This window comes from Enterovibrio qingdaonensis, from assembly GCF_028683135.1.
In the GTDB taxonomy this organism is placed as follows: Bacteria; Pseudomonadota; Gammaproteobacteria; order Enterobacterales; family Vibrionaceae; genus Enterovibrio; species Enterovibrio qingdaonensis.
The window spans coordinates 115,343-173,013 of sequence record NZ_JAJUBB010000004.1 but is presented as its reverse complement, the minus strand read 5'-3'; the positions used below and the strand labels follow the sequence as shown (position 1 = coordinate 173,013).

Sequence of the window (57,671 nt, the reverse complement as noted above, 5' to 3'; positions counted from 1 at the left end):
CGTCTTAAGAAATGTTGTGTTTATAAAATGGGTTGAGTGAAGCTTTAACCCGTTTCAGCACAACAAGGGCAGCGACGCGACCCCACCCAAACAGGATTTGCTGGTGGAGGCGGAATATGGTGTCGTAAAGGTTACGCACGAAGCGACCGCGAACAATCAGTTTGTTATTCATCAAGCTGCCCACCGCATAATTGTGGCCAACTGCGATGACCATTCCGCCATCATTAAAAATGAATGGCATCATGGATTTTCCGTTTAGCAAACGACGCAGTTGGCGAGCAAGATGTCCTGCTGCTTGGTTAGCTGCTTGCGCGCGGGGCGTTACAAAGCCACCATCAGGTTGCGGGCACTCAGCACTGTCACCGATGACAAAAATGCTGTCATCAAGCGTGGTGCGAAGCGTTGAGTCCACTTTCAATTGATTTAAGCGATTGGTTTCCAGACCATCGAGCGAAGCAAGCCAAGGGGCGCATTTTATGCCTGCCGCCCATAGCTGTAAGTCAGCGGTGAGAACGTCACCTTGATCAGTGACGAGCTTGCCTTTCTCTGCACGATTCACTCGGGTGTTTGTTTTAACGTCTACACCATGTTGAACGAGTGAATTCAGTACCTTTTGTGACATGCACGCTGGACCGGCCGGAAGCACACGGTCTGAGGCTTCTACTAAGGTGATTTTCAAGTCGGCATCGTGGCGGTAACGTTTTAGCTTTTGACTGACTTTGGCTAACTCAGCAGCGAGCTCTACGCCTGTCGCACCTGCACCGACGATAGAGATATGACGTTGACCATCAGCTTTTAGTAGTGGGTTTATTTGCTCCCACGCCTGTTGCGCTTGATCGGCAGAGTCCAAAAACAGACAGTGTTCGCTTACGCCTTCGGTTTTGAAATCGTTACTTACTGCGCCAACGGCAATCACCAGATAATCGTAATGTAGCGTTGAAAGCTGGCCGTCGCTGTTACGAATCTCAATGGATTTATTCTCACGATTTAGATCTGCCATAGAGGCTTGAACATAGCGATATTGGTTGCAATAGCTATGTTGCAGGTAGCTGACCGCATCTAATTCGTTATCGAACGTACCTGCTGCTATTTCATGCAAACGTGGTTTCCAGTAATGGTGACTTGCGGGTTCAACCAGCACCACTTCATGCTCGCCACGACGAGAAAAACGTCGGCCTAAACGAGTGACTAACTCAAGGCCTGCCGCACCACCACCTACTACAACGATTTTCGACATCGCTCTCTCCAATTACTGTTGCAGCACCTAGGGTGTTGCCAAAAAATCTGCGTGTTTGCCCGTGAAGATGACATCACGGAACAAACGGAAGGGCGGCATTATATTGAGTAAGGAAGAATTGATAATCGCGTGAATCTGCAAATCATTATTACCAAATGGTAATAATGGAGGGGTGTGATTATGGCGTTGGGCTAGGAGTTGGTGAGTGATAGATAGTGTTGCATTGATAAACCCTCTTAGAATTATTAAGCCTGTATTTAACGAGGGTCTACCAACATAACATGAAAAGACAATTTCTATTTAAAACATAAGCCTACTCAATGGCATTGCCGCCCCAGCGTTCCAATGCGGTGTGAAGGTTGTCAACGGTATATTCGTACTCATCAAGGCCATCTTGTTTGTAGACGGTGTGGGTTTTGAGATATTCCTCAGTCATTTTCTCGACTTGTTGGTTTTCTTTTTCGGTGAGTTCAGCCTTGGCCTCCCCGTTCATAAAGCTATACATGTCTTCATGCGTCTCTGACATTGAGCTTGCAACAATGTTTGTATAAGTAGTGCCCAGCAACTTGTCGATATAAGGCCAGTTTGGACCGGCTGCAGAAATGCCTGCTGTTAAAGTGCCAAATGTGTACATTTTTGACGCATCACCTTTTTCAAATAAGGGATTTAGCAGTTCCAATCCCTTATCCACCTCTCCTTCTTGGATGGCGTTAATACCGTTGTTCCAGATTGCGTCATGGTAACCCCCGCGTGCGGCTGCGTTATAAAGTCTTTCAACCTCCTTTTCTCGACTGCCTGGAAGAAAGAACCAACCTTCTCCACTTTCATACCGACGGGCCAATTTTAATTGTGCCTTGGGATAGCCGGGATAGGCTGCTTTTTTTAGGTAATATATTTCTTCATTGGCAGTATACGGTGTTGCATAGTTTTTAAGTTGAATAGCCAGCGGGTTTCTATTTTCTATATGAGGTTCTAGTATTTTTAGTAAGTGTTCTTTCCAATAAGATTTGTTTGGACTACTGCTGCGTTCCATCGTCAAACTAATCATTGATATCAAATGTCCATTCTCTGCTGCTAGCTTCTTAAATCTATATTCTTTATTGCTCATAAAAAATCGATTTATATGACCGGAACTAGCTATTAGAAAATAGGCGGCTGGATAACCTTGTTCTCCTGCTTGGAGCAGATAAGGTTCCGCTTCTTCAAATTTATCTTGGAAGTGTAGGATTTTGCCTTTTTGATAAGCGGCTTCTGCTGACAAAGCGTCGGCATTTGCCGGTGGCTGCCAAAACATAGCTAACAGCACTAAAAACTGGAAGAGAAAACTATTTCTGTTTAAAACTGGCATGACAGTATTTAACTTCCTTATTGTTGACTATTAATACTACTATATTTAAGGGAAACGCATCTCTGGTGGGGTGGGTTTCCTCGCTAAAGCCTCTGCTCGCATTTCTCTTTTTAGATCCAATATTTCTTTTTTATATTGTGCTTCTTTTTTCTGAACATCCTGATAGAGATTTATTGTTAAATCTTTGAAGTGGTAACGATTATATCGTTTTATAATAAAATCATACTGGTCTAATAGTGTCTCTTTGTTTGTATTTAGCGCAAGTGGCCTGTCTAAGAATGCGATTACTCTGTCACAATTCGTTTTAAAATCCAGCCGCCTTTGTGGCGTCATTGCATGATTGCGCTGTAGCCGTGATAGGGCTTCTTCCACCTGCCGTAAGACAACGTTCCTTTGACTCGAATACCTGCTCCAGATTTCATGCAACCACATAAATATTTTCATGAGAGATATCTGCTGCATAGCAAGTACTTCATCTTCGTTAAAGTGACTATTCCGCTAAACGTCATTAGTGTTCTGCCTGCACTATCTTGCTATGTGCGATCAAACGCTTTTGTTAGTACAGGTTTGCAACAATGAAAGTTACATTCTAATCTCGCCACTTGCCCCTAATAATCGAGAATTTGGCATTAACGACTAAAGGTGGTCTAAGTAAAATTTGAGTGTAAAGTTTAGGGATGAACACCAATGAAACTTAAAAATATACTCGTATTTCTTGTGCCAATTATTGCTTCTTGTGGCGATGCTAACTCTACTCTTCCAATTACCAGTGATGTGGTATCAAAAGATAAGATTGCGGAGATACAAGAAAATATTGAACGCTTATATCCAGAATCAGAAGAAAGCTTAAGAAAAGATATTTTTGAAGTGGCTGTGCGCGCTATTGAGGACATGGTGTTCGTTGAAGGTGGCACATTTATGATGGGAGATTTTAAGGCCCCATGTGATCCTGTAAGTACAGAAAGGATGGATTGGACGCCTGATGCTAAGTGTTTTAGCACATTAAGCTCTTTAGAATCAGGTGCGAAATTTCTTCACAAAGTGACACTAGATAGCTACTACCTTTCTAAGTACGAAGCACAGTTGTTCGATGTCGATGTTTATCTGCACTCTCTCGGCCTTCCATTTATAAATGGTGGAAGAGAATTCCTACGTGATGGTGATGTGTTCCTAAAGATAAAACGTAAACTTCAAGCTTACTCTGCAAGAATTTCAGGTTGGGATGATGCTAAAAATTATTGTGTTTGGTTGGGTGAAATAACGAGGCTTCCGTTTGATTTACCCTCTGAGGCGCAGTGGGAGTATGCAGCAAGAAGTCGAGGGGAAAATGTCTATTATGCTACAAATAATGGATACCTTCAGAGAAAAGGAGGACATTATTACGACCCTGAAGCCGGTTTCTATGTGGATTACAAAAAGGAAGAATGGAACTACTACTCAGACGAGCGAAAAGTGGGAGCTTGGCCTCCAAATCCACTAGGTATCTATGATATGACTGGTGGTAGAAGAGAATGGGTGAATGACTGGTTTAGCGTCGATTACTACAAAATATCTCCAGAATATAATCCAGTAGGACCAGAGGCTGGGTCAATGAAAACAATGCGTGCTGGAAAAACCATGACAAGATTTGGCGTTGACCCAACCACAGAGATCAAAGTTAACGGTTTTAGGTGCAGTATTCAGTCATCAATATTGTAGGGCAGACTTAACCTTAGACAAAGAAATCTGCACCATTTTTATTTAATTTATGTAGTTGATAGACAACGTTGTCTTTTTTGTTGTTTATGTTCTTATATGGAGTGAAAGGTATACCCTTTTGATTCTGGGCTAAGCGATTTGTTGATGCTAGATGATTTACCCAGGAGTTGAACATATTTTGTTGGTATCCATCTAAAATAGCATTCAGCCTGTCGATATTGTGAAATAACACCTTGTCACCTGCTTGCTTCTCGCCTTTATCATTTATACAAGCTAAGACCTCTTCAAACTTCCTCCAGCTATATATACTTTCGTTTAGAAGCTTAAAAATCGCCCTTTCTTGTTTCTCTTCCCACGAAAAATAGAAAGTGACTAAAAGTGTATTGAGCATCATGCCTACTGTTTGAGGAGGCAACAAATCTGCGGAAATTTCTGAAAAAGTGCGACTATTTAAAATGCGCTGGGATAGTATTTTGGCCTCATTTCCTAATATCTCCTGACGATCGTTGTGGTCGGTTCTATCATCCCACCATTCATTCACTTTAGTTACACCAGAACTAATGACGCTGTCTAATGTCTCTCCAGGATTGCGAAGTGCATCGAGGGTTTGCTGTGGTGCAGAGAATGCCATATAGGCTGCTTTGTACAAAAAATCATAAGCATCTTTGTTGATATTTTTCAGGAATCGATAATCTATGACTTGAATAGCTCCCCAAATTACTTTGGCTAATTCCCATATCTTATCGAAATCAACCGAAGTGCCAAACCCACCAGATCCTCCTGGCCCGAAAACAAGCTTGCCGGAACAATAAAATAAAAACTTTCCTTCCTGAGTTAACTCAACCATAAAATCTAAGCTTGCTCCAGCACCAAAAGCCACGTTACCCCCCGCTTTTATTTCTGCAAGCGCACCAAAGTTACCTGTGTATATATTTTCTGGTGGTTCCCACTGGAGTGAGCCAGCAATTTGCCCACCTGCTTGAGCACCAGCGAATGCTCCTGCACTCAGGCCAACTTCTCCGTTTGCCTTGGGCCCAACATTGATATCTGGAGAAAGTAGTAAATGTGCACCTGAGGCCCCCTTGTCTTGCGGTTGATTGGTCAACTTTATGTTGGCTTGTCCCATCACGCCGACGAAGCAACTTAGCAATACTTCTAAGTCTGCACGAAAACGTCCGCATGGATACATTGCTTCATGTTTCATTGCATCTAGATAAGAAAGCTGTACGTTATACCCGTTTTTATGTGGGAAAAAACGTTTAGCTTTTACGGCTCCTTCCGCTAAGGCAAAGCTCGCTTCAGCACCTACTCCGATGTCAATTTTTCCCTCCGCGGGCTCCAATGTTGCGTTGACACTGGCTTGCGCTGCGTAGCGAAGCAATTGGGCCTCTTCAGAAGCAGCAAATACAATTTCACCCTGGTCATTTTCAAGGGTTTGCTCTAGCTTCCATTCTGCAAATTTGCCACCCTGTAGTTTCCATTCCTTAAATTTGCCTTCAAGCTTTCCAAATGCCGCTTGTTTAGCGGTTTGGGGTAATCCTTTTTTGATGTCATCGAAAAGAGCTTTCTGTATGGCCTGACTGTTTTTATTAGCGATAGCGGTGGCGAGTTTGTCTTTTACTGGATTAGTTATCCATTTTCGGCGAGCTTTCTCAACAAAATCAGCACGTAAGTAAACCAATCTATTTTTACTCACCATCCAAACCTCTACGACATGTCGTTTGGGATTGGTCGTGATGAGTTTTTTGTGGCCTAGGTTGTGTAAGTCGATATTTTGTTTATTTGAGGATTCGGGGTTCTGAGGTTTATCTAGCTTTGCCTCCCAAGCCGCGATTTCTCGGTCGAGAGTCTCCACGACTTTGTTCTTTAGCGTAACTTTGGATGACTCAGAGGTTAGCCCATAAAAAGGGACGTAGCCATGGATGATGCGGCGTCGATCTTGGAGCGATTTGATCTGTGATCTTATTCGTTGAGGAGTGTCTTCAGATGCGGGCTTTTTGGGGTGTTTTTCTGTGTTGTCACTTTGCTGTTCCTTTTTTATTACGCCCGCATAAGTTGCTTGATCAAACCACGCTTGCTTTTTCTTTTTATGTTGGTTTAGCGCACTTTCATTCGTACTGTCTATAGATGAGGACTCTTCGAGTAGCTTTCCGTAGTCTTGAATTAACTTATCAGTAATGCTGAGTTCATCTTCAATGGATTTTTGCGTGTCTACATCAAGCAAATAATATTGTTCTGGCTTTTCGCCCGTGACGAAAAGAATATCGCAGATTTCATTTGTTTTACAAAATGGCTGGCCTTTGACACAGCCATCTTTCACCTGAGGTTTGTTTGAAATGGGTTCGATTTCAAAGATGGTTTCAATTTCATCTTCAACAATAATAGGCAACTTTAACCCGTCACCTGGAAAAATGAGGTCAGGTTTTTTTTGGTATTTAGGGTTCAATGCCAGCAGATCAACAAAGTGCACGTTATTATCAAAGGCTATCTGTAGGAGAGTGTCGCCGGGTTTAATTACATAAATATCGTTCATCGATTTATTGCTCCGTTAAGCCATTTTTCTAAGACGATCTGCATGAGTTGTTGTTTATTTTTATCGATGTTTAGTGCGTACAACTGGTGACAAGTGGAAGAATCAACACGTTGCATGACGGTGGCTTCTAGCCAATGGTGTGAGTACCAGTAGATCGAGTTTATCGAGGGAAATAATTGTGCTCGTTCTTCTGCCGAAATAACGGAGAGTAATGGCAACATCATCCTGGGGTCGTAAAATCGAAACAGAGCTTTAGTCGACTCTGTGTTGGCTAATAATCGCCCTTTTAATTGTGATGCAAGTTTGCTTACGCGAATAACATCCGTGGTGGTGAAGAAGATTGCTGCTGGCATTTCTTCGCAATAGGCGACATATGCCTTTTTAGCTTCAGGCTCGTAAGAAAGGTCAATCAAAACTGGCCCACAATCAATATGCTCAAAAGGTGTATTTTCAAAGAGGGTTACCCAAAACTCATCTTTGCGCTCCAGCCTTAAACAATCCTTCCAATCGGGATATAAGTGTGGCTCGACAATGGCGTAGAGATTGTTGTTTGGTATGTTTTTCGTGCCGTCGATAACTTTTATTGAATCGGGGTCGATTAACTGTTGTGGATTGGACACGTACCATCCTCCCCACAATTGCATAACTCTGTGATAAGCGCACCGTCTTCTGTCGCGAGTGCGTAATTGAAGGTAGTGATGACATTCGCATCGAGTGAAAATTGAGAGGCACTTGTGATTGATGATATTTGCTCTTGAGGCGCTTTCGGCGCGACAACGCCGAAAGGCAACGTCGGCACCACTCCCCCATATCCGCTGCCATTGCCTGCACTGCCTCCGGCATTCAAATCAACAACAGGGCCTGAAATGTGTACGCCGGCGGTGTCTATAGTGACGAAGCAACCACTGGCTTTAAGGGTGATTTGGCTTCCGGCTTCAATTACCAGTTTGTTTCCTGACTTTTGATGAAACTCGCTACCTGCTTCAACAAGGTGTGCCTTGCCTTGTTTGAGATGAATGCTGCTGTTGCTGATGAGGGTTTTGTTGCCTTTGATGTGCTCTTTGGCATTCCCCTCCACCGTCAAATGGTCATCTACCCGAATGCGCTGAAAGCGTTCATTCTCGACATCCAAATGCAGGTCATGTTTGATGTGGTCTTTGCGGTCGTTTTGTACCAGCAAGTTCATGTCCTTTTGGGCATGCACATAGATTTCTTCTTTCGCTGCTTGGTCTTCAAAACGGATTTCATTAAAGCCGTCACCTTGATGGGTTTCCGTGCGTATCACCGTGCGGGTTTTGTTGTCCGGCAAGGGGTAGGGCGGAATATTGGTCGCGTGATACGTGCGCCCTGTGACAATCGGCTGGTCAGGGTCGCCCTCTAGAAAAGAGACAATCACTTCATGGCCCACACGGGGAATGGCCATCATGCCATATTGGCTGCCCGCCCAGCCTTGGGAAACACGGACCCAACAGCTTGAAGCATCATCACTGTTGCCATAGCGGTCCCACGGGAACTGCACTTTCACCCGCCCGTGTTCATCGCAGAAAATCTCTTCGCCCTCAGGGCCGGTGACAATAGCGATTTGTGGCCCCTGCACACAAGGTTTCGCCTGCGGTGTGGGTCGCCACGGGCGGTGAGCCGGAATGACTGAAAAGCTATTGTGGAAGGTCGTCATGCCGTCGCCACCATGCTCTTCTAATGCTTGCGGTTGTGTGCCGTCAAAGGTGGTACTGACGATAGTCCAGTTGCGGTTGTTGGCCTCCTCGGGGTGTTCTTCCAACGTGAAGATGTGTCCGGGGTACAGAGGCAATACATTGCTTGATGCGGTCGCTGTGATGGCATCGCTTCTCAGATGCTCTAAGCGATATTGGGTAAAGGGTTTACCTGCGCTGTCCGCTTTATAGCGGCCGGGGTAATCAAAGTGTTCATAGGTCCCGCGTTGGTAGGCCATTTCTGTGCCTGTGGCGTCATGCAAGAAGCCGTAGGCGGGCTTTTTGAAACTGTAATCTTTCAATTGCGCAGACGACGGTTTTACTTGGGTGATGTTTTGCCAACGCCTGATAAACGGCATGGTACTGATACCGCCTGCATTCACGTTATACAACAAAGGCGAAGGCATGACTGGCAACGTCTGTACCTCATCGGTAAACAGCACGGTGTGGCTGTTTTCATTGTGGTAGAAGGCATAGAACATCCCTTCTTCGGCGGCGAGTCGCTCGACAAAGGCCAAATCGGATTCCCGATACTGCACGCAGTACTCGCGTGGCTCAGGGTTGCCCGAAATTGAAAAGGCATAGTCATCAATGCCCATTTCTTGCAAGAGGACACTGATAATTTCAGGGGCGGTTTTGTGCTGGAAAATACGGCTGTTCTGACGAAGCGAAAGACGGGCCAGAGCAGGGACTATTTCCAATGAATACAGGGTGTGATGAAACCCCGTATCACCCACCGTGAACTGGCGAACAATGCCATGAATGCGTTGTTGGATTTCCCCGTCTTGCCACAAACGCAGACAGACGTTGTGGTCCACGGTGTCCATCGCCGAGAGGGATTCATCACGACTGGCGAGTTGCACCTGAAAAGAAAACAGGGAAGAGAGGGCGGCGTTACCCGAAAATGCTGTTACCGCGAACGTGTCTTCCGGTAACCCTTCCACCGTGAGTGTAAATTGCAGACCGCTTTGCCTTGCCATACTGCGAAACCTTAACAACTGACCGTATTGTCCCGAGCGCGGGAAATGCTTGTAGCAGGAAACCCGTCCGAAGACGGGTTAGCGGCAAGTCCGAAGGAAACCCCGACCGGACTTGCTGTTGCAGTGCAAACCTGTGATTAGGCTTCGATTGGCGTGCGCCAGTCATCTGCACCGGACGTGCCAGCGACAGTGTGTTCCCAATCAATCTTGCGGTACGCTACAGACACGGTGACCAGTTGCGTGAACTCTTTCTTGTTCGCGTCTTGGCAGTGTGGCATTTGGCAATCGATATCAATGATGGTGCCGTCGGTCAGAATGGTAGAGAAGAAATGCTCTTGCTTCCCTTCCACCGAGGTGCGGTACCACTTAAGTTCCACTTTTGGCAGCATCTCACCCGATGCCAATGCGTTGTACATCAGTGGAACCGCTTTGTTCAGGGCCACAGTGAATTTGAATGGCTTGTGTACACGTTGGCCTGAAGGCTGACCGCTTTGTGGGTCAGTCGGTACTGTCACGATGTGGTCAAACGCTTGTACCAGCATTTGGTCTTCGTGGCCTTCGACATAGATGTTACCGACAGAATCCGCGGTGAACGCACCCGCCGTAATGTTGCCCTGAGTTTTGCCTTCAATGGCGATATAGCATGGAGTTGGCATTGCGATTTCCTTGTTTAAGTAGGGATAGATTAATGTCCCGCTTTCTATCGCAAGGGTCGTGCCAGAGGTATTAACTAATAAAAACAGAGAGATATATTGATAAGGTGCGGAGTATCGCAAGGGTTTGCTTGGTGGTTGAGTAAGAAATTGCTAGGAGGCAAAAACAGGTAGAGATCCAATGCTGAATTTTGAAAGCAATGTACGGTTCATTTTCAAAGGTTTGCTACGTTTAAAGAAAACAAACAGAGAGTGTGTCATGCCTGATCAGGGAACGAAGCAAACACCGACTTTTTTCACATCTCCAATGCTTGCTATGGGTAGCGCTGTTTCAGGTGAAAGTGGCTTACGAATCAACGAGACGGCGACACGAGCAAGGGCAGGTCTGCTTAATATTATATCCGCGCTAACCATGTTCACACTCTACGTTTCGCCTGAGATTGACCCCATTCTTTATATCGCGCCCTATGTCATTTTTGACATGACCATGGCGGCAACATTTGGGCTTACCCCCTTGAGCCCGAGTGGATTGTTAGGCACGGCACTTACAATGAAATCTTCGCCAGTATGGAAACCGATTCAGCCAAAACGATTTGCGTGGTCGTTGGGTGCGTTGATGGGGATTGCCTGTTTGGTTTTCAGGTTAATGGAATTACCGGATATTTGGCTATTTAGCGTGCTTGGAGCCTGCTTTATGCTGACATGGCTTGAAGCGGTTCTGGGCTTTTGTGTTGGCTGCTGGATGTATAACAAGCTCTTTGGCTGTGAGCCGTGCCAACCCGCGTAAAGCCGAACAAACGCAACCGCACGTGGTAAACTTTGTGACTGGATAACGCCAAATAGACGTCAACGATGTTAGAAAAAGAAAACATGCTCAAACTGGCAAGGATGAAAATGCCGTTCGGAAAGTATGCGGGACGAGTATTGATTGATTTGCCTGAAGAATACTTATTGTGGTTTGACAAGAAAGGCTTCCCGGAGGGTGAACTAGGAAAGCTGTTGCAGCTTTGCCTAGCCCTGAAGATCGAGGGGTTAGATAGCGTGGTGAAGCCGTTAAAAGAGATGTGACTTCTCACCCCAGCCGTTAAATTTTCGCGGAGTGGACATGCAATCAGTTAAAGGGGTTAGCCTATTTGGTTGACTCTTTTATTCCTCTTAAGTTCTTAAAAACTGCCTCTTTTCAATGTCATGGCGCAAGATTGTCCGACAGTTCCAAATCCAAAAACATACAGAAAGATAGGAAATACCGAGCACTTCAGGTTGTTGGGTATAAATAAATATTTCTGAGCATGTCGAAAACGGCGGAATAGGATCGTCCTTGTAGCGAGAACCATCAAAAAAGAAGGAAGCTTAAAATGAAATATATGCTGTTGCTGTATGCTGCCCCGGACAAAGAGCCTGAATACGGTACACCGGAATTTGACGAAATGATGGAAGCGTTTGCTCTAACCAGCGAAGCCTATAAAAACGACGGCGTGCTTGTGGGTGGTGAAGGGTTGCAAGGTGTCGAATCCGCGACCTCACTTCGGATAAAATCCGGTAAGGTGGAAGTGATGGATGGTCCCTTTGCGGAAACGCGTGAGCATCTGGGGGGCTATTATGTGGTAGACGTTGCGGACTTAGATACAGCCTTGAAGTATGCCGCGATGATACCCATAGCCCATTTCGGCACCATCGAAGTACGGCCGCTGCTGGACTACGAGATGGAGAACTGACGAATGAAAAATGCCGTCCCCAATGCCATTGCGGTAACTCACATCGTTGATGAGGTGCTTAGCCGCGATAGGGGGCGGATTTTATCTGGGTTGATTTCTAGGCTTGGTGATTTCCAAATGGGCGAAGATGCGCTGCAGGAGGCATCGATTGCCGCTCTCAAGCATTGGAGCCAAGCAGGTGTTCCGAATGATCCTGTTGCGTGGTTGATGAAGGTAGGATTGAACAAAGGGATAGACCAAATTCGCGCTGCTCGACGCCATGCTCAGAGACAAAACGATCCAGGCCTAGTAGACAGAATCTCACAAGACCAGTCCTTTGAAAGTGCTACGGAAATAATCCCAGATGAACGCCTGCGATTGATTTTCACCTGTTGCCACCCTGCGCTAGAGGAAAAGTCCCGAGTTGCGCTAACTCTGCGTACCGTTTGCAATTTGACGACCCGAGAAATCGCCGCGGCTTTCCTCGATAGTGAAAAAACGATGGGGCAGCGCCTGTCCAGAGCAAAAGCGAAGATAAGAGCAAAAGGTATCGGCTTTTCCGTTCCTGAATTGGATATATGGAATGACAGGCTAACGACCGTTCTGTCCACGATATACCTGATTTTCACCACAGGCTATGTGACACAAGATACTGGACCACGATACCTATGCGAAGAAGGTATTTTTTTAGTCTCTCTTTTACGTAAGCTTTGCCCATATGACCCGGAAATCGAGGGGGCACTTGCATTGATGCTTCTTACCGATTCAAGACGAGTTGCAAGAATCGATGCAAAAGGTGCTATCGTGCCGATAGAAGAACAAAATGAAAATCTTTGGCAGAATGAGATTGTGGAGGAGGCGAGGAGCATCCTTGAAGACGCAATCGAGCGTAAGCAATCAGGACCTTTCCAAATTAAAGCAGCGATAGCAGACTGCCACATGATGCGACCCAAACCTGATTGGTTACAGATATCTTTTCTCTACAGGGCTCTTTGGGCGTTCGAACCGACACCTGTTGTGGCACTAAACTGGTCTGTGGTTATCGCCGAAACAGGGCAATATGAACTAGCGTTGCAAAAAATTGATGAACTGCAAGCTACGCTCAAAAACTACCAACCTTGGCACGCAGCTCGAGCTCATGTTCTAGAAAAGCTTGGTGAATTCAACGACGCGCGAGAGGCGTATAAACAAGCTATTCAGACAGCACCAAATGACGCTTCCCGCCGACTGCTAGAACGAAAACTACGTCTATTAAATTAATGCAGCCAACTGAGGTGTGACGTCACTCAAGGCAAAAGTGATTACCCATTAGGTTCTGATTACAACACGTTCGATTTGTCCGGCTTCGCTCTGAAAATTGAAGGGCTGGATGAAGTCTCAAGCCCCTCAAAAATATCTGACCTACCGATTGAGACGGGCACATGCCGTCTTGGCACTATTTTGAATACGCCGTCATTGAGTCTAAAAACAAATCCAACAGTGCGTTGTCATTAACCGAAATGGCGACGTTCTGCGCGGGTTTGTCTTTCCATGCATCCGTTTTATGTTTTGTGTCGCGGTATTTTTGCAGTGTCATGCCTTCTGCCGGACCTTCACAGACCACGCGGATGGGGCCGTTACGAACCTCGAACAAACTCGGATCTATGACATACGCGATAGCTGAAGGGTCATGAACAAAACATCCGTTAACACCCATTCGTTCTTTGTAAAACGCCAGATAGAAACGGCTGATATCCCACAAAAACTGCCCTGTATCACCGCAGGTGTCCCGAACGGTATCGAGATACTCTGAGGAGAAAAATGCCTCATGAGTAACGTCTAAACCAACGACAGTTACTGGCCAATCAGCTGTGAAAACAACATCTGCGGCGTGAGGGTCATCGTGTATGTTTGCTTCAGCAAAAGGTGTGACGTTTCCTGTGTGCCCGTGGGTGCCAAATGCACCACCCATGATGACAACCTCTTTAACCATTGAGGTAACTTCTGGGGCTTCTTGCAGGGCGAGTGCAAGGTTGGTGAGTGGGCCAACCGCAACGAGGGTGATTTCACCTGGCGCGGCTTTAACGGCGTCAATCATGTATCGATGCGCGGGTCTCGGGTCGACAGTCAGCGAGGGGTCCTCAATGTCGATATCGCCAAAGCCATTTTGACCATGCACTGCCACACTGGCTTCGACAGGGTCGCGTTGAAGAGGGCCGGATGTACCTTTGGCAACATCGCAGGTCATGTTGAATCGTTGTTTGAGGTAAAGCGCGTTGCGGGTGCCAGTCTCGATTTCAGCATTACCATAAACCGTGGTTAACGCGATAAGGTCGATGTTGGGATTAGCCTCTGCAAATAAGATGGCCATTGCATCATCGATACCCGGATCGGTGTCGAGTATGATTTTCTTTGTCATTGTTTACTCGGAATCTTCGCTAAGTGAGTGTTTAAAGGGTGTATCACACCTTCTCTGAAAGTAAGCCAGAAAAGTGTGGAATGTGAACTGAGTCACCGCGTTTATAGTTGGTGGCTCCAAATGCTGCGGTTGACCATTTTTAAAGGCCTGTAGACGTTTTAACATTCGGAATGTTTCAATCGTTATCGCCGCTAAAATCTTAGGTGATAATATTCTGGTCGACTTTTATCCTTTCTATTCTGCCTTTTTCTAATGCTCACATACTTTGGTGTGTCTGTTTTTGTTCGTGATGAATGGCTGTTTTTTCTCGCAAAAATCTAGAAGGAGCCGCAAGTTCCGCCTAGGCTGAAACTACTGAAATGAGAGGCAAACTGATATGTCCGAGCAAGTATCGCTCTTTCTGCATAAAACCTATATGAAAGCCTTAAAAATTGCGGCCCGTGTGATACCTATTCCTAGGCCTACATTATTTACGGGGGCTGACAGTGCTGAACAGTTGTGTGAAGCAATAGGATTAATGAATTTTAAGAAGTTGCTTGTTGTGAGTGATCAGCCGCTGGTTGATATCGGTATTGTCGGCAAGATTGAAGAATATTTATCGAAACGCGGTGTGGAGTACACGGTTTTTAGTCATGTTACGCCAGATCCAACATACTCTCAGGCAGAGCTTGGGCTTGATCTCTATCGTAGAAATGGGTGTGACGGGATCTTGGCGATAGGCGGCGGATCTCCAATCGATTGCGCAAAAGTTATCGCGGCGCGTGTTACCAATAATAAGTCAATCAAGAGATTGGCTGGACTCTTGCGCGTGTGGCGAACACCAGCCCCTCTTTTTGTCATACCCACAACAGCGGGAACGGGATCTGAGGTGACGGTTGCTGCGGTGATCTCCGATCCCTTTAATCACAAAAAAACGCCTTTAATGGATCCGAAACTCGTTCCACTTATGGCTGCGTTAGATCCTGCGCTAATGGTTGATTTACCGCCTCATATTACGGCTGCAACAGGGATGGATGCGTTGACGCATGCTGTCGAAGCTTATCTTTCGCTAAACGCCACCACAGAAACCGATGCCTATGCGACAGCAGCAATGACCTTGATCCATGAAAATCTGATCGCGGCATATAAGGACGGAAAATCGTTACAGGTACGGCTAAATATGGCAATGGCGTCATATTTTGCTGGCCTTGCATTTACGAAAGCCAGCTTAGGTTACGCACATGCCATTGCGCATAACCTAGGTGCCAAATATGGTACGCCACATGGTGTCGCGAATTCACTAGCTTTGCCACATGTCTTGGCGGCATCATTGCCTTCAGCAAAGACGAAGATGGCGAACCTGGCAAAAATAGTTGGGGCTGGCGAATCGCATTGGGATGATCAAATGAACGCTCAGGCGTTTGTTGCTTATGTTGTGTCATTGCAAGATGAAATGTCGTTACCAAAAACCTTGGTTGAATTGCAGCAAACGGATATTTCGGATATCGCGAAGCACGCGACATCTGAGGCGAGATGGAATTATCCGGTTCCCCACTATTTGTCGTTACAAGAGTGTGAGCAACTGATCGAGAAGATCAGAGCATGATAACCTTGTATGTGCTTTAGGTTACAAAGCTGTTAGTAAGGACTTGTTAAACAAAATCACCTAGAAAACAATGCCTCCTGTATATAAAAGCATGGAGGCTTTATGTTTCACATTCCCGCGGTATTGAAAAAAACTGCTGTTATTGCATCCGTACTCGGTTTGGTTGGCTGTGCGTCAGCACCCGTTATAGATACCTCAAAAATCACCAATGTAAAAAGCATCACGATTGTTGATATTCCCGAAGTCAGGGTGCATGCGCTTGTTGGTCAACTACCGAATACTTATGGCACCGTACACTTTTCGGATGACCTAGCGGCCTTTTTTGATACGACTGCCTCGCAGCAACCGTTGAAGGCAACAGAACTAGATAAAGATCTCGCGACTGCCGTGGTTGAAAACCAGATTGTGAATTCGCCAAGTATGTCTCCAATGGAGGCTGGTGTATCAGGTGCCGCTGGGGCACTGACTGCAGGGCTTATTAACTCGATGGGGGGAAAAGCGAATGAAAATGCAGCGAACTTCCACGAACTGTACGCCGAGAAAAACCCACAATTAAATACGCGGAAAGACTTTATTGATGCACTGACAGAGGCGTTGGAGCAGCGCGGTGTCGAGGTGTATTTAGCGACCGACCAACGTGATAAAACGCCATACTTCCGTTGGGCAGCACCGGACGGTAAAGGGGAGACGTTCCAACAGCAATATCCCGCTGATTTGCCAACGGTTGATACTGATATCTTGATACAAGTGAGCCCCATTATATTGTTCAATGCGCAGACGGCGTTAAATGGGTACGCCAAAATCACCAGCGTTGGCGTGGCGGTCTACAACGGCAGAACGAAGGAGTTTTTTGGGTATCAGGAAATTGCGGCTGTCGATGGTGTTTTTGATTATCACCAATACGACAAGCTCGTTGAAGACCTGCACATTGTTGGTCCACAAATTCACCAGCAACTGTTGTCTCTAATACCTGGTATAGCTTCTGCATTTGGTGAAGAACCCAAGTAAAATTAGTCATATAGATATACCCAATTAACCTGAATTCTGCACCCTCAAGTCGTTTGAGTATAAGTGCCAAAAAGCAGTGAAGTCCTCACTGCTTTTTCATTACCCCCTTCTCCAATTCGTCTTATTCTTACAGATCCTGCAATCAGTATATTTTTGCTGATAACATGCTAGAATTCGCGCCCTTATAAGGTGGCTGAATAGTCACACTTGTTGTCTTTACTAAATACCGAGATTTCTCATGCCATTCTCTAAATTGGGCTTAAGCCAGCCGCTTGTTTCTGCGATCACTGAACTTGGTTATCAAGCACCAACCGCGATTCAAGAAAAAGCGATCCCTGTTGTTCTTGAAGGCCGTAACTTAATTGCAGCGGCGCAAACGGGCACAGGTAAAACAGCTAGCTTCCTGTTACCAATGATGGAGACCTTGAGCAAGGGCGAGACTCAGCGTAAGAAGCGTGTCCGCGCACTTGTGCTTGCACCAACACGAGAACTGGCCGCACAGGTAGAAAAGAATGCCGAGGCGTACAGCAAAAACTTGTCGCTGAAGACATTGGCTATGTACGGCGGTAAAGACTCACAAGCGCAAAAACAACGTTTGGTCGATGGCGTAGATATTCTCGTCGCTACCCCAGGCCGTTTGCTGGATATGATGTCCCAACGTGCGGTTCATTTTGATGAGCTGGAATACTTGGTGTTGGATGAAGCAGACCGTATGTTGGATATGGGCTTTATTGAAGACATCAATAAAATCATCGACCGTCTGCCTGTCGATCGCCAGAACCTACTGTTCTCTGCAACGCTATCAGATAAAGTCCGCTTCTTGGCAAAAACTGCGGTACCTAATCCGGTAGAAATTGCTGCGGAAAGCAACAGTAAAACTGAAATTGAACAGTGGCTCACCACCGTCGATAAAGACAAAAAATCAGCACTTCTTGCACATTTGATCACTGAGAATGCTTGGGACCAGACGTTAATCTTTATTGAAACCAAACATGGCGCAGCGAAGCTCGTTGAACAGCTTGGCAAGCGCGGCATTGTTGCTGAATCTTTTCACAGTGGCCGAAGCCAAGATATGCGTGAACAACTGCTTGAAGACTTCAAGGCTGGGAAGTTGCAGTTTTTGATTGCGACCGGTGTTGCGGCTCGCGGCATTGATATTGAAGAACTCAAGCGCGTCGTGAATTACGATCTCCCGTTCCCTGCGGATGACTATATCCACCGTATTGGTCGAACAGGCCGCGCAGGGGCAAAAGGCGAGGCAATTACCTTTTTGTCAAAAGATGACTTCAAGAACTTGTGCATGATTGAAAGCCGATTAGGGCATTTGATTGAGCGTCGCGAAATTGAAGGTTTTGCGCCCCGCAAGCCGGTACCCGTGTCTATTTTGAACTATGTGCCGAAGAACAAGCGCGAAGGCAAACCTGCGTCTGAGAAAAAAGCGCACCGCAATGAAGGTAAACCAGAACGCTCGGGGCAATCAAAAGGGCGTGGGTTCCAAACGGGCGAGAAAGACAAAAGAGCTTCACGCAATGAAGGCCAGCAAAAGCGTGACTCACAACCTAGCCGTTCAGCAAGCCGTGAAGATGCTAACCCTTGGGGTAACCTAAAACCAAGATCAGGCGAGTAATTCGCAATACCAAACTGAGTATTAAATGATAAAGCCCGCAATTGTGCGGGCTTTGTTTTTTGTGCCGAGCATAACACGCAGGCTAGTTCATGCTTTCCGCCAAGTTTTTAACCCAGCGTCCACTGTTCAAACGCCAACAGCAAATCAGCACTTTAATCGCCTCTTCAAACAGCACCAATCCAAATAAGTAGACGGGTGGGAAATTCAGTACATGTGTAAGCCAATAGGCGCATGGCAATAAAAACACCCATTGTGCAAACACATCGGTGATCAGGCAAAAACTGGCATCACCGCCCGCTCTGAGAACACCCACAATCAACATCATTGAAAGGCTTTTCACAATCAAAGATGCCGCCATGATGTCGTAAAGCCCAGCGGTGATCTGCTCCGCCGCTGATGGTAAGTCATTGTGGAAGAACAGTGACAATACAAAGGGCTCAATGAGCAAGAGTAAACCTGCACTCATTACGCCAAAAAAGACACTGACTATCAGGTGTTGGCGGATGGCAATGGGGAGCTGTTCGTGATTGTTAGCACCCACTAAGTTGCCAACAAGCACAGAGCCTGCGGTTGCTAACCCAATCAATAGAGACATCGCTAATGCTTCTACTGGAGCAAGAACAGAAAGAGCAACCAGTAAGTTTGGGTCGCTGTAACCCAAAATGGCATGGAAGGCGAAAAGACCTGCCGCCCAAACAACGCTGTTTACCGCTGCGGTTGAAGATAGCTTAGTGACGAGCAAAAAGTCTTTCAGATTGAGTTGTTTGTACAGGGTTAAAGGGAAGCTGGCCAGAAGGTGATTTTTCGATTTTAGGTAGAAATAAAGGATCACGCATTCAATCACGGCACTCAGTAGCGTACCTAACGCAGCCCCTTTGATACCCATGGCGGGCATACCCAAATGGCCAAAAATAAACACCCAGTTCAAGCCAAGATTGAGCGCAACACCAATGAAGCTGACTTTTGTTGCAATGCCAGGTTGATGCATAGCACGTAATCCGCAGGCTATGCTCGACGCGTATGCAAAGCAAAACAAACTTAGCGCAATGATGTGTAAGTAATCACTGCCTTTTTGAATGACCTCTTGAGACTGTGTTCCTAGGGCCATCAGCAGTTCTGGTGTAAAGAAAAGCAAGACGAAGAAGAAGAAAGAAACCCCCACGCTTAAAAGCAGGGTGATGAACACAGTGTTGTGGAGTTTTCGCTCTCCGTCTTCTGATTTAATACCGAAACATTGCGCCGCAATCTGACCGCCGCCAATGCTCAGACCAATAATAAAGAAACTAATGATCATTTGGGCTTTGGCTGCGAGACCTATGGCTGCAATATCAAATTCACTGAGCGTTCCCAGCATCAGGGTATCTACAGTGCTTTTACTAGAGAAAATAGCCGTTTGAAGTGCGACTGGAAGTGCCAGCGCAAGCAAACTTTTATATTGACCAAGGGAAGAAAAATAGCGTGAAAAGAAAGCCATGGTATCGTCCATGTTTACTAGGTAAGGGGGTGCAGATCCTTCGAGAAAATCAAGGGCCTAAGGTCTTCTCTACGAGGTAAATGAAGGATCTGCAAAGAGGGTTAAGATGCGATATCTAGCTGGCGCATTGCATCTTCTCGAGGGCTATTTCCATCGAGTTTTTTTACGATTTTTGCAGGGTTACCCATCGCAATACAATTATCTGGGACGTCTTGGTAAACCACACTGTTGGCACCGACAACGGCATTTTCGCCGATGGTGACACCTTTAAGTATGGTGACGCCCATTCCGATCCATGCATTGTCTTTAATGGCGACTTTTGCTGAACGCGTGCGAGCCGCATCGTCATCTTGCCAACGGTTAGTCACAGGGTGGCCACTGCTGTCCATGATGGTGACTTGAGGGCCAAATAGAACCAAATCACCGATCTCGACGTGCTCATAAGCCACAATAACGGTGCCTTGCATCACGCATCCGTTACCTATGGTGATTTTGCCTGAGGGCTTATCGTTTACTTTAATCGCAGAAAGTCTCACAGGACGGTTTTCGAACGATAGGTTGTCGTCCGAATAAAGTACTGTGCCGTTACCAATCGTAATGCTGTTGTTAAAGTCTTCTTGGTTAATCAGAGAAAACGCAATATCACGATGATAGTCATCAGAGTCGCGAACTAAGGTGAACGCAATATGTGGTGCACCGATGAAATGGGTTTTTTCTTGTACCGCGATCTGGTCGCGGTACAGATGTTTAATGTCTTCAAACGATTTTCCAGCAGCAATAGGAAAAATATTTTCGTAAACACAAGGCATTAGACAATCCTTACTATTTCGTTGGCTCGATGTGGGTCGGTTTCTTAGGACGACTTAGGTACAGAGAGCGATCGGTCATTGGGTGGTTAGGACTTTCTTTCAACACCTTAATGAGCTTATTCAAAGGAAGGTCATTAATTTCGTGGTCAAGGTTGTAGTAGCTCGTTTGCCAAATGTTGTATTTACCATGAATCAGCTGTGCTGCGCTTTTTGAGCTTTCGCCAGTGTCTTTCACTTCTTTCGGGTGAGGCCAATGGAAAGATGACATGGACTTATCAACGATAAACATGTTGTTGTTCAAAAAAAGGCGTACGCCTAAGTCAACATCTTCGCCGCCCCAGCTGTTAAAACGCTCATCGAACATGCCTGCTTTGATGAGTTGTTCGCGCTCCGCAGAAACGTGGCAGGTCCAAAAGAGATCAAACGGAGCTGGCCAGTCACAAATATTTGCACCGAGTTCGTCATACTGAGACTGACGGATATCGTAAGCACCTTGCTGGTCGAGTTCTTCTAGAATTTCATCAACATTGTTAGGGCTAATCACAGATTCCATTTTCTTTACGCCTTCTTCGTCAAGATCGAAGCCGTAAACGTAGCCAACTATAGCGATAGGGTGAGTAGATACTTTGTGGCGGAATAAATGCTCTTCTAGGGTGCCTGATGCAAGGAGGACGCCCGTGTCCAGATATACGACATATTGGCCTTCAGAAATCGCGGTGCCAACATTTCGTGCCTTTCCGGCTCTAAATCCCTTATCTTCTTGCCAGAAATATTTAATGTTTAGTCGGTCGGAAAAAGATTTCGCGACGAACTCAGAATCATCAGAACCGCCATCATCAATCACAATAACTTCAAATGACTCGGCAGGAAGAGTTTGTTCTACTAATGACGTTAACGTGTGTGAGAGTAATTTAGAACGATTATATGTTGGAATAACAACGCTTATTTCGACCATGTTTAGAACCCTATAATTAAATGCTCAACTGACAGCGAAATAATACGGAGAACCCAAACTTGATTCAATGTCACATTTTGACAATTTCGAGTTGCAGTAAGTGTAAATATCTATTTATTTGCTTTTAAAACAGTAATTTATATACATGTCTAATTTTTTGGCCTTATTGTTATTATGCGACGCTTATCTCTATAAGTGTGAAATGAGATGTAATTGATAATTACATCTCTAAACTTTGTGGTTGAAACTGTGATCTGGAAATATTTTTATTTCACGTGTATTCACTATATGAATAGTCTTATTGGTGACCAAATTGGTTATTTTACTCCTTGAAGATAACTATATTTATTATAACGCTTGGTTATTATGATTTATGTTCAAAAAATTGATGGATTAAGATTGCTAACGCCTGTTGGGTGATTTAACAAGCAATTAAAAAATTCACATGTCAGACATTGTTTTGCCAAAAATAGAGAAGGTGAGTATTATTGTTTTGAAAATTAGAAGAAAACATTGTTTAGATGCAGCTCGTTGAAGGAATATTCTGTGAGCAAGTACTAGGTTTTTTGTACCAGAAACTCATGCATTTACTCTAAAGTGTGATTGTTAAGGATTTGTTGGTGACGATGACGGTTAGTAAAACGCTAGGAATGACAGTTTTAAGTCTTGGAATCGTTGGTTGTGTTTCCCAACCGAATGAATCTGAGTGGGTATCCGTTCAAGGCATGCCTGTCCCACAAAATGTCGTCAATACGCTGTTTGAACGTTGCCAAAATAAGTCTGGTGAATACTCAATTGAGCCCAATGCGATGGATCAATGCCTTCTTCAATCGGGCATTTTGCGTGCCTCTTCATTCTATGACATCACCCCTTTTCTTGTAGAAGCTACCGCAAAACGACTCAATGCAGACACGCCAGTGATGGTAGACGATGCAACGCGACTTGATTCTGTGGAGCACCAAGGACGAACGCTCCGACTCAACCACACCATTATTGATGACGTAGTCGCAGACATTAATGTGGATCAGTTTCAAAAGGTTGTACCAGAATTGGTTATGCAGAACACCTGCTTTGCACCGCCCATGGCTGCTCTAATGGAAAATGATGTGGTTTTTCAATACACCTACAATGATGCTGAAGGACAACCTATAACAGCATTCAGCATTCGCCACGCTGACTGTAAATAATTTGGTATTCGTTGCCTCATAGATGCATGAGGTATGGATAGAAGTTTCGCCATGTCATTGATGTATAACTACTTATACAAGTAATTCCCATGCTGCCTAAAAAGACATTTCTCCTCGGGTGTGATGTTAGAACTGAACCGCACAAATCACGCCAAGCTGCGTATTAATAGCGTCTTTATGTCATAAATATCTCGTCTATCAACAGAACGTTGAAAGACAGATTTATGATCAGCTATCCACTGCCTTTATGCTGATTCAATTCTTTGCGAAACGTCGCTGAGAACTGCCAATCGTCTTTTTGACGAACACTCGCCAGATTGCGCTGTACTGGCGAGTGTCCTTCTTTCTCACTTCTTTAGCGTCACCTTTAACTGATCTGCATGAACCTGCTGTTTTTGTGAAATTTTGACATCCTCAACCAAACCCTAACAAAGCGTTGTCTCTCTCATTACTTCACGTTGTTACCTTAAAAGGGATAAACAGGTTGAAAGGAAGAGCAATGAAAGTGCTTCGGCATGTTATCTCGGTGACAGTTACCCTCGTGGTTATGACCGCGTGTGTATTTTCTACTTCACCTCATCAAGACGCAGCGATGATCAAGCAAACGTATGACAGTAACCTCTCGGCATTATCCGCATATCAACTTGGTCATTATGGATTAAGAATGTACAGACAGACGCAGGATGATGACTATCAAGCTGCGGTGTGGACTGATATGGCGCGGATAGCAAGCCGCCTGAATGGATACAGTGCGTCCATTTCCTCGAAGGACGACGTGTTGCGCTTAGGCGCGGCTCGGCTGGAATCGTATAGTTCTGGTGATAATGAACGCGATGCGCTTAGACATGATGCGGCAAAAGGGAGAGAAGAATACCTAGTTCTGGGAGCGGGTCTCATTAGTAGTATGGCGAGGGCAAACGAGTACGGCCTAAAGCATAGAGATGATGACAAGCTACGTGAAATTCTGTCTTGGTATGATTTTCATGACTACGCCACCAATCCAGAGATGATACGCGCTTGGGCGGCACAATTGGCTAATCAGGTCTACTGGCTTAAACAGCTAGGAGAAAATGATCTGACTCATCAGTTTTCATTGGCATTGAAAGCAACCTATCCGGATAAAAAGGATTCTATGTTGTCTGTTCAGCAGTACAACAATAAATTGTATGGCATGACGCATATCATTCTTGCAGCGTCAGAGTACTACCGAAAGTCTGTGAAAGAGGCAGAATTTCAATGGATTTATGACTATTTCCGTCAGCACTTTACGACTATCGCCGCGCGTTCTAAACCGGATGTGATTGCGGAAATTGGCATTACGTTTTTATTGGCAGGTCTAGAAAATGACCCCGTTGTTATCCAGAGTCAGGAAATCATTCGAGATGCCATAGACAGAGAAAAGGGGATGATCCCTTCAGTCTCTGGTGGCACGGACTTGGCCAAAGGTGAGCATCGAAATGTGCTGGCCATTATGCTGCTAGATTGGCAAGGCACGAGTGAAACACCCATGGTGAATAAGGAACAAAACGATATTCAATCAGTTCCTTGGGGATTAGTGCCTAAGACACCCCACTAAAAAAACAGAAAGAGCCCGGTAGGGCTCTTTTGTAATAAACCCAATAAACTTGAAGATGCTGGATGCAGCGAAATTGAGTATCGGTTAACGGAAGCATTTCTCGGCATGGCGAACCAAGCCTGACGTTACGGAGCCAAAATAGTCCCCGGCAACAATTGGCACACCTGGAAGCGTGTTTTCGAGCAGGGCACGCAGGATCGGCGAGCGCGCGCTGCCACCCGTCATAAATATCGCGTCAGGCGTGGTTTCCGCTTGAGCCAGTGCATCATTGACTAATTCTGCCACTTTCGCGACCGGAGAGGCGATAGCATCTGAAAGCTCCGCAGTAGTAATTGATGTCTCAAGAACCTCATCAGCGAGTGCAATGCGTGCACTGAATTGTGTCTGCTCTGACAGTGCGATCTTCGCTTCTTCAGCACTTCTGACAATCTGATAGCCAAGTGTTTCTCGGTAGACTTTCATCAAACGCGCGATCAGATCAGGCTCACTCGCATCACGCATGAGTTGCTGCAATACCTGACGGTTAGCAGATGCATAGAAGTCAGATTGTGCGGCGACATTATTGATGGCAATAGGGTTCCAGAACTGAGGAATTGGCATTGCAATGCCGCGTTGTAAGGTCGAATTTTTCCCAAACAGAGGCATCAGTTGCTCAAATGCAAGATGAATGTCCAGATCGTTTCCGCCTACACGACAGCCAGAATGCGCCAGTAGAGATTCACGGCGGTCATCTTTCTTTTGCCAGCTTGGTCCCATCTGAATGAGGCTGCAATCTGTCGTACCACCACCGATGTCGACAACTAAGACGGTTTTATCTTGGGCCAGTGAGCTTTCGTATTCTAGACCCGCAGCAACGGGTTCAAATTGGAATTGAACCTCTTTGAAGCCTGCACGTTTTGCAGCAGCCAGCAGTATGGATTCAGCCTGGATGTTTGCTTTTTCGCCGCCAATACCTTGGAAGTTAACTGGGCGACCAATGACAGCGCGCAGTATATCTTCCTGCAAATCGGATTCAGCCTGTTGTTTGATGTTGGCCATCATGGCGCAGACGAGATCTTCAAAAAAGCTGATTTGAACGTCGCGAAGTCCCGTGGCTCCTAGAAAGGATTTTGGTGACTTAACGTAGTACACCTCTTCTGGATCTTCGAGGTAGGTAGCAAGTGCTGAACGGCCAAAGCGAAGGTCACCAGGCTCTACGTCGATACCTTCCTCTCTATTGAAATTGACTGCACGGCGGAGCAATTGCTCACCGACGGAATCGTTCGGTTTGATATTGAAGTGTCGCCAAAGGTATTCACTGACCGCTTCTCGTGTCGGAGCACATAACGTTGAAGGGATAAATGGGCTGTCACCTTCCAGTGCCAAAAGACGGGGCTTACCGTTCTCTAAAGTCGCTACGGAGCAGTTGGCTGTTCCATAGTCGAAGCCGATAAACATTGCGTATCTCCAACAAGAAAAAGACCGCACAGTTTACGCAAAACCAAGTTCAACACAAGGCACAACTGAAGAGGAAAAAGCGCAAAACCACAAAAAATCACGAAGAGACGCGATTGCTGCGTACAAACAACAAATTACGACTTTAGTCGAAATTCGTCAGAAAACTTTATAGCCATTGTTGTAAAAACGAGACAGTTTAAACGACTTTGCTGAGTAAGCTTTAGGCAGGCATTCGATGTCCAATGCCATCGTAAATCCTTGAAGTAAGGAGGACGGTATGAAAAGTGCCAAAGAGTTTGCGGCATGGCTGATGAACCGTTTTTCAACCCACGCAGATGTTTACCTTACACGAAAAGACATTACAGAACTCACGAGTCGACAATCGCTCAGAAGTGAGTTTATCCATGATGTTCACTGCGAGCTCATGGGGTTTGGACGTGCGCTGGTGGCTGATGTGAAAAACGACCGCTATTACATGGTGGCGGTAAGTAACACGTATTGGAAAGACGTTGGTGATGTTTATGCAGCAACGTCCGAACAGACTGCGGGTTGCGAAGCCATAAAAGCTCCTTCCGATGACACAATCCGACCTTTTAAAACCAACACGTAAGCCATCCACTTTTGCCTTTAATATCTCTTCTCTCTTTGCCTGTTTGATACAGGCTTTTTTTTGCCGCAATAGGCTACTTTTTGGCCTGCGGTGTTAGGTGGGTAAGGGTTTTTTGGTTCGAGCACTAATCTTTTTTCGGTTTGCTATTGAATAAAAAACATCGTTCAATAAAATGTGCGCGCTTTATACATAACTTGGTATCTATTTATGAAATTAATGAAAACTGCGCTTATTTCTATTGTGATGTTTGTAACTGGCTGTTCAAGCATCGTTAATGGTTCAACGCAACCGCTTAAAATCAGTGCGACGCCAGATGCGGCAACGATTCGTCTACTAAGTAAAAATGGTGATGTGCTTAAAGAGCAAAAAGGGCGTCTTGATTACTTAATGAAGCGTAGTACTGGCTATTTCGAAGGCGCAGATTATACGTTGGAAATTTCCTATGATGGCTACCAAACCCAAACTCTAGAACTGATGTCGACAGCAAGTGGTTGGTACATTGGCGGAAACCTCTTTTTTGGTGGCTTGATAGGTTGGTTGATTGTGGATCCAATGACTGGCGGCATGTGGGTGATTGAGGCCAGCAATATGCAAGAAACCGATGAAATGAACGTAACCTTGCTGAAAGATGCAACTGAGGAAATGATGGAAAAAGCGGTGCAAGTTAGCATGAACTAAGTGTCTGCCGCGTCGGTATCGGCGCGGCAAACTTTTGGCTGAAGCGTTTTTTTACGTATATGAGTAACATCAAAACAGCGAGTAATTGGTGCATAGAAGAGAATTCTTTTTATTTTTTATTCCTCGATTATTCAGATGCATACAGTGTCTATCTAACTTGACAAAGCAAAGATCAACAAGATAGATATCATGCGGTATCGGTTGCACATTTGCTTTTCAAATCTCTCTGCTAAATTAGATATACGACGTTACTTCTTGTCGACTGCCCGCCTTCTCTTTCGCAGTCTTTATCCGTCGAAATCTGATGATCTTTGGTGTGCTTTTCTCGCGTTTTTTCTTCTCTAAGGCTTTGCTATTGGGTTGGCCTCAGGAATCATTTTTCCCTAGAACACCAACGATCTCATCTACTGTTCTTACGCAGGAGCGCGTTATGTTGATGACGACAAAGGTAAAAGCGGTGATATTTGAACTGGATGGCACACTGGTTGATACGGCACCAGACATTCGGTGCGCAGCAGAAGAAATGTTGGCTGACTTAAATCTCCCAAGCCTGAATGCTGAGCATGTCAGTGATTGGATCGGTGATGGAATGGATAGATTGATCCACCGGATTTTGTCGCGCCAAATTGACGGTAAAGTGCCGGATCCAATTTTTCGTTTAGGCAGTGCTCTGTTTCTTAAAGCGTATCAACGAAGAGAACACCAAGGTTCAGCGTTGTTTGATGGTGTGCTCGATTGCCTGCGCGAATTGACCCGAAGAAAAATGCCCTTGGTTATCGTCACTAACCAAGCAACGTCTGCTGCTAATGAGTTGCTGACAGCGTTAGGTATTAGACATCATTTTGATTTGGTGTTGGGAAGAGATGCGATGCAAGAGCCTAAACCCTCTCCCGATGGCTTATTGGAAGCTGCGTTATTACTCGACTTAAATCCCGAACAGCTAATGATGGTTGGAGGGAGCGTCAATGATGTTCATGCGTCTAGAAATGCGTTATGTCCCGTTGCATGTGTCAGCTATGGGTATAATTACGGTGTTGATATTTGTTACGCGGCTCCGGATATTGTATTCGACTCTTTGTCTGAATTACCCGAATTTCTTGATAAAAAGTCGGCTACCCGACGCCCAAGGCGCACAAATAAAAAACGTGCATCCTTATCAAAAGCAGAAAAAGAAAAGCGCTAAATGCGCTTTTCTTTTTTATTGAGGCGTTAATATTGGATGCCACGAAGCTCAGTCAAAAACGCTTTATAGGCATCAATAAATACTTTTACGCGGTTGGTCATGTGATCCCGAGAGCGCACGATAATATTCATGTCGACGCGTTTAAATTTGTAGTCAGACAGGAGTTGTACGAGCTTGTGCTCTCTTACAAGTTCGGTCACTTGAAGCTCTGGAAGTAGCGCAATCCCGAGCCCATTGGCAGCAAGAAGCCTTGCGATATCCATTGAATCAGAGGTAACGCGTCCGCTGATATCCACTGACTTTTCTTCGCCATCAATATCAATATAAGGCCAGTTCTTTTCTGCATTAGGACAATTTATATTGGCGATACAAGAGTGTTGAGTGAGCTGTAATGGGTTGGAAGGTATGCCAAATTTATTTAAATAATCTGGCGAAGCATAGCAACAGAAATTACAGTCGAATATTTTAATGGCGACCAATGATTGGTCGTCAGGCATTATCGGCGAAATCATTAAGTCACAATCTGGCATCGATAATAACTGTTTAGGTGTCAGTGTTACCAAATCAAGTTGAATATTAGGATAACGATGAAGAAAGTTGGAAATAAAAGATTCAGTTAGCCATCGAGCCATAGGGTGCAATAAACCCAAACGCAATGTTCCTTTCACTTCATCTTCGTGCTTTTCTAGCGATTCCAGCCCTTTCTCCCAAGCCTGAACAACGGCCAGGCTAGAGTCCAGTATCTTCGTACCTTGCGGGGTGAGTGAAAGCTCACGGTTTCCTCTATGCAACAACTTCAGATTCAGTTGCTCTTCGAGAAGCTTAATTTTTCGACTGAGAGTAGGCTGGCTAACACCTAATTGACGTGCTGCAGAAATGAAGCTGCCTTTTTCAGCAACCGTAATAAACATGCGTAAAGAATCTAAATCCATAACCTACTTTTTACCACTAATAACAAGAGGGATACATTTACATTGATCTCTATCTCATTATTCATTTTTTGAAATAGGGTCATTCGATTTTTGCGTCTCATCAAAATAAACCCCATCGCATACCATAAGTCAATTTCAATATAAAACTAATATAAGAGTCAACAATGAAGATTAAAGCAGTAGCCACGTTGGTGGCGGGTATTTTAGCTTCTCCCGCTTATGCGCAAGTAGAATTGCCTAAGCCGGAGTTTTACGGCGTTGTTCAGGGGCAGCTTTCTTGGGAGGAGGGGTATGACTTCCAAACCCAGCTTCAAGAAGCGTTAGTTGGCTTGCAAGGCATCATTCCTGCGGAGCATTTCCGCATGCGCTATAAATTGGCTGCCGAATATTCAGAAACTAATCCGAACCCGAAAGAGCAAGGCGAGATCATCGTCAGTGAGGCCAATCTGCTGTTCATGTCGAAGCAGTTAGGTGGTTTGTATGTTGGTCAGGGCACAACAGGCTCTTGGCAAGATCTTTACAGCAAAGTCGACATTTTTAACTCGACCAATATGAAGCGTGCCGGAGGAAATGACAGCCTATTCCGCCAAGGCTACTACGGCACCAATATCCTTGCTTACGCGACCCCACGTTTCCATAACTTCTCTTTCAAAGTCGCGGCGATGTCTCCAAACGAAACCAACGGCGCAGACGTTGATGTTCTGGGTTTACGCGCGCTTTATAACACCAAGAATTTCAGCTTGGTATTGAACCGCGCCGAGATGGATGAAAAACAAATTTCGACTGGCTACACCCGTTGGGCATTGGCATCCAGTTACCAAATGGGCAGTGCATACCTCGCGGGTTTGGTTGAGTACAACGAGAAAGACCCACAAGGTGACAGTTGGGTTTACGCTGTTTCAGGCAAATATACCGCAGACAAAATGTCTTACCGCCTTGGTGCCCAAACCAAGCAATGGGAAGACGATGCGAAGAACGTGAGCAAGGAAGACGAAACGCTTCTGCTTGCTAACGTTTCCTACCAATTCCACCCGAATGCATCGCTTTACGCAGAAGTGGCGGAGTACCTCGAAGATTCTCAAAACGACAAGATCAATTTGGGTCTTGTTGCCCACTTCTAAGGAGCTGTAATGCGCAAGATAGTGTTGCTGGCAGCCTCAGCGTTATCGTTTGGGGCTCAAGCGGGATTAACGGTGTCAGACTGCGTGATCAGAGAACCTGCGCCGGGTAAGGACATGACGGCGTTGTACCTGAATATTCACTTTGAAAACACCGACGAGATTAAGGCACTTCGTATGCCTGCTAATGAAGATGTAGTCGGAGCGGAAGTTCGCGATTTGGCTAACATCGTTGAGCTTCACACCACGCAGATGGCAGATGGCGTGATGAAGATGCGTCGCGTACCCAAAATCAAAATTCTGGAAGGTGATAACGCACTAAAGCCTGGTGGCAATCACATCATGCTGAAAGGGTTAAAAAAGCAGCCTAAAGCCGGCGATGTTTACCCTGTGACGGTGTGGATGACTTACACCGAAGATCTGCAATGTGACGCTGTGGTGAAGAGCAGTGCAGACATCGCGAAAGCACAGGAGATAGCCAAGTGAAAAAGCTTTTTGCTGAAGCGCGAAACGTGAAACGCGCGGTGGTTGCACTGCTGGTGGCTGGCGGCATGGGCTTAGGTTTATTGTCTGCGTTGCCTGCCACCGAGGTGATGCATGCGCTGAGCACCAATGAATTCTGTTCATCGTGTCACACCATGGAGCCAATGGCAGAAACGTTTGCGCAGTCGATTCATGGCGGTAATAACTCGCAAGGCTTTGTCGCTGAGTGTGTGGATTGTCACTTGCCGAAATCCAATGTGGTTGAGGAGCTTTACGTTAAAGGTACATCAGGCATGCGCCATTTGTGGGGCGAATACGTGTTGGGGATGGAAAACCTGGACTATCAAGCTCTGCATGAGAAGCGCACTGATTTTGTGTTCGACTCCGGCTGTGAAAGCTGCCACAAACAAATCGAACCGCGTGCCGTGGCAGCGACGGAAGCATCTTCCATTGCTGACCAAACGCACCAACTGGCATTCAATCGCAAAGAGACCGACGCCAACTTCCAATGTTCTTCCTGTCACTATGACATTGCTCACCCGGGTCTAAAACGCAACATGCGCCTGAGAGAAGAAAAGCTTCTTGAGGCGCTGGCGAATTTGCAAGAAGGAAATCACTCATGAGCCTGCGCATGAAAACATTGACCGTTGCCTTGCTAACGCTGGTTGTGTCATCACCGTTGATGGCGGCGGAAGATATCAATAATGGCTACGAAGATTACACGATTAATCGTACGTTCGAGACCATGTCGCCCAAAGACAAAGCCATTGCTAACCGCATTATTTATGGTTGCTACATGGGCTGTCACCGTCCCGCACGAGAAGAAGTTACCGAATCATTGAGCCCGAAACTTGAGGGTTTTGATCCGCAGTATTTCTACGACCAATGGGTCGATATGGATAACGAGCGCAAAGCGGGCATTTCTTCTCAAATGAAGGAAATCGTTTATCAATATTCACCTCACGATATGGCCTCTGTTTCGGTCGTGTTGGGTGAGCGAAAAATGTCGTACAACCCTGATCCAGATGTGCTGGAAAGCGAGGCGTTCAAACGCGGGAAAGAAAAGTACGATGCGTCGTGCAAGATGTGTCATGGTGAGCAGGGTGCAAGCACGAATCCTGCTTATCCGCCGCTGAAAGGCCAAATGCCTGCGTACATTTTCGAGCAAATGACAGCGTATCGCGATGGTAAGCGCACTAACCGCCAAGGCCCAATCATGGCACCGTTCGCCCGCATGCTGAGCGAAGATGACTACAAAGACATCATCGCGTACGTGTCAGGCAAAGAATACCGCGCTGTTGAGCGTCGCGAGTACATTACGGGTATCGGCATGCCACCCGTGAAAGATTTTGTGCTGCCAGATACCGGCCAAATCCAGAACTTTACTGATACTAAAGGTGAAGACAGCGACTACCCGCAAAACCCAATGAGCTACACCATCAGTGAGTCAGGGAAAACCGTTATCGATAACAACACCAAGCTGATGTGGGAGCGTGAAAGTTCGCGCATTTGGATGACAGCCGTTGAAGGCCAAGCGCATTGTGACAATCTGGAATTAGACGGTTACAGCGATTGGCGTTATCCCTTAATGAAAGAGTTGCAGAGCATTGGTGATATGGGTGAGTTCCGCCCTGCTATCAATGCGGAAGTCTTCTCTAACATGCCGCGTGCAAACTCTGGGATTTGGACTTTCCCAATCTCTGATCACCCCGATCATGTTTGGCACGTTGGTTTTCCTGATGCGCACATTATGGGTCAGCACACCGCTTCAACGAAATTGGTGCGTTGTGTGCGTGCCGACAATGGTGCGGCATACCACAACATGGACTATGTCGATAACGGTGATGGCACGGTAACGGAACGTATCACGGACCGCATGTGGCAGCAGAATATCGACTACAAACGTCGTGATTGGGAAGACTCAATCAACTACTGTGAAAACCTTGACTATGCAGGGTACAAAGACTGGCGTTTACCGAACATTAAAGAAGCGGTGTCGATTGTTAACTACAACAAAACCTCACCGTCGATTGATGAAGAGTTTTTCCCGAATACCCCAGTGAAGTACTTTTTCTGGACAAATACGTCCGATGTAGCTGGACCAACCATTCACATGCGACCACTAGGCTTGCGTAAAAAAGACCAGACCCCCGAAATGTTGGACTTACGACATACCGGAGACAACGAAGGTTGGGCTCAAGGGTATCTGATAGGTTCCGGTCTTGGCATGACGAAAGACAACCTGTTCTACGCACGCTGTATTCGTAATCCTTAACTATCATCGAGTGCCCTCAGGCTAACAACCTGAGGGCTTTTTGCCTTATGAAGAAGATTCTTTTTTCTCTTGTGTTCGCATTGAGTTCATACGTCAATGCAGACGAGCAGCGGTATGTGGATGGTGCGCGTTGGGCATTCGTGTCTGATGCCATTTCACCCAAACTTGCTGTTGTTGATACCTTTACCCAAATGCACGTCGATACCTTAACGTTACAGGCTATTCCGACAGAGCTGGAAGTGTCTGACTTGCAGGATCTGTTGGTGTACATCGACGGCAAATCTCCAACGCTTTTTTTGTACGACTTGGCTAAAAAATCGCACGGAAAAATGCCGCTATCCTTTATTCCTGACCAAATTGTATTTCACCCAGATGGCGCGCAATTGGCTGTTGGAGGGAAAAATGCTTTGGTCTTTGTGATGCCATTGGACAAAAAACTGATGGGCACCTTTGATAGTGTCGATAGTCCCTTCAGCCTGAACTTCGATAACGGTGGCTACAACCTGTATGTGACGGAACAAGCCTCAGGAAACACCTTTGTTTACCGTTTCCACGATGGTCAGCGAACGCAAATGCAGCTAGGGGAGGGCTCAGTGTCTGAAATCACGCTGTCACCGGATTCCCGCCTTGGCATGGTAGCGCAGTATGACGACAACACTGTATATATTCGCGATTTATTTATGAATACCGAGTTCGCAACAGTCGCGTTGCCTTCGACCCCTTATCGCCCATACGTTAGTTCTGACAGCGAACACATCATCCTTGCAGATGAAAAAGGGAAAGGGGTTGTGATCAACGCGTGGAGCGGTGAGAAGGTTCGCGATATTAGCGTTGGTGAGAATCCGGGCGCATTACGTTCGGGGTGGCTGGAAACCATCGGCATCATCTCTTCAGATAGTACGCTATCGGTTTTCGATATCGCCCAATCGACACCTGAGAAAAACGTGGCACTAAGCGCACCGTTGAAAGAGGTGGTGGTGGTCTCTGATTCTAAAACTTTGTTTGCTACCCAAGATAAATCGTCATCCCTGTTTGTGTATGACATTCGCACAGCGACTCAGCTTTCTCGAATTGATACTGGGCTCGCCCAACCACTTCATATGGTGATGGGTATCACCAACACCATTTGCCACTAGGAGCGGAATATGAAGAAACTGCTGACTTCATTGTGTTTTTTGGGGGCGTTGGTGTCGGGCAAAGTACTGGCAAGCTTGGACTTCGACTTGCAACACGCGACGTTGGGTGATGTGACAGAAAAAAGCTGGCCAGGACAATACTTGTTGATTGGTATTGGGTATACCTCCTGCCCCGATATTTGCCCGACAACCGTGATTGATATGGCTGCGACGGTCGGAAAACTAGGAGATAAAGGCAAGAAAGTGACACCGCTTTTTATCTCAGTTGATCCAAATCGAGATACCGCTGAATACATGGATACTTACGTGAAGTTTTTCAGCCAAAATATGTTCGGTTTGGTTGGTACGGAAGCACAGACAAAACATGCGATGAAATCTCTTCGCGGAACGTATGGGTATGCCGTTGAAGGCAAGCCGGTTTACCCACCATTGCCTGCGCAATATGAAGTGTTCCACTCCGCTTATGTCTATCTCTACAGTCCTGAGGGTAAGCTGGTGGATGTTTACGGCTATGGAATGGGCAGTGACAAAATGGCCGCCGATATTTCTAGGAATATTCCATGAGAAAACATCGTTTAGCGCGTCAGTGCCAAGCAATCGCGGTGGTACTTGGAGGGCTTTTTTCCAACGCATATGCACTCGATTCACAGTGTAAACCCCCAACCGAATTTCATGCGGTAAAACCCTATGCATTGCCTGCTGATTTACACGGCGAAAGCATGGAAAAAGTCAGTCTCGTGAACTTCTGGGCAGTCTGGTGCGGCCCGTGTTTAAAAGAGTTGCCGATGTTGAGCGAACTGGCTGCTTCAAGCCGCACTTTTGATGTCAAAACCCTGCATGTTGGTGATAACGAAGAAGCCATCAATGGCATGTTCAGTCGTCTTGCTATCACCAATCTTGCCAATGACGCGATAGATGATTTTGAAGCGGTAAGAGCTCTCGGGTTTGTAGGGCTACCTGCAACTTTAGTGACGGTGAATAACAAGGTGACTTATCACGCGACGGGTTACTTAAAAACGTCTGTGAATGCGCTTAATCAATGGCTGCAATGCTTGGGAGAGTCAGCGTGAAATGGGGCAAAATGGGATTGAAATTATTTGCGGCGGCGGGGCTATTTTCTTTGGCTACTCCAGTGTTTGCGGAAACATTGTATGGCGAGCAGTTATATAAGAACCCGGGACGCGGTGGTTGTATTAACTGCCATGGCGAAGGTGGCAATGTTCCCGTCATTCCTTTGTATCCCAAAATTGGCGGACAGACAGAAATGTATCTGTTTAACCAGATGATGGATTACAAAAAGGGAAAGCGAAAAAACGGGTTATACATGACGATGGAAACCGCCATGAAGCCTTTTTCTGAAGATGAGGTTCGTGTGTTGGCTGCGTATTTGGCGGCAGTAGAATGGCCGAGGAGTCAGTAGCATTTCAAATAAAAAGAGCCACGATTGTGGCTCTTTTGTTTAGCAGAGTATAAAGGCTTACGCGCCCATAATGGTGATGATCAAGATGGTGACCAAACCGCCCATCATCGGGATTGCGGTGCGTTTCACAAGCTCCATAGGAGGCACACCAGCCACACCGGCACACGCCATCACAACACCTGCAACAGGTGAGAATGAACGGAAGATACCGGCAGCCAACTGCATTGGCATTGCCATTGCTGCGGTCGCTACACCCACTTGGGCTGCAACGTCAGGTGCCAGGTTCGAGAAGCTGAAGAACGCCGCGTTACCTGAACCAGATAGCAGTGCAGTCAAACCGATGATGGTCACCAGCATCAGCAGCATTGGGGTGTAACCCAAGCCCAGATCAGATGCCATACCTAGCAGACCGTCGATAAAACCAATCGCCTTAAGACCCACAACGAAGGTTTGGGCTGCGATGATCAGTGATACAACGCCTGCGAATACATCGCCCATGCCTTGTAGGTAAACTTTCAGCGAGTCAGCTACGCCACGACCATTGCGGGTGTAGAGGAAGTCACACAGCATTGAAACCGCCAAACTGATGAACATGGCGGTTACCACGTCTATCTTGATTGAGGTAATCGCAAACTTACTGAACACCAGAAGTAAAACCAGTGGCACGGTTGGCAGGATTGCAAACCAAGTCGGAGCTTCACGTGCACTGTCTTGCGTGCTGTTCAGCTCGTATTTCACGCCTTTTTCGGCGTCTTTTTTGTCGAACCATTTTTGGCAGAAGAAATGCAGAACAGCGATTACGACGGCAGCTGCAGCCCCTACGACTAACTGATGCTGAACGAAGTACGTGGCAGCATCAACGCCGATAACTTCAGCGGCTTTGTTCGATGCACCCGACGCTGGACCTAAGTCCAAACACGCTGTTGTTGCGAGTACTGCTGCAACTGACGCGGGTGTACAGCCGATGTTAACAAGCACGGGGTACAAGGCAACAAGTAGCAGCATTGCTAGGCCAACAGCACTTGGAATGAAAATGTTTAGGAACTGACCAAGAATGTAAGTGAACGCAAGAATCACGTACGGATTTTTGATAGTAGATAGGGGTTTTGTTGTGACTTGAACCAGTGCATTCGCCGCACCGATGTGGCCCATGTATTTAGAGAAACCACCTACTGCCATGATAATAAGGCCCAGAGTAGCAAGTGTTGAAGAGCTAAGTGCCTTGATAACAAGGAAAAAGTCGACGACAACGGCACCTGATGGGCTAACGCCTTTCGGAAGGAAATCTGTGTGACCCGCCAGCGCACCGATGATCATCATCAGAATACCGGCGCCGAAGAGCGCAGCTTGTGTGTTGTATTTTTTTACAATCAGATAGCCTGCCCCAAAAACGATGGGGAGTGCGAGGATAGCAACCATTATTTTACCTATATGTAGCTCTAACGGATATCGCCAGGCACCGGAAGATACTTACTGACGTCGGCATCTTTAGGCAGCCTTGGCGTAGCCATATTATTTTTAAATGGCTTAATAAGGATATGAGAAACGGAAAATAAAAGGTGTAAGTGTGAGTTGTATAAAACAATATTTCCTGTTGATTAAAAAAGACGCACGATGAATATTTTCAATTTGTTAATCATGCTATTTAAAGTGAGTTAATTAATCTGTAACGCAGAAAATGTGCAACAAGATTTACATAGAGGTACAAGTGATTGATTTGCAACCGACATTGTTAATTCTTGATGGGAGGGATTTCCATAACCTATTGAAGTGAATGCAATATAGTTCCTCTGAAATACACTTGTTTGTTACGAAGTCAAATTAATTTCAATTTTTAGTGGTTTGAAATTAGTACTTAAAATACGAAGAAATGAATAAATATCAGACGAAGGTTAAATAATCACCAGTTGGATTTCTGTATATTTATAATACAAAATTCAGGAGTGTAAAGAATGTCTATACCAGCAACCAAATTGGAATTAGAAGTTGCCATCCAAGATGCATTTTCAAAACTCGAGAAAGATTACGCCTCAATTCCTGCAGATTGCACGAGGTTGCTGAAGGTTGAAGGGAACATCAAAGATACACAGATCAGTGTTTGCGATACGCTGGCCTATCTTATTGGGTGGGGTCATTTGGTGATGAAATGGCATTCACGTAAGCAGGCTGGTGAAACAGTGGATTTTCCAGAGACAGGATTCAGATGGAACCAACTTGGCGAGTTAGCTGTGCATTTTCATCAAACGTATCGGGATTGGTCTTATGACGCGCTGCTTGAAGAATGGCGAAAGGTTGTCACTGATATCCTTGTGATGATTGCCAGTGAGAATGATGCGTCGCTATATGTAAAGCCTTGGTATAAGCAATGGACGCTGGGCAGGATGATTCAATTCAACACCTCATCACCAATGAAAAATATGCGTACAAAAGTGCGTCGATTCAAAAAGTCTCATGCTATTAAGTAATTGAATGCTTTACATTGGTGGTTACATAAACTCTTTTTAAATTATGATGTTGAGACGGAATTCATTAAGTTTGTTACCGTTTTCACCTCCCACTTATCGATAATCTAGTGATACAATCAATTCATGATAACAACAGTGTGGCAAGCTACCCGAAATGGAAATCAAACTGCATTCCAATGCGAGTACAACACCGAGAACACGCAAGTACATAAAGCATTCCGATAAGTCTGACGCAGAACTGGCAAGTGAGCTTAGTATCTCTATCGATACGGTCAAAAAGTGGCGCAATCGAAGCGATGTTTACGACAAGTCGCACCGCCCTAATGTCATTCATCGTAGGCTGAGTGCAGAACAAGAGTTGTTGATCGTATACCTGCGCTCACGATTGCTGCTGTCTTTAGATGAACTGCTGGAAGTCTCGCAGCTGCTGATCAATAAAGATTTGTCACGTGCCGTACTTAACCGCTGCCTGAAGAAGTATCAGGTGCCGCGCGTTAAAAAACCGTCACCGACTGTGTTCGGTGAGGTGATGATTGATTGCATCAAGTTACCGCATATTCTCTCTGCGAAAGCGACGCACCTTCTGGTGATCACTGAAGCTTATACAACGCATGTGAGCTTTGCGCTGATGGGCACTGAAGGCGAAGAGTCAGTCGTGCGTATGGCGGACTTCCTGCAACATGCGTTGCCTTACGGCATCAGACGAGCGGTGATTACTGATAATGAACTTGTCAAAGATGTGGTCAATCAGATGGGCATTGAATGGTCTCTGATGGACGCATCCGAACTGATTCAAATTGCGTTGGAATCGGAGGCCGATTTCGAGCAGCCTGTTAGTGACTACCTCGCTGGCGAATATTTTGACGCGCGATTGGGGTTGCCTTCCATTTTGCTGTGCTACGAAGATTTGCTCAATAAGCGAGTGCTTCGTAATCGGCTGAAAAACGCAACACCACAGGGTTACTGTAAAACGAAAAAGGGGAGCTGATGCTCCCCTTTGCTTTAGCAGGTAATACTTACTGTTGAGTGACGCGACGCAGGTCGATGATCTCGCCCGCTAAGTCCATCATAAGCACAGCATTCATCAAATGGTCTTGTGCATGCACCATCACTATGTGAACGGGCAGCTTGCCTTCGCCTTCATCGTACTCAATCAACTTTGTCTGAATGTGGTGTGCGTCTTTCAAGGCTTCTTTAGCTTGAGCGACAAGCGTATCAGCGGCGTCAAAATTGCCTTGCTTCGCTTCGCGGATCGCCGTCATGAGCATGCTGCGGCACTGGCCCGCCTGCACAATCAGGGTCATTACGTATTCTTCGTATTGTGCGTGATCCATCGTTCTTACGCTTCCATCATTGTCAGAGCTTGAGCCAGAATTTTCTTACCGTCAGTCATGCCATAATCCATCATGTTGATGAGCGCGATTGGGCGGCCATGTGATTGTGCCACACCTTGGAAGTCTGACAGCTTGTAGCTGATCTGTGGTGCAATCAGGTAGCAGTCGAAATCGGCTGCACTATCTTCAAAATCCTGAGAGCCTTTCGCTTCGATCAGAGCTTCGATACCTTGTGCTTCTGCGGCTTCTTGCATGCGCTTCACTACGAGGCTTGTAGACATACCCATGTCACAGATAAGTAGAATTTTGTTCATTGTGTACTCCTTGGATTATTCAATAGGTGCAGTGATGCGTGTCTGATACGCGTCCAGCCATTCTTGTGATGCTGGGGAATAATGCGTTTCAGAGCCTCTGCGCTCACATACGTAAATCGTTGCTGGGTGTTTGGAGGTCTCGACAGAAAACGAGAAGCTGTCGATGTTAGTAGCGGCTCCAAAATCACCGTCTTTGTTGATACAAACGACAGAAAGGTCGCCCGCTCGGCCGTAACGGGCGATGAGCTTTTTCTCTAAATCGTTTACTGTGCTGTCAGCCGCTTGTTGCGGTGTCATGCCTTCACCCATGCGACGCACGATTTCGTAGCTGATACAGCCTTTCATCAGGTCTTCACCGAGGCCCGTTGCGGTCGCAGCTCCGATCTCGCTGTCGGCGTAGTAACCCGAGCCAGAAACCGGCGAGTCACCCACGCGGCCAGGACGCTTCATAAAGAGGCCGCTGGTGGAGGTGCCAACGCTGATGTTGCCATCTAAATCGAGTGCTGCGATGCCGACAGTATCGTGACCCGTATAGGGGGACAGGCCACGATACAGGGTTTCTCGACAACGCTTGATGTAGTGCTGCTGCGCGCGCTCAGTCAGCATTTCCTTCTTTTCAAAACCCTGTTCAAAGGCCCATTGTTCTGCGCCTTCACCTACCATGAAGCTGTTGAAGCGTTCACGGCTGAGTTTCTCTGCCACCAGGATTGGGTTAGCGACGTCTTTAACACTCGCAATCGCACCCAATGCCATGGTGGTGCCATCCATAAAGGCGGCGTCTAGTTCGACAACGCCTTTTTCATTTGGAAGACCACCGTAGCCAACACTTTTGTAATACGGGTAGTCTTCTACCCGTGTTACCGCTGTCAGGACTGCATCGGTCGCTGACTTATTGTCTTGGAGCATCGTTGCGCCTTCAGTGATGCCATCAAAGGCCATTCTCCACGTGGCGATAATGCCCCAGTTTTTCTTGTCCATTGTTTACGCCTTTACAGGTTGTAGCGGAGTGTCTTGTTGCGTTTGCTCAACCGGAATTTCCGTTGCGCGGTATTGCTTATCGATAATTCGCAGGAACGGCAGATAAATCATTGCACCTATGGTCAAGTTGACGATCTGCATGATGGAGCCTGTGATATCGGCGGTCACGATAAAGCCGGAGAGTACAGGTGGCAGCGTCCAAGGAATGAATGCGCCTGTAGTGGTAGAAACCAGACCCACTGACATTGCTACGTACTGGAAGGTCACCAGAACCAGCGGTACCAAGTTGAACGGGATCAGCATGATTGGGTTCATGATGATTGGCAGACCGAACAGCACAGGTTCGTTGATGTTGAAGATGGAAGAACCTGCCGCCAGCTTACCGACTTTCTTGATGTGCTGAGAGCGCGCGAAAATCAATACGGCGATGATAAGTGACAAGGTTGCGCCTGCGCCGCCCATCCAAATCATGTCGAAGAACTGCTCTGTCACAACGTGAGGAGGAGCAATACCGTTAGCTACCGCAGTCAGGTTGTCTTGTTGGTTTTCAGCCCATACTGGACGCATGATGCCGTTGACCATAGAGCCACTATTGATACCGACTGACCAAAGCAAGGTGATCGTCAGAGATGTCATCAGCGCGCCGAAGAAAGAGGTACCCAGAGAGCGAATTGGGGTTGCCAGCACTTCATAAATAAACTGGTGGATGGTTTCGTATTGGGTACTCGCAAAGCCCAGGCGAATGGCCAATGCCAAGCAAAGTACTGCAGTTGCAGGTACCAGAGCGGCGAAAGACTTTTCAACGGCCGGTGGCACGCCATCAGGCATTTTGATGGTAATGCGTTTTTCGATGAACCAACGGAAGATCTCTGTCCACAGCAATGCACCGATCATGGCAACAAACAGACCTTTCGAGCCTAACCATTCTGTTGGGATAACCGTTCCTACACCTTCAACGCTGGCAAAAGGCGTCAGCACCATGAATGCTGAAAGAGAGAGAATACCAGCCGAAATGCGGTCAACTTTGTAACGCTCAGCCAAGCGGTAAGCGACCATGAAGGCAATGAACAAAGACATGCCAGAGAAGATAACCGAGAACGGAATTTCAATGTTTGAACCCCAATTTGGGCCAAACACGGATGCCATGAACTCTTTGTAGCCAGCACTTGGGAACGAGCTGATTACCAGCAGTACCGAACCCACGATAATGAAGGGCATAAACGAAATATAAGCATCGCGAATGGCACCAAGATGACGCTGCTGTGCAACCTTGCCAGCGATGGGCATCATTCGACTTTCGATGAAGCGCATTACCTTTTCCATACTAACCTCTGTTAAGTAATCATGTGATACTTTTGAATGTGAGTGGAAAATACACCCAAACCAAATGGGGTTATAGAGTGGTTGATCACATTCGATAGAAAAAAGTATCAAGTGATTATGGAATTCGTTTTGGAGTGTGATCTTCCATGCAAAATTCGTAGTATCAGTGAGATATATGCGATATTAGAGTTTGATTACAGTATGTAAACTGTCTGTGGAAAGTTTGCTAAGAGAGCGAAAAGAGATCGCTGTTGGAGAGGTTACTTTGTTGAATGAATAAAAGTATCATTAGATTATATGTTCTTTCTTCGGTGTTTTAGGTAACAAGATAAAAAACGCCTCAAAATAGATGTAGCATTTACCTAAACTCTCTCGATTGATTCAGTTGCCGGGAAACCGAGTGACAGTTAAAACAGGTTACATTCACGTTATGGCCAACTTAGCCTTGTTCGATTTCGACGGCACTATCACAAACGACGATTGCTTCACCGCGTTTGTGCTTTTTGCGACATCCAAAAAACGAAAGTGTTTGGGTTTTGCGCTTATTTGGCCGGTGGTTCTGCTGTATAAGCTTGGTATTTTGCCCGCAAACAAAACACGCCCTATCGTTGCGCGAGCAGCATTTTGGCAAAAAGATGTAGAGCGTATAGAAGCCTTAGCGAAGCAGTTTGTTGACGAGTATTTACGCCGAGTGATGCGGGATGAAGCGTTACAGGCATTGAATTGGCACAAAGCCAATGGCGATGATATCTATGTCGTGTCAGCCTCTTTACATCCCTACCTTGCCATTTGGTGCAAGCAAAACGGCATTCATCTGATTTGCAGTGAACTAGAGTCTGTTGATGGCCGTTTTACAGGTCGTTACGTTTCAGGTGATTGCAGTAAAAAAAGAAAAGCAGAAAGGATAAAAAGCCAACTGGATTTGTCCCGGTATGCGTCTGTTTATGCCTATGGTGACACTGATGAAGACCTTGCCATGCTGGCATTGGCCGATCATAAGTATTTGCGCTGGCAAAAACTCGACTAGCTTTCTCTTGTTTCTAAAACACGCTTTCCTATCCAGCTAAACCCGCCACGATAGCCAATCAACGCCGTCAATATGAGCAAGCAGCCAATGACCTTTTGTGGCGGCATAGGCTCGCTATACCAGAGCACACTGAAGATGACCGTAAAGACAGGCTCTAGGATCATAATAAACGCTGCGTTGATAGCGGTGGTTCCTTTTAGCCCTCTCGTTAAGCAAGCAAATCGCAAACAGGTTGAGAGTATGATGCTCATAGCAAACCACACCCAAATATTAGGACTGATGCTGGTAGGAACATCTTCGAATAGCAGTGACAAGGACAGCCCAATAACGCCAGTTACAAATAGCTGAATACAGGTCAATAACATGGTTGGTAGCGTTTTGGCGACACGACTGACAATGTTGAATTGAAATGCAAAGGTGAACGCCGACGCCAAGAACCAGACTTGACTGTTTGCCAGCACCCAGCCGTTCGCGAGCGACAAAAAGCCTAGCCCGACCAGAGCGACAGGTAACGCAATCCAGAATGACGCACTGGGAGGCTGTTTAAAGAGAAGCCAGCCAATAAAGGGAGCGAAGAGCATGGTTAAGCTCATGATGAATGCGCCTTCACCAAGGGTGTCGCTGACAGATAATGAATAAATCCAAAGCAGGATAGCTGTCGCGAGCAAAAATCCGCACCCTAGGGCTTTTCGAAGATCGTCGCGGGAGGCTTTCATCAAATCTTTGTGGCAAAAAGCCAGCAAGATGAGCGAGGCAAGGAAAAAGCGGGAGCCAAGAAAGGCGAATGTCGGCATTTCGGCAAGCGACTCTTTGCTAAAAACCCATCCGCCAGCAGCAAGAATCGTGCTGAGTACGAGTAATAGTTCTGCGCGTCTATCTGTCATTGTCTTCCTTGTGTTTTGCCGAGTTCATGATTTCCCTATCAACTCGTCATGGTATTGTTTTACTGATTTTTTTATTCTTTCATTGGGTTGTGACACGTTCAACGTGATTGCTTTGCGGGATTGCACAAGCCTGCAATGTAACCATGTAACAAGCACCTAAGCATTCACATGACTCTTTCTATCGAGTTATGTTGGTAATGCGCGTCAGAGGCTTTGGATGGCGCAATGATCAATGGAGGATAAGCAATGGAAATGACGGACATTCCGTTCAACGTGACAGATTGGGAGACCCTTGAGCCAACTAAGCACCAAGGTGAGACGGGATTTGCACTTTGGCGAACCAAACATTTCGCTGATATTCGTGTTCGAATCGTGGAGTATTCGCCGGGGTATTTAGCCGATCACTGGTGCTCAAAAGGGCATGTGCTTTTCTGCCTTTCTGGTGAGTTGTCGACCGAGCTTGATGATGGCAGCGTGCATGTCTTAAAGCCGGGCATGAGCTACCAAGTTGCGGATAACGCTGAAGCGCATCGCTCGTTTACCCAAGAAGGCGCGACGCTGTTTGTGGTTGATTAGCATCGGATGTGTAGTTGCTTATTTTTCTGACCCATCGATGCAAAACGATGACCCGTTGTAAAACGAAAGAAGGGACGTAATGCCCCTTCTTTTAGGTTGTGGATATTGGGTCTACCTGATTAGGTTGCCGCCCTAGTTGTATACCCTGTTATAGCATCCATTACTGCAGTTAATAGCATTGTTGTAATGAAGCTTAATGCGTTGTCCGTACTTGATATTGTAGTATTGCCCCGTTGGGGATCTTAAACGACCCCAAGCGATATCACCACACTCATAACGTCGCGTCGTTGAGTTTGGTGTTTCATAGAACACCCCGCCCGTTGTCGGTACATTGAAGGTTTTTAGATGTGTTCCTGTTTTCCAAAACTCTAATGTAGTGCCCGCAGGGACGCGGCCAATATAAACCCTGATACCTCGAATATCCTGTCCATAGCAGTTACCCGCAGGATTATAGTAGGCACCTGAAGAACCTTCACCGCTAACGCTAGTGTTGGCTGCATTCGTTAGGAGCGTATGGGCATCGTCGTTATCTTTGATGGTGACAGATGTGCTTTTCTTATCGCTTTGATCAGCATAAAACCATGCAGAGAGTGTGAATGTTTCGTCTTGCTCTTGTGTTGTATCATCGACGGTCGCTACGGCCGCTTTTACTGATGTAGCACCAGTTGGTACTGTGATGGATGTACCTGAAGAACTTAAGGAAACGGTTTGGGTGGAGTTGTCAGAGAAAGTCAGTGTAACACTGGTGTTATTGTAATCTCCCGGTGCTACCCCCGTTCCATCCGTCAATGCAAGCTTGAGCTTGGTTGTACTGCCTTGTTGTGTGGCTTTGTCAAAATTCACGGTAAATGTGGCGGTTTGGCCCTCTTGTACGTTCGCGCTGCTGACCGTAACGCCAGACACTTTCGAGCTCATATCACTTGGGAAAATGGTTTTGTCATAACACGTATGGGTTGCATTCGTGTTGGTTGCGAGGGCACTAATTCGAACGGGAATCAGCCCAACGTATTTCTTTTCGCCTGTAGAGAGTTTTACCCGCCACAAATGGGAACTATTTACGTTCCCTGTGACGTTCTGGTTTTTCACAGACACCAATACCTGTCCATTTTGATCGAGTGTTGCAGAGGTAACAAAATCAAGGAAATGGAAAGCCTTGAGCGTGAATGCCCCTGTTTCTTTGTTCACGACAAACGTACGTGTATTGGTCACGAGCAGCAACTCGCCGTCTAGGAAAAGGAAATCCCCCCAGTTGGTATATCCGCCAATTCGAGAGCCCTGATCAAACTCCGCAATTTGTGTCGTAACGCCAGTGGTTGGGTCGATCGTAAAGAGAAAGCGATTGTCCGACGCGTAGATTTTTTTACTTGAGGGATCATATGCCATTCGGAACGTTTGCTTCGTATCCCCGACGATACCATGTTGTTTTGTCGAGAAATCGTAGTAGGCCAGTTGGAATTTTTTTGCGGTCGCAGCATGAAGATCTAGGTTTTTTAGTTCGTCACTCGAAACGACATCAGCCACCCCTTCTAAGTAGTAAGTAGAAGGCTGAGTAGCACCAATGTAATACATGCGATCAGTATCTTTATCGTATGTCATTGCTGAGCTACTGAACGTCGTGCGAGAGAGTAACGTTGCGCGATTTTTGGCTTCTGCGGTGTATAAGCCTGACAGTTTGGTATTTTCCTGTAGGTCCGTCAGCAGGCCTACATGCCCACGCCCGGCATTGAGTGAATAGACGTCCCCATAGCACTCAGCGAAAGATTGAGTCGTGGGAAAATAGAGCAAGCTAGCTATAGCTCCCACCTTGAAAAGTGATCTCATCGTTGACTTCCTTAACCATTATGAATGAAACAAGTCATCGCAGTCTTGGGTTTACGATGAACCTTGGCGTTGCTCTAGCCAAATGCACTTTGTTTTATAGTGTTATTTTTATTTATAGTGATAATTAATTGAGACAGGATTATTCTTGCAGTTTTACTAGGGGTATTGTGTGAGAGCTTTCGTCCAATGGGCAAAATCGCACTTTTACCATGTTTTTTGTATGGATAATCTTTGGATAGGTGCTTTGGAAAATACGTTGCTGTTCGCGTAAAAGTATGAAAAAAGGCTGAAGTATGTCCTTGAGTGAGAAGAGTTGGAACTGCGCTGTTCAGAGTGTCAAAAGCGTTTTCGTTCGTCAGGAAGCGAGAGATTATGAAAAGATTCCCTTTTTAAAGGGCAGGGGATGTTTGTGATATTAATGTTCGACAAGTTAGGGATTTACATGACAGGACCCTCACTTCGAGAGTAAGTCGGTAGTCATGTGATTTCCTTCGATTAGACTCCACGCTTTCCCGTTAAGGAAATAGGATGTCTAACGCAAAACTCTCCATCGCCCTTTGCCAGTTCACCCCATCTAAAGGCGACATCCACGCCAATTTCACAAAGCACAAATGCCTAGCCCAAAAAGCTGCCGACCACGGCGCAGATATTGTCGTTTTCCCCGAACTCTCTTTGACGGGGTATGAGCCCGCCTTATTAGAAGACAATGCACTAGCTGCACGCAGTGATATGGAGCATGACCTCGGCCAATTGGCCAAGGTTCTTAACGTGATGCTTATTGCTGGTGCACCACTTCAAAACGACGCAGGTAAACCGTTTATCGGTGCGATTATCGCGCGCGCTGATGGTCAAACATCCACCTACGCCAAGCAGTATCTGCACAGCGGTGAAGAGGCCTTTGCTGCTGCGGGTGAGGGTGGCTGTTTTATCTCAATCAATGATGTGAAAGTCGCACTGGCGATATGCGCGGACTTCACGCATCCACAGCATCATGATGATGCCGTCGCTGAGAATGCCGATGTCTATCTCGTCAGCGCATTGATTTCAGAAGGTGGCTTTGATGCAGACGCGAAGACATTGTCTGAGATTGCAGTGAAAACTCAAATGCCTGTTCTACTGTCGAATTTTGTGGGTGAGTCAGGAGGCTGGCAAACGGGAGGCCGAAGCGGCATGTGGGATACAGACGGGCAGCAAACAGTGCTTGCTAGCAGTACATGCGAGGGTTTAGCACTCTGTGAGTTAACGCGCGTCAGCAGCGTTGCAGGCGAGTTTATTGCGCTGTGAGGTTAACAGGCCAAGGCGGAACGTTAGTCTTGGCCATCATTCCCAAGGGAAGTTATAAGAGACGAATTTGCGTCAATGCGTTAAACAATTTCTTTTTGTCTTTTGATGTCAAATATTCTTGGTTGATTGTCGATTCAAATGTATGCCAATCACTACTGCGAAACTCTCGACCTTCTCGTAAAAACAGGGCGACTTCGGTGTTTATTGTCTTCCCTAGCCGGATCAGTTCAGGTCGAACTTCCGTGGTTAAATCTCGGGGCTTGCGAGCAGTGCCTTCGGTCAGTAGGTCGGCTCTGTATCGGTATTGAATCGCCTTTGCAGCGGAGATTTGAGCTGTAAAAAAGCCGATAACGCTCTGTTGGTTTAACCCTGAGGCTTTGGCAGATTCACTGGCCTTATTTATGACAACCTTTTCTCGCTCAATGTCCTCAATGGGTCTTTGATTGTTTGCCTTAAACAACGCCACATCTTCCATATAACTCAACCTTTCATTGATAGCAGTAAAAAGGCTATTCGGGCTGGGATTGGCGAACACGGAAAAAGAACAGAATGTAAGAATGGTAAAGAGCCAATGTTTAGACATGATTTCCTCCATAAAATCATAAGGTAAAGACTTTAATAGTCAGCCCCTTCGAATTAATAAAGGGGCTTACATACCTATCATTGATTTTTTAGAGCTAAAGCAGGTGAGTAGGTTACTTTCTTTCCTCCACAACAACCTTGGACGGCGGAGCTTGATATTCCACCTTTACTTCGGCTGGCGGATGAAGTTCATCCAGTGATTGTGGCATCCCATGGTCGTTGATCATCTGCGCGTGGAAGCGTTTCAATTTGTGAGGTTCTTGTACCCCACACGAATGCGCAATCACGCCCACTTCGTACATCAGGTTTTTCGCGTAATGAGCTACCCGCGCTGCCTTGTCGGAAACCACCAGACCTTTTTGTAGTTTAGGATCGTGCGTGGTGATGCCCGTTGGGCACGTATTTTTGTTGCACTGCAACGCTTGAATGCAACCTAGCGAAAACATAAAGCCTCGTGCAGAGGTGATAAAATCTGCCCCGATACACATGGCCCATGCTACTTCAGCAGGGTTAACCAATTTACCTGACACTATCACTTTTACACGCTGTTTTAGACCATAACTTTCTAGTGCATCAACCAGCATGGGCAGGCTTCGTTTGATAGGCAGCCCCATAAAGTCCATCAAAGATTGAGGCGCAGCACCTGTCCCGCCATCGGCAGAATCTAGGGTTATAAAATCAGGTGCGGAGTCAATGCCTCGTTCATGTATGGCTTCCATCAGTTGGTTTAGCCAACCATAGGCTCCCAGCACGATTTTAAACCCAACAGGCTTACCCGTGACTTTTCTGATTCTTGCAATCATGTCGAGCAAGTCATCAACGCTTCGAATGTCAGGATGACCGTTGGGACTGATTGAGTCTTGGCCCTCAGGAATGCCACGAATTTTTGCGATTTCGGCGTTCACCTTGTTACCGGGCAGTATGCCGCCTTTCCCAGGCTTCGCTCCCTGACTCATTTTAATTTCGAACATCCTGACTTGTTCATGCGCAGCCACTTCTTTGAGCTTTTCATCGCTGAGGTTGCCTTCCTCATCTCGGACTCCGTATTTCGCCGTACCAATTTGGAATACTATGTCTGCGCCACCTTCAAGGTGATAAGGCGACAGCCCGCCTTCGCCAGTATTCATCCAAATGCCTGCTTCCTTTGCGCCTTTTGAAAGAGAGAGCACAGCAGGAACGCTTAGTGCGCCAAAGCTCATGCCTGAAATATTGAAAAAGCTCGACGTAGCAAACGGTGTTTTGGCCACGCCGTCACCGATAATCACGGTACTTGCGGGCACGGCGTCTTCGGACAGGGTTGGAAATGGACAGTTAAGGAAAATAACGTCACCCGGTAGATTCAAAGGGCGCGTTGAACCGAACGCCACTGTGCTATCGACGTTTTTTGCCGCGCGATACACCCAGCTGCGCTGAGCTCGGTTAAAAGGCAGTTCATCTCGATCAAGCGCGAAAAAATACTGGCGAAAGAACTCGCCCATATGTTCAAACCAGTACCGGAAACGGCCAACGACGGGATAGTTTCTGCGAATAGCCTGCTTAGTTTGAGTAATGTCGCGAATGTACAGGTAGATAATTGTCAGCACTGCGCAACCGATGAAAAACACGAACAACGCTGCACTTACTTCTAATAGGCGCGTTGCCCAACTTGTTACTGCATCCATGATTCATTCCTTTTTATTTTGCTCACGAAAGCGATAGACCGGACATTCGAGCGTAGGCTTTCTTTGATTTTCATGGGATTCGAATTCGGCACTGAGCGAGCCATCCTAGAGATTCATGATTGAAGCAAGGATGTATTGACGTAACAGAAAATGGGTAAGAATTGAGGTACAGTTGAGGGAACGACACGAGTCAAGGAGATGAAGATGTACAGAAACGTACTGACGTTCTGGTTCGATGAACTGACGCCAAAAGAGTGGTTTACGAAAGATGAAAAGCTGGATGAAACCATCAAGAATCGTTTTGGCACTCTGCTAGAGCAAGCTGCGAGATCAGAGTGCTTTGCTTGGCGAGAACAGCCGGAAGGGCGGTTGGCTGAGATTATCGTGTTGGATCAGTTTTCGAGAAATGTCTATCGAGATACACCTCAGGCATTTGCACAAGATCCAATGGCACTGGCGTTGGCACAAGAGGCCGTTGCGTTGGGCGTTGATAGAGAATTGGCACCAGAGCGCAGATGCTTCTTGTATATGCCCTATATGCACAGTGAATCGGCGGTGATTCACGAAGAGGCTGTAAAACTTTTTAACCAACCGGGCTTAGAGCACAATCTCGATTTCGAAATTCGTCACAAGGAGATCGTGGATCAATTTGGGCGTTATCCGCACCGAAATGCCATATTAGACAGAGAATGCAGTCCAGAGGAGTTGGCTTTTTTAAGTCAGCCAGGGTCGAGCTTCTAAGGTCAACAGGCCCTAGCGGACAAGAGGGGTTAGGTTATAGAGAAGAAAGCGGCTATTTAGCCGCTTTTCATTTTGTCGTGCTAGCAGTTTATCGAAAAATATAGGACATCAAAGGTGGTGGTCAGAGAGAACCGAAATGCCATTTCTTCCGACACAGTATCACCCATGATGATGGCTCCCGGTGCTAACTGAACTTGAACTTCTATCACTTGTTCGTACGGCGCATCAGGCAGCAAGAAGGTTCGTGAGAGCCAGATATCTCCATTCGATTGGTGTTGAAACGCATATTTGGTTATGAGACCACCCTGTGAGATAGGCTGAACCACTGTTACTTTAGCGTTATCAAAAGCGACATCATTAATGTTGAGTTCAGGGTTTTCGACTGTTGCAGAGACACTTATAGTCACCCCATTTCTGCCATCTTTCTCTGCTTCTACTTGCACACGATAGCCGTCGAAAGTGCGTCTTAATGCATCCAGCTTTGTGCGTTGATATCCGCAACTTTGAGAAGCGACAGCTTCACCGAAACCCGCTTCAGGCTTGTAGTAGGTTCTGTCCGTAGGTATCACGCACCCAGAAAGGCCAATTGCCACTGTGCTGGCCAGCAGCATGGTTTTAAGTTTCATCATGGTTCACCCTTAATCACAAGAGTGCGCCATTATGGCCACAACAAATCTACCATCAATGAAATGTCTGAAAGTCTCACGTGCTGCTACTTAATGGATCACTGTGTGACCTCTGTTTCTTGGTGCCAAGGATAGGGACCCATAAATTCGTCAGAAAGAATCCGCCAAACGTTCATTTCTAACCATTGGTCATACCCGACCCAATTTTCATATTTAGGCAGTTTAAGTGTCTTAGGTATCTGCATGGGGTTAGTCCCTTTTTGCAGCTCGGCGTAGAAACCTGCACGGAGATCTTGAATAAATTCAAGCTGTGCTTGGATCTCTGGCTTGCCACCGCCTTGAAGAGGGTTGTCGGCCATATTGTGTGAAAAGATAGCGCGGTCAAAGTCCAGTTCCAGCAATTCGCCCAAGGTGCGTTCCCATTCGCGAGGGTTGAAGTCAGGTACCACCGCAAAGATAACGCGGTTTGGGGTCACAAGGTCGGCAACATAGGCAATTCGCTCTTTGGGCAGAATGAAGATGGTCATGCCCATTCCGTGGTTTAAGCCAAGGTAGTGAAGTTCAACCTTGGTATCGCCAAGTTGGAGATCGTTACGTGTACCCGACCAGGTATCTGTTGGCATGACCATGTCAGGATAAGGGTTAGCGTTGATCCATGCTGCGGCGTCTACGTGGGCAAGGGTTTTCGCGCCATTATCGATAAACACTTGTCCACCACTGGAATGATCCCAATGGTTGTGGCTGTGTAACGCCCATTTAATCGGTTTGTCGGTGATAGCCTTAATTGCGTCCACCATGGCTTTCGCATGAGGCGTATTCACGGTTTCAAAAACGATAACACCGTCATCAGTGACGACAAACATCGAGATGTATTCGCCGTTTGTGGTGAAGCTATAAACATCATCAGCAATTTCAACGATGTGGTGACTTAAGGGATCGGCATTTGCTACTGGGGCAGTATAAAGTGCGAAAATTGCAAATATCACGGTGACGCTTTTCCTGAGCATATTCATCGTTAACTCCTTTTACTTCTGATTCTAAATACACACTAGCAGTTACGAAAGTGACCAAGAAAGATGCTATTTTGCATTTATCGATTGTCGAAAATGCAATAAGTATGATTTCTCTAGAACAAGCATTTCTCCATGTGGTTGAAGCGGGCAGTTTTAAGAAAGCCGCTGAGTTATTGGGAACAGATTCGTCGTCGTTGAGTCGAAAAGTGGCGGCGTTAGAAGCAAGGCTCCAAGTCAAACTGTTGCAACGCTCTACCGCGCGAAGCGTGCCAACGGAGATGGGACAGACGTATTACAAAGGGCTTCGCAAACTCATTAGCGAACAGTCTGCTCTCGAAGAGGAGATAACGGGTGGTTCGGCATCAGTCCGGGGAAGGCTGCGTGTCAGCGCGACGGTCGACTTTGGCGAACGGTTTCTTGTGCCTGCCATTCAACAGATCCAATCGCAAGCTCCGGATTTATCGGTAGAGCTGTTATTAGGCAGCGACGTGGACAACCTGCTTGAGAAAAATTTGGATGTCGCGTTTCGTTTCGGCCCGCTGGCTGACTCATCGCTCTATGCCCGACAAGTGGGCAATATTCCACGTGTGCTGGTGGCAAGCCCTGCGTATTTGGAAAGGATGGGAACACCTAGGTGCATTGATGATCTGAAATCACATCTGTTTGTATTGTATTCGCTCTCTCAGGCCAGAGTTGATATTGCATTTGAAGATGGCCGTTTGTTTTCACATCAGGGCATTCATAGCAATGTGGCGGCGAACAGCTTGCGGGCGATTCGCCCGTTGGTGATAGGCGGTGCGGGAATCCACTGGGGGCCGCGATGGTTATATCAAGTAGATTTAGATAGCGGAAACGTGGTGGAACTGTTGCCAGAGCATCCCGTCGTAGGTTTTTCGATTTTCGCCGTCTACACAGCGAGGGATTACCTGCCGCAGAAAACCCGTCTATTCATTGATTGCGTCGTTGAGCAGCTTTCTGCACTTAATGATTAAGGCTGCAGGTTGCTCAACAAATGCATCAACGCTTTTATCGCTAATCCCATGTCTTCTTCGCTGGCGAACTCAGATGGATTGTGGCTAATGCCTTTCCTGCAACGAACAAAGAGCATGGCGACAGGCGTAAGATCTGCCATGGCGGAAGCGTCATGTGTCGCCCCAGAAGGCAAGGTAAACACACGTTTACCAAGGCTAGCAATTGCGGAGGCTATCGAAAGCTGAAGACTTGCGTTGCATACCGTCGCACTTTGGCTGTAGGTGCGATCTACTTCGCAGCCAAGGCCTCTTAGCTGTGCGGTCTCCTTAGCAAATGTCTGTAGTATGTTACCTGCTTTTTCGCGCACTTCATCGACGGGTGAGCGGAGTTCAATGGTCATGGATACACGGCCCGGGACGGCATTGGGCACGTTAGGCGTGACATCCAATTGCCCCACAGTTGCAAGTAAATCGGGAAGTTTAATGGCGAGCTTTTCGGCCTCCAAGGTGACAGCAGCCGCAGCAGTGAGTGCATCTTTTCGAAGGTGCATTGGCACCGTGCCTGCATGGGCGGCCTGTCCGGTGAAGGTGAGCTGATGACGTTCTATGCCGCAAATGGCGGAGACGACGCCAAGCGGTAACCCCTCATGTTCGAGAACAGGGCCTTGTTCGATGTGTGTTTCAATAAAGCCGAGAATGTTTTCAGGGCGTCGTTTGAGTTGACCTATCTTTTCGGGCTCTAACCCAAAGCTTGAAAGCGCATCACGAAGTGAGTGACCTTGCTTGTCTTTTCGGTCAATGACGCTTTCATCCAAGGTGCCTGCCAACGCTCTTGGGCCGACCAGCGCGGTGGGAAATCGCACGCCTTCCTCATCACCAAAGGCCAGAATTTCGACGGAATAGGGCAGCGTTTTTCCCTGACGTTTCAACGTCTTTAATGCAATGATAGGCAATACAACACCCATAATGCCGTCGTAGGCCCCCCCTTGTTTTACGCTGTCCTGATGGCTTCCCATCAACAGGGTTCGCGTGTTTTTACCGGCATCGTAGCGACCGATTAGCGTTCCTGCGTTGTCCATGTGAACGCGAAGACCCGCTTCTTCCATCCAAGCGGTCAACAGCGCATTGGCACGACGATGTTCCGGGGTAAAAGGAAAGCGTGTAACGCCGGTTTCTGATTCAGAACACTCGGCAAGCTGTCTTAAATAGTCCTGTGCGGTTTTTCCTAGAAGGTGAGTCATCAGTTATCGCTCCGGATGTTCGGATGTAGGAAGTGTGTTTCTCCATGCCTGATAATCGGGGTCGCAATGCTTTTCATACAAGGACTGCAGGGCGATCAATGGTGAGTTGTGATAATCAATACGCAACGTGATAACAGGCGAGTCAGGCTTGTACACGAGAAGTGCGGCAGACTGTAGTCCGCGGGAATCACCGCCAGACTGCTCAGCGGCAAAAAGCGAGGTAATCAGCCGTTCCTCAAACGATTTTGTGCTGGCTTTAAAAGCGTCGATCATGGCATCCAACACTGTGGTGTCTGAAAGCAGATTGCCGCACACCACTATGTTGTCTTCGATGACACTGCCTCGCGCCAATCCGTTTTTGTTTCCAGTATGGACCGCACCTTTGCCGCTAAGATCTAGCGCGGCGAGTTGTCTGAAAGCAGCACCTGAATCAACACTGGTAACAGTATTGACTGCCGAGGTCGCACTAGAGCCTGCGGCCATCTGAGATAACACATCCTCTCCCCACATTGTGCTGGGTTTTGCACCTTGAGAGGCGGACATTCCGGCCTGTAAATCCCCCCTGATCACCCAGCCTCCAACACAGAGTGAGCCAGTAGCCGCCGCAGCTCCTATCGCGCCAGATTTTGGATCTCGTGCCAATATTGAATAAGTCATAGGTCTCGCTCCTGAGCCAGTGATCTAAGTGTGATGACGACAGTCAATCATGTCAATTTATCATGATAAATACTTGCGGCAAGTAATTTATAGTGATAAATGTGAATAAAAGTTAACCAAGTATTAACTTCACATCCACAAACTGGGAAGGAGTTTCCCCATGAAACAAATGAGACGTGATTTCATGAAAGCGCTGCGGAGTGCAGCTAGAACCGCGCTTCTGGCGTTATGTGCGATAGGTCCATTGTCTGTATCTGCGCAGACACCCCCAAACGTGCTGATTGTCGGCCAAGTCGCTGAGCCAAAGTCACTCGATCCGCATGCCGTGACAGCAGTGAATGATTTTCGGATCTTGATGAACCTTTATGAAGGATTGGTGCAGTACAAGGACGGTACGTTAGAGGTTGAACCAGCATTGGCGGAAAGCTGGACAGTGAGTGAGGACGGCAAAACCTATACCTTCGAACTTCGCGATGGCGTGAAATTCCATGACGGAACACCACTGACGGCAGACGCGGTGAAGTTTAACTTTGACCGCATGCTTGACGAGAATCACCCTTATCACAATACGGGGCCCTTCCCGCTGTCATTTTTCTTCTCGTCGATAGAAAACGTCGAAGCCGTTGACCCACAAACGGTCAGGTTCACCCTCAATGCTCCTTATGCTCCCTTTCTCTCCAACCTTGCATACCCAACAGGCCTGATTGTCTCGCCTGAAGCGGTGAAAAAGCATGGTAAAGATTTCGGACGTCAACCTTCGGGAACCGGGCCTTTCCGTTTTGCCGAGTGGGCGTCAAACACCAAAGTCGTGGTGGTGCGTAACGACGATTACTGGGGGGATAAAGCGAAGCTTGAAGCCGTCGTGTTCCGCCCCATCACTGACGCGAATACCCGTGTTGCTGAAATGCTGGCAGGCAGTATCGACATAATGGTGGAAGTGCCGCCGAATGCTTTGTCTGAATTTCAGAATAATCGCTACCAAGTGGTGGAGCAGGCTGGCCCGCACGTTTGGTTCTTAATCCTGAATGCCAAAGAAGGGCCATTTGCGGATAAACGTATGCGTCAGGCTGTGAACTATGCCATCAACAAAAAAGCACTGGTGGAAGGCGTATTGGAAGGCACTGCGGAAGTGGCTGCTGGTCCAACACCTCCGGCGTTTGCATGGGCATATAACGACAGCTTGCAGCCTTATCCTTATGACCCAGAAAAAGCCAAAGCATTGATCAAAGAAGCTGGCCAAGAGGGTGCGAAGCTGACGTTTTACGTGACGGAAGGTGGTTCTGGCATGTTAGACCCAGTCCCGATGGGCACAGCAATCCAAGCAGATTTGAAAGCGGTAGGCTTGGACGCCGCGATCGAAACGTACGAGTGGAATACCTTCCTTGGCAAAGTGAACCCGGGGCTTGAAGGCAAAGCTGACATGGCGGAAATGGCCTGGATGACAAATGACCCAGACACCTTGCCGTATTTGGCACTACGCACTGATGCATGGCCTGATAAAGGTGGGTTTAACTCGGGGTACTACTCAAACCCTGAGGTGGACAAACTACTGGAAGCTGCGCGTGAAGCGACAGATCAAAATGAGCGTGCCAAGCTGTATCGAGAAATGCAGGAAATTGTTCAGGAAGATGCGCCATGGGTATTTGTGGCGAACTGGAAGCAAAACGCGGTCACTAATGATCAGGTGCAAGACTTTAAATTGCAGCCATCTTTCTTCCTCATCCTGAAAGATGTTCAGAAATAGCAGCGAAATATAGTGTGAATTGGGCGGGAAAACCCGCCCAAATTTTTATACCAATCAGAATCATCAACCAATCAATCCAATGGATATTTATCGCAGAAAGGAGCACTGCGCGTGGGTAATTACTTTCTTAGACGATTGCTGTCCGCGATCCCGGTACTTCTTGGGATAACGGTTATTGTCTTTCTTATCATGTCGATGATCCCTGGTGACCCTGCGACAGCAATTTTGGGGGCCTATGCAACGCCAGACAATGTCGCCAAAATCAATAAAGACCTCGGCCTTGATCAACCCCTAGTCAGCCAATATTTCATCTGGTTGTCGAATATGCTTCAGGGTGATTTTGGTCGCTCTTATTCGTTAAACCGTCCAGTGATTGATGAAATTCTGGAGCGCTTCAACGCGACCCTGATTCTTGCGGGTGTTTCCTTTGTCTTGTGTGCCGCACTTGGCATTATTGCTGGCGTGGTATCGGCCGCACGTCAGTTTTCATTGGCGGATAAAGGCATCACGCTGGTGGTATTGCTCGGCATTTCAATTCCCTCTTTTTTCCTCGGCATGATGATGATTCTCTTGTTTGCCATCAACCTCCGTTGGCTGCCCGTATCTGGGATGTATGCAATCTATGGGGGCGGTGACTTACCTGATTTGTTGAAACATTTAGTGATGCCAGCGGTGGCACTGGC

Annotated in this window: 56 protein-coding genes (1 of these 56 cut by a window edge); 30 read left to right on the top strand and 26 right to left on the bottom strand. The window is 46.6% G+C overall.

Features of this window, described 5'->3' with window-relative positions; all coding sequences use genetic code 11:
* Window positions 1-4 precede the first annotated feature (4 nt).
* From LRP49_RS07810 to LRP49_RS07800, 3 genes are all read right to left on the bottom strand, one after another.
* Entirely contained in the window at window positions 5-1,237 is a 1,233-nt protein-coding gene (locus LRP49_RS07810; RefSeq protein WP_274141413.1) for an NAD(P)/FAD-dependent oxidoreductase, read from the bottom strand.
* Between the two features lie 313 nt (window positions 1,238-1,550).
* Complete coding sequence (locus tag LRP49_RS07805; protein WP_274141412.1) at window positions 1,551-2,585, bottom strand: SEL1-like repeat protein; 1,035 nt, start codon at window positions 2,583-2,585, stop codon at window positions 1,551-1,553.
* Window positions 2,586-2,630: 45 nt separating this feature from the next.
* On the bottom strand, window positions 2,631-3,029 hold the full coding sequence (locus LRP49_RS07800; protein WP_274141411.1) for a hypothetical protein: 399 nt from the start codon (window positions 3,027-3,029) through the stop codon (window positions 2,631-2,633).
* A gap of 243 nt (window positions 3,030-3,272) precedes the next feature.
* Between LRP49_RS07800 and LRP49_RS07795 the strand changes: the two genes are divergently transcribed.
* Window positions 3,273-4,283: a formylglycine-generating enzyme family protein gene (locus LRP49_RS07795; RefSeq protein ID WP_274141410.1), complete on the top strand. Its 1,011-nt coding sequence runs from the start codon at window positions 3,273-3,275 to the stop codon at window positions 4,281-4,283.
* A 13-nt stretch (window positions 4,284-4,296) separates the two neighbouring features.
* Here LRP49_RS07795 and LRP49_RS07790 read toward each other — a convergent pair whose 3' ends face one another.
* From LRP49_RS07790 to LRP49_RS07775, 4 genes are all read right to left on the bottom strand, one after another.
* On the bottom strand, window positions 4,297-6,816 hold the full coding sequence (locus LRP49_RS07790) for a LysM peptidoglycan-binding domain-containing protein (protein ID WP_274141408.1): 2,520 nt from the start codon (window positions 6,814-6,816) through the stop codon (window positions 4,297-4,299).
* Entirely contained in the window at window positions 6,813-7,436 is a 624-nt protein-coding gene (locus LRP49_RS07785) for a DUF4123 domain-containing protein (protein ID WP_274141406.1), read from the bottom strand. Before LRP49_RS07785 ends, LRP49_RS07790 begins: the two co-directional genes overlap by 4 nt.
* A complete protein-coding gene (locus LRP49_RS07780) occupies window positions 7,415-9,508 on the bottom strand; it encodes a type VI secretion system Vgr family protein (protein ID WP_274141404.1) in 2,094 nt (697 codons plus the stop codon). The genes LRP49_RS07785 and LRP49_RS07780 overlap by 22 nt, the downstream gene beginning before the upstream one ends.
* Before the next feature lie 137 nt (window positions 9,509-9,645).
* Complete coding sequence (locus LRP49_RS07775) at window positions 9,646-10,164, bottom strand: Hcp family type VI secretion system effector (RefSeq protein ID WP_274141402.1); 519 nt, start codon at window positions 10,162-10,164, stop codon at window positions 9,646-9,648.
* A 256-nt stretch (window positions 10,165-10,420) separates the two neighbouring features.
* On the opposite strand from LRP49_RS07775, the gene LRP49_RS07770 reads away from it, so the two are divergent.
* From LRP49_RS07770 to LRP49_RS07755, 4 genes are all read left to right on the top strand, one after another.
* Entirely contained in the window at window positions 10,421-10,948 is a 528-nt protein-coding gene (locus tag LRP49_RS07770) for a DUF4395 domain-containing protein (protein WP_274141400.1), read from the top strand.
* A gap of 65 nt (window positions 10,949-11,013) precedes the next feature.
* Entirely contained in the window at window positions 11,014-11,229 is a 216-nt protein-coding gene (locus LRP49_RS07765) for a DUF3820 family protein (RefSeq protein WP_274141398.1), read from the top strand.
* A 287-nt stretch (window positions 11,230-11,516) separates the two neighbouring features.
* Window positions 11,517-11,876 (top strand): YciI family protein, encoded by a 360-nt coding sequence (locus tag LRP49_RS07760; RefSeq protein WP_274141396.1) that lies wholly within the window; start codon window positions 11,517-11,519, stop codon window positions 11,874-11,876.
* 3 nt (window positions 11,877-11,879) lie between these two features.
* Window positions 11,880-13,115: an RNA polymerase sigma factor gene (locus tag LRP49_RS07755; protein ID WP_274141394.1), complete on the top strand. Its 1,236-nt coding sequence runs from the start codon at window positions 11,880-11,882 to the stop codon at window positions 13,113-13,115.
* A gap of 175 nt (window positions 13,116-13,290) precedes the next feature.
* Here LRP49_RS07755 and LRP49_RS07750 read toward each other — a convergent pair whose 3' ends face one another.
* Window positions 13,291-14,253 (bottom strand): nucleoside hydrolase, encoded by a 963-nt coding sequence (locus LRP49_RS07750; RefSeq protein ID WP_274141392.1) that lies wholly within the window; start codon window positions 14,251-14,253, stop codon window positions 13,291-13,293.
* A gap of 376 nt (window positions 14,254-14,629) precedes the next feature.
* On the opposite strand from LRP49_RS07750, the gene LRP49_RS07745 reads away from it, so the two are divergent.
* The 3 genes from LRP49_RS07745 (at window position 14,630) to LRP49_RS07735 (ending at window position 18,473) form a co-directional block, all read left to right on the top strand.
* On the top strand, window positions 14,630-15,838 hold the full coding sequence (locus LRP49_RS07745; protein WP_274141390.1) for an iron-containing alcohol dehydrogenase: 1,209 nt from the start codon (window positions 14,630-14,632) through the stop codon (window positions 15,836-15,838).
* Window positions 15,839-15,940: 102 nt separating this feature from the next.
* Window positions 15,941-16,846: a hypothetical protein gene (locus tag LRP49_RS07740; protein WP_274141389.1), complete on the top strand. Its 906-nt coding sequence runs from the start codon at window positions 15,941-15,943 to the stop codon at window positions 16,844-16,846.
* A gap of 238 nt (window positions 16,847-17,084) precedes the next feature.
* Window positions 17,085-18,473: a DEAD/DEAH box helicase gene (locus LRP49_RS07735; RefSeq protein ID WP_274141388.1), complete on the top strand. Its 1,389-nt coding sequence runs from the start codon at window positions 17,085-17,087 to the stop codon at window positions 18,471-18,473.
* An 82-nt stretch (window positions 18,474-18,555) separates the two neighbouring features.
* Here the strand turns inward: LRP49_RS07735 and LRP49_RS07730 are convergent, their stop codons facing one another.
* From LRP49_RS07730 to LRP49_RS07720, 3 genes are all read right to left on the bottom strand, one after another.
* Complete coding sequence (locus LRP49_RS07730; protein WP_274141386.1) at window positions 18,556-19,947, bottom strand: MATE family efflux transporter; 1,392 nt, start codon at window positions 19,945-19,947, stop codon at window positions 18,556-18,558.
* A 101-nt stretch (window positions 19,948-20,048) separates the two neighbouring features.
* Window positions 20,049-20,756 carry an acyltransferase gene (locus tag LRP49_RS07725; RefSeq protein WP_274141385.1) on the bottom strand — a complete coding sequence of 236 codons (708 nt, stop codon included), beginning with the start codon at window positions 20,754-20,756 and terminating at the stop codon, window positions 20,049-20,051.
* A gap of 13 nt (window positions 20,757-20,769) precedes the next feature.
* On the bottom strand, window positions 20,770-21,711 hold the full coding sequence (locus LRP49_RS07720; RefSeq protein WP_274141384.1) for a glycosyltransferase: 942 nt from the start codon (window positions 21,709-21,711) through the stop codon (window positions 20,770-20,772).
* Window positions 21,712-22,331: 620 nt separating this feature from the next.
* Between LRP49_RS07720 and LRP49_RS07715 the strand changes: the two genes are divergently transcribed.
* Together LRP49_RS07715 and LRP49_RS07710 are read left to right on the top strand one after the other, a co-directional pair.
* On the top strand, window positions 22,332-22,898 hold the full coding sequence (locus LRP49_RS07715) for a hypothetical protein (RefSeq protein WP_274141382.1): 567 nt from the start codon (window positions 22,332-22,334) through the stop codon (window positions 22,896-22,898).
* 499 nt (window positions 22,899-23,397) lie between these two features.
* Window positions 23,398-24,474 (top strand): DUF3541 domain-containing protein, encoded by a 1,077-nt coding sequence (locus LRP49_RS07710; protein ID WP_274141381.1) that lies wholly within the window; start codon window positions 23,398-23,400, stop codon window positions 24,472-24,474.
* A gap of 84 nt (window positions 24,475-24,558) precedes the next feature.
* On the opposite strand, the gene yegD is transcribed toward LRP49_RS07710, so the two are convergent.
* The gene (gene yegD, locus LRP49_RS07705) at window positions 24,559-25,911 is read right to left on the bottom strand and encodes a molecular chaperone (RefSeq protein ID WP_274141380.1); all 1,353 of its coding nucleotides are present in this window, start codon (window positions 25,909-25,911) and stop codon (window positions 24,559-24,561) included.
* A gap of 277 nt (window positions 25,912-26,188) precedes the next feature.
* Between yegD and LRP49_RS07700 the strand changes: the two genes are divergently transcribed.
* The 3 genes from LRP49_RS07700 to LRP49_RS07690 all read left to right on the top strand — a co-directional run bounded on the left by LRP49_RS07700 (window position 26,189) and on the right by LRP49_RS07690 (window position 28,382).
* A complete protein-coding gene (locus tag LRP49_RS07700) occupies window positions 26,189-26,521 on the top strand; it encodes a hypothetical protein (RefSeq protein WP_274141379.1) in 333 nt (110 codons plus the stop codon).
* Window positions 26,522-26,728: 207 nt separating this feature from the next.
* Window positions 26,729-27,199: a hypothetical protein gene (locus tag LRP49_RS07695; protein WP_274141378.1), complete on the top strand. Its 471-nt coding sequence runs from the start codon at window positions 26,729-26,731 to the stop codon at window positions 27,197-27,199.
* Between the two features lie 430 nt (window positions 27,200-27,629).
* Window positions 27,630-28,382, top strand: coding sequence for an HAD-IA family hydrolase (locus LRP49_RS07690; protein WP_274141377.1), 753 nt, complete (start codon window positions 27,630-27,632; stop codon window positions 28,380-28,382).
* A 26-nt stretch (window positions 28,383-28,408) separates the two neighbouring features.
* On the opposite strand, the gene LRP49_RS07685 is transcribed toward LRP49_RS07690, so the two are convergent.
* On the bottom strand, window positions 28,409-29,314 hold the full coding sequence (locus LRP49_RS07685) for a LysR family transcriptional regulator (RefSeq protein WP_274141376.1): 906 nt from the start codon (window positions 29,312-29,314) through the stop codon (window positions 28,409-28,411).
* A gap of 164 nt (window positions 29,315-29,478) precedes the next feature.
* On the opposite strand from LRP49_RS07685, the gene LRP49_RS07680 reads away from it, so the two are divergent.
* The 8 genes from LRP49_RS07680 to LRP49_RS07645 are packed head-to-tail and all read left to right on the top strand — an operon-like array spanning window position 29,479 to window position 35,746.
* Window positions 29,479-30,435: a porin gene (locus tag LRP49_RS07680; protein WP_274141375.1), complete on the top strand. Its 957-nt coding sequence runs from the start codon at window positions 29,479-29,481 to the stop codon at window positions 30,433-30,435.
* Window positions 30,436-30,444: 9 nt separating this feature from the next.
* On the top strand, window positions 30,445-30,918 hold the full coding sequence (locus LRP49_RS07675) for a copper chaperone PCu(A)C (RefSeq protein ID WP_274141374.1): 474 nt from the start codon (window positions 30,445-30,447) through the stop codon (window positions 30,916-30,918).
* Entirely contained in the window at window positions 30,915-31,538 is a 624-nt protein-coding gene (locus LRP49_RS07670) for a cytochrome c3 family protein (protein ID WP_274141373.1), read from the top strand. Before LRP49_RS07675 ends, LRP49_RS07670 begins: the two co-directional genes overlap by 4 nt.
* Window positions 31,535-33,190, top strand: a complete 1,656-nt coding sequence (locus LRP49_RS07665; RefSeq protein ID WP_274141372.1) for an Lcl domain-containing protein — start codon at window positions 31,535-31,537, stop codon at window positions 33,188-33,190. Before LRP49_RS07670 ends, LRP49_RS07665 begins: the two co-directional genes overlap by 4 nt.
* Window positions 33,191-33,237: 47 nt before the next feature.
* Window positions 33,238-34,326, top strand: coding sequence for a YncE family protein (locus LRP49_RS07660; RefSeq protein WP_274141371.1), 1,089 nt, complete (start codon window positions 33,238-33,240; stop codon window positions 34,324-34,326).
* Window positions 34,327-34,335: 9 nt separating this feature from the next.
* Window positions 34,336-34,890, top strand: coding sequence for an SCO family protein (locus LRP49_RS07655; RefSeq protein ID WP_274141369.1), 555 nt, complete (start codon window positions 34,336-34,338; stop codon window positions 34,888-34,890).
* A complete protein-coding gene (locus LRP49_RS07650; protein ID WP_274141368.1) occupies window positions 34,887-35,396 on the top strand; it encodes a TlpA family protein disulfide reductase in 510 nt (169 codons plus the stop codon). Before LRP49_RS07655 ends, LRP49_RS07650 begins: the two co-directional genes overlap by 4 nt.
* Window positions 35,393-35,746, top strand: coding sequence for a c-type cytochrome (locus LRP49_RS07645; protein ID WP_274141367.1), 354 nt, complete (start codon window positions 35,393-35,395; stop codon window positions 35,744-35,746). Before LRP49_RS07650 ends, LRP49_RS07645 begins: the two co-directional genes overlap by 4 nt.
* A 57-nt stretch (window positions 35,747-35,803) precedes the next feature.
* Here LRP49_RS07645 and dcuC read toward each other — a convergent pair whose 3' ends face one another.
* The gene (dcuC, locus tag LRP49_RS07640; RefSeq protein ID WP_274141365.1) at window positions 35,804-37,165 is read right to left on the bottom strand and encodes a C4-dicarboxylate transporter DcuC; all 1,362 of its coding nucleotides are present in this window, start codon (window positions 37,163-37,165) and stop codon (window positions 35,804-35,806) included.
* A gap of 533 nt (window positions 37,166-37,698) precedes the next feature.
* Between dcuC and LRP49_RS07635 the strand changes: the two genes are divergently transcribed.
* Both LRP49_RS07635 and LRP49_RS07630 read left to right on the top strand, forming a co-directional pair.
* On the top strand, window positions 37,699-38,211 hold the full coding sequence (locus LRP49_RS07635) for a ClbS/DfsB family four-helix bundle protein (protein WP_274141364.1): 513 nt from the start codon (window positions 37,699-37,701) through the stop codon (window positions 38,209-38,211).
* Window positions 38,212-38,365: 154 nt separating this feature from the next.
* Entirely contained in the window at window positions 38,366-39,199 is an 834-nt protein-coding gene (locus LRP49_RS07630; protein ID WP_274141363.1) for a hypothetical protein, read from the top strand.
* Window positions 39,200-39,227: 28 nt separating this feature from the next.
* Here the strand turns inward: LRP49_RS07630 and LRP49_RS07625 are convergent, their stop codons facing one another.
* From LRP49_RS07625 to celB, 4 genes are read right to left on the bottom strand one after another with little or no spacing between them, the layout of a single operon-like run.
* Window positions 39,228-39,545 carry a PTS lactose/cellobiose transporter subunit IIA gene (locus tag LRP49_RS07625; RefSeq protein ID WP_274141362.1) on the bottom strand — a complete coding sequence of 106 codons (318 nt, stop codon included), beginning with the start codon at window positions 39,543-39,545 and terminating at the stop codon, window positions 39,228-39,230.
* Window positions 39,546-39,550: 5 nt separating this feature from the next.
* Window positions 39,551-39,859, bottom strand: a complete 309-nt coding sequence (locus LRP49_RS07620; protein ID WP_274141361.1) for a PTS sugar transporter subunit IIB — start codon at window positions 39,857-39,859, stop codon at window positions 39,551-39,553.
* 15 nt (window positions 39,860-39,874) lie between these two features.
* Complete coding sequence (locus tag LRP49_RS07615) at window positions 39,875-40,837, bottom strand: glycosylasparaginase (protein ID WP_274141359.1); 963 nt, start codon at window positions 40,835-40,837, stop codon at window positions 39,875-39,877.
* 3 nt (window positions 40,838-40,840) lie between these two features.
* Window positions 40,841-42,160: a PTS cellobiose transporter subunit IIC gene (gene celB / locus LRP49_RS07610; RefSeq protein ID WP_274141358.1), complete on the bottom strand. Its 1,320-nt coding sequence runs from the start codon at window positions 42,158-42,160 to the stop codon at window positions 40,841-40,843.
* Window positions 42,161-42,560: 400 nt separating this feature from the next.
* On the opposite strand from celB, the gene LRP49_RS07605 reads away from it, so the two are divergent.
* Window positions 42,561-43,187 carry an HAD family hydrolase gene (locus LRP49_RS07605; protein ID WP_337992941.1) on the top strand — a complete coding sequence of 209 codons (627 nt, stop codon included), beginning with the start codon at window positions 42,561-42,563 and terminating at the stop codon, window positions 43,185-43,187.
* Here the strand turns inward: LRP49_RS07605 and LRP49_RS07600 are convergent.
* Window positions 43,184-44,071, bottom strand: coding sequence for a DMT family transporter (locus LRP49_RS07600; RefSeq protein ID WP_274141357.1), 888 nt, complete (start codon window positions 44,069-44,071; stop codon window positions 43,184-43,186). The genes LRP49_RS07605 and LRP49_RS07600 overlap by 4 nt on opposite strands.
* A gap of 246 nt (window positions 44,072-44,317) precedes the next feature.
* On the opposite strand from LRP49_RS07600, the gene LRP49_RS07595 reads away from it, so the two are divergent.
* Complete coding sequence (locus tag LRP49_RS07595) at window positions 44,318-44,647, top strand: DHCW motif cupin fold protein (RefSeq protein ID WP_274141356.1); 330 nt, start codon at window positions 44,318-44,320, stop codon at window positions 44,645-44,647.
* 132 nt (window positions 44,648-44,779) lie between these two features.
* Here LRP49_RS07595 and LRP49_RS07590 read toward each other — a convergent pair whose 3' ends face one another.
* A complete protein-coding gene (locus LRP49_RS07590; RefSeq protein ID WP_274141355.1) occupies window positions 44,780-46,468 on the bottom strand; it encodes a hypothetical protein in 1,689 nt (562 codons plus the stop codon).
* Between the two features lie 528 nt (window positions 46,469-46,996).
* On the opposite strand from LRP49_RS07590, the gene LRP49_RS07585 reads away from it, so the two are divergent.
* Window positions 46,997-47,752 (top strand): carbon-nitrogen hydrolase family protein, encoded by a 756-nt coding sequence (locus LRP49_RS07585; protein WP_274141354.1) that lies wholly within the window; start codon window positions 46,997-46,999, stop codon window positions 47,750-47,752.
* Window positions 47,753-47,804: 52 nt separating this feature from the next.
* On the opposite strand, the gene aroQ is transcribed toward LRP49_RS07585, so the two are convergent.
* Window positions 47,805-48,335, bottom strand: a complete 531-nt coding sequence (gene aroQ / locus LRP49_RS07580; protein WP_274141353.1) for a gamma subclass chorismate mutase AroQ — start codon at window positions 48,333-48,335, stop codon at window positions 47,805-47,807.
* A gap of 112 nt (window positions 48,336-48,447) precedes the next feature.
* Window positions 48,448-49,995 (bottom strand): FMN-binding glutamate synthase family protein, encoded by a 1,548-nt coding sequence (locus tag LRP49_RS07575; RefSeq protein ID WP_274141352.1) that lies wholly within the window; start codon window positions 49,993-49,995, stop codon window positions 48,448-48,450.
* Between the two features lie 204 nt (window positions 49,996-50,199).
* On the opposite strand from LRP49_RS07575, the gene LRP49_RS07570 reads away from it, so the two are divergent.
* Window positions 50,200-50,736 carry a DUF924 family protein gene (locus LRP49_RS07570; RefSeq protein ID WP_274141351.1) on the top strand — a complete coding sequence of 179 codons (537 nt, stop codon included), beginning with the start codon at window positions 50,200-50,202 and terminating at the stop codon, window positions 50,734-50,736.
* A gap of 80 nt (window positions 50,737-50,816) precedes the next feature.
* On the opposite strand, the gene LRP49_RS07565 is transcribed toward LRP49_RS07570, so the two are convergent.
* A complete protein-coding gene (locus LRP49_RS07565) occupies window positions 50,817-51,365 on the bottom strand; it encodes a hypothetical protein (protein WP_274141350.1) in 549 nt (182 codons plus the stop codon).
* 95 nt (window positions 51,366-51,460) lie between these two features.
* Window positions 51,461-52,375, bottom strand: coding sequence for an MBL fold metallo-hydrolase (locus LRP49_RS07560; protein WP_274141349.1), 915 nt, complete (start codon window positions 52,373-52,375; stop codon window positions 51,461-51,463).
* Between the two features lie 50 nt (window positions 52,376-52,425).
* On the opposite strand from LRP49_RS07560, the gene LRP49_RS07555 reads away from it, so the two are divergent.
* Window positions 52,426-53,367: a LysR family transcriptional regulator gene (locus LRP49_RS07555; protein WP_274141348.1), complete on the top strand. Its 942-nt coding sequence runs from the start codon at window positions 52,426-52,428 to the stop codon at window positions 53,365-53,367.
* On the opposite strand, the gene LRP49_RS07550 is transcribed toward LRP49_RS07555, so the two are convergent.
* Window positions 53,364-54,587, bottom strand: a complete 1,224-nt coding sequence (locus LRP49_RS07550; protein ID WP_274141347.1) for an allantoate amidohydrolase — start codon at window positions 54,585-54,587, stop codon at window positions 53,364-53,366. The genes LRP49_RS07555 and LRP49_RS07550 overlap by 4 nt on opposite strands.
* A 3-nt stretch (window positions 54,588-54,590) precedes the next feature.
* Entirely contained in the window at window positions 54,591-55,244 is a 654-nt protein-coding gene (locus tag LRP49_RS07545; RefSeq protein ID WP_274141346.1) for a DUF1028 domain-containing protein, read from the bottom strand.
* 160 nt (window positions 55,245-55,404) lie between these two features.
* Between LRP49_RS07545 and LRP49_RS07540 the strand changes: the two genes are divergently transcribed.
* Entirely contained in the window at window positions 55,405-56,988 is a 1,584-nt protein-coding gene (locus LRP49_RS07540) for an ABC transporter substrate-binding protein (RefSeq protein WP_274141344.1), read from the top strand.
* Window positions 56,989-57,099: 111 nt separating this feature from the next.
* Window positions 57,100-57,671: the 5' portion of an ABC transporter permease gene (locus LRP49_RS07535; protein WP_274141343.1), read on the top strand. 376 nt of this gene lie beyond the right edge of the window; only the first 572 of its 948 coding nucleotides appear in the window; it begins with the start codon at window positions 57,100-57,102; its stop codon lies beyond the right edge, outside the window.

Bases quoted from the DNA above. Each gene is read 5' to 3' on its own strand.
- LRP49_RS07745 (WP_274141390.1), top strand. From the start codon at position 14,630: ATGTCCGAGCAAGTATCGCTCTTTCTGCATAAAACCTATATGAAAGCC.
- LRP49_RS07665 (WP_274141372.1), top strand. From the start codon at position 31,535: ATGAGCCTGCGCATGAAAACATTGACCGTTGCCTTGCTAACGCTGGTT.
- LRP49_RS07720 (WP_274141384.1), bottom strand. From the start codon at position 21,711: ATGGTCGAAATAAGCGTTGTTATTCCAACATATAATCGTTCTAAATTA.
- LRP49_RS07600 (WP_274141357.1), bottom strand. From the start codon at position 44,071: ATGACAGATAGACGCGCAGAACTATTACTCGTACTCAGCACGATTCTT.
- LRP49_RS07695 (WP_274141378.1), top strand. From the start codon at position 26,729: ATGAAATTAATGAAAACTGCGCTTATTTCTATTGTGATGTTTGTAACT.
- LRP49_RS07740 (WP_274141389.1), top strand. From the start codon at position 15,941: ATGTTTCACATTCCCGCGGTATTGAAAAAAACTGCTGTTATTGCATCC.
- LRP49_RS07675 (WP_274141374.1), top strand. From the start codon at position 30,445: ATGCGCAAGATAGTGTTGCTGGCAGCCTCAGCGTTATCGTTTGGGGCT.
- LRP49_RS07765 (WP_274141398.1), top strand. From the start codon at position 11,014: ATGTTAGAAAAAGAAAACATGCTCAAACTGGCAAGGATGAAAATGCCG.
- LRP49_RS07655 (WP_274141369.1), top strand. From the start codon at position 34,336: ATGAAGAAACTGCTGACTTCATTGTGTTTTTTGGGGGCGTTGGTGTCG.
- LRP49_RS07810 (WP_274141413.1), bottom strand. From the start codon at position 1,237: ATGTCGAAAATCGTTGTAGTAGGTGGTGGTGCGGCAGGCCTTGAGTTA.
- LRP49_RS07560 (WP_274141349.1), bottom strand. From the start codon at position 52,375: ATGAATATGCTCAGGAAAAGCGTCACCGTGATATTTGCAATTTTCGCA.
- LRP49_RS07615 (WP_274141359.1), bottom strand. From the start codon at position 40,837: ATGGACAAGAAAAACTGGGGCATTATCGCCACGTGGAGAATGGCCTTT.
- aroQ (WP_274141353.1), bottom strand. From the start codon at position 48,335: ATGTCTAAACATTGGCTCTTTACCATTCTTACATTCTGTTCTTTTTCC.
- LRP49_RS07790 (WP_274141408.1), bottom strand. From the start codon at position 6,816: ATGAACGATATTTATGTAATTAAACCCGGCGACACTCTCCTACAGATA.
- LRP49_RS07565 (WP_274141350.1), bottom strand. From the start codon at position 51,365: ATGATGAAACTTAAAACCATGCTGCTGGCCAGCACAGTGGCAATTGGC.
- LRP49_RS07760 (WP_274141396.1), top strand. From the start codon at position 11,517: ATGAAATATATGCTGTTGCTGTATGCTGCCCCGGACAAAGAGCCTGAA.
- LRP49_RS07755 (WP_274141394.1), top strand. From the start codon at position 11,880: ATGAAAAATGCCGTCCCCAATGCCATTGCGGTAACTCACATCGTTGAT.
- LRP49_RS07710 (WP_274141381.1), top strand. From the start codon at position 23,398: ATGAAAGTGCTTCGGCATGTTATCTCGGTGACAGTTACCCTCGTGGTT.
- LRP49_RS07770 (WP_274141400.1), top strand. From the start codon at position 10,421: ATGCCTGATCAGGGAACGAAGCAAACACCGACTTTTTTCACATCTCCA.
- LRP49_RS07630 (WP_274141363.1), top strand. From the start codon at position 38,366: ATGGAAATCAAACTGCATTCCAATGCGAGTACAACACCGAGAACACGC.
- LRP49_RS07795 (WP_274141410.1), top strand. From the start codon at position 3,273: ATGAAACTTAAAAATATACTCGTATTTCTTGTGCCAATTATTGCTTCT.
- dcuC (WP_274141365.1), bottom strand. From the start codon at position 37,165: ATGGTTGCTATCCTCGCACTCCCCATCGTTTTTGGGGCAGGCTATCTG.
- LRP49_RS07545 (WP_274141346.1), bottom strand. From the start codon at position 55,244: ATGACTTATTCAATATTGGCACGAGATCCAAAATCTGGCGCGATAGGA.
- LRP49_RS07585 (WP_274141354.1), top strand. From the start codon at position 46,997: ATGTCTAACGCAAAACTCTCCATCGCCCTTTGCCAGTTCACCCCATCT.
- LRP49_RS07550 (WP_274141347.1), bottom strand. From the start codon at position 54,587: ATGACTCACCTTCTAGGAAAAACCGCACAGGACTATTTAAGACAGCTT.
- LRP49_RS07595 (WP_274141356.1), top strand. From the start codon at position 44,318: ATGGAAATGACGGACATTCCGTTCAACGTGACAGATTGGGAGACCCTT.
- LRP49_RS07570 (WP_274141351.1), top strand. From the start codon at position 50,200: ATGTACAGAAACGTACTGACGTTCTGGTTCGATGAACTGACGCCAAAA.
- yegD (WP_274141380.1), bottom strand. From the start codon at position 25,911: ATGTTTATCGGCTTCGACTATGGAACAGCCAACTGCTCCGTAGCGACT.
- LRP49_RS07680 (WP_274141375.1), top strand. From the start codon at position 29,479: ATGAAGATTAAAGCAGTAGCCACGTTGGTGGCGGGTATTTTAGCTTCT.
- celB (WP_274141358.1), bottom strand. From the start codon at position 42,160: ATGGAAAAGGTAATGCGCTTCATCGAAAGTCGAATGATGCCCATCGCT.
- LRP49_RS07660 (WP_274141371.1), top strand. From the start codon at position 33,238: ATGAAGAAGATTCTTTTTTCTCTTGTGTTCGCATTGAGTTCATACGTC.
- LRP49_RS07575 (WP_274141352.1), bottom strand. From the start codon at position 49,995: ATGGATGCAGTAACAAGTTGGGCAACGCGCCTATTAGAAGTAAGTGCA.
- LRP49_RS07750 (WP_274141392.1), bottom strand. From the start codon at position 14,253: ATGACAAAGAAAATCATACTCGACACCGATCCGGGTATCGATGATGCA.
- LRP49_RS07730 (WP_274141386.1), bottom strand. From the start codon at position 19,947: ATGGCTTTCTTTTCACGCTATTTTTCTTCCCTTGGTCAATATAAAAGT.
- LRP49_RS07700 (WP_274141379.1), top strand. From the start codon at position 26,189: ATGAAAAGTGCCAAAGAGTTTGCGGCATGGCTGATGAACCGTTTTTCA.
- LRP49_RS07590 (WP_274141355.1), bottom strand. From the start codon at position 46,468: ATGAGATCACTTTTCAAGGTGGGAGCTATAGCTAGCTTGCTCTATTTT.
- LRP49_RS07540 (WP_274141344.1), top strand. From the start codon at position 55,405: ATGAAACAAATGAGACGTGATTTCATGAAAGCGCTGCGGAGTGCAGCT.
- LRP49_RS07725 (WP_274141385.1), bottom strand. From the start codon at position 20,756: ATGCCTTGTGTTTACGAAAATATTTTTCCTATTGCTGCTGGAAAATCG.
- LRP49_RS07800 (WP_274141411.1), bottom strand. From the start codon at position 3,029: ATGAAAATATTTATGTGGTTGCATGAAATCTGGAGCAGGTATTCGAGT.
- LRP49_RS07635 (WP_274141364.1), top strand. From the start codon at position 37,699: ATGTCTATACCAGCAACCAAATTGGAATTAGAAGTTGCCATCCAAGAT.
- LRP49_RS07805 (WP_274141412.1), bottom strand. From the start codon at position 2,585: ATGCCAGTTTTAAACAGAAATAGTTTTCTCTTCCAGTTTTTAGTGCTG.
- LRP49_RS07685 (WP_274141376.1), bottom strand. From the start codon at position 29,314: ATGGATTTAGATTCTTTACGCATGTTTATTACGGTTGCTGAAAAAGGC.
- LRP49_RS07620 (WP_274141361.1), bottom strand. From the start codon at position 39,859: ATGAACAAAATTCTACTTATCTGTGACATGGGTATGTCTACAAGCCTC.
- LRP49_RS07625 (WP_274141362.1), bottom strand. From the start codon at position 39,545: ATGGATCACGCACAATACGAAGAATACGTAATGACCCTGATTGTGCAG.
- LRP49_RS07690 (WP_274141377.1), top strand. From the start codon at position 27,630: ATGTTGATGACGACAAAGGTAAAAGCGGTGATATTTGAACTGGATGGC.
- LRP49_RS07780 (WP_274141404.1), bottom strand. From the start codon at position 9,508: ATGGCAAGGCAAAGCGGTCTGCAATTTACACTCACGGTGGAAGGGTTA.
- LRP49_RS07650 (WP_274141368.1), top strand. From the start codon at position 34,887: ATGAGAAAACATCGTTTAGCGCGTCAGTGCCAAGCAATCGCGGTGGTA.
- LRP49_RS07735 (WP_274141388.1), top strand. From the start codon at position 17,085: ATGCCATTCTCTAAATTGGGCTTAAGCCAGCCGCTTGTTTCTGCGATC.
- LRP49_RS07775 (WP_274141402.1), bottom strand. From the start codon at position 10,164: ATGCCAACTCCATGCTATATCGCCATTGAAGGCAAAACTCAGGGCAAC.